The sequence below is a fragment of the Spiribacter sp. 1M189 genome (assembly GCF_040838345.1).
GTDB classification, from domain to species: domain Bacteria; phylum Pseudomonadota; class Gammaproteobacteria; order Nitrococcales; family Nitrococcaceae; genus Spiribacter; species Spiribacter insolitus.
In genome coordinates, this window is record NZ_JBAKFF010000001.1 from 1902501 (window position 1) to 1944748 (window position 42248).

Annotated in this window: 28 protein-coding genes, 1 tRNA gene and 2 rRNA genes (1 of these 31 only partly in view); 26 read left to right on the forward strand and 5 right to left on the reverse strand. The window is 62.5% G+C overall.

Features of this window, described 5'->3' with window-relative positions; all coding sequences use genetic code 11:
• Together V6X30_RS09610 and rrf are read left to right on the forward strand one after the other, a co-directional pair.
• Positions 1–2506 (forward strand): 23S ribosomal RNA (locus V6X30_RS09610); it begins 385 nt to the left of the window's first position.
• Positions 2507–2603: 97 nt separating this feature from the next.
• Positions 2604–2720, forward strand: a 5S ribosomal RNA gene (gene rrf / locus V6X30_RS09615).
• A gap of 80 nt (positions 2721–2800) precedes the next feature.
• On the opposite strand, the gene urtE is transcribed toward rrf, so the two are convergent.
• From urtE to urtA, 5 genes are all read right to left on the reverse strand, one after another.
• Positions 2801–3490, reverse strand: coding sequence for an urea ABC transporter ATP-binding subunit UrtE (gene urtE / locus V6X30_RS09620; RefSeq protein ID WP_367984459.1), 690 nt, complete (start codon positions 3488–3490; stop codon positions 2801–2803).
• 12 nt (positions 3491–3502) lie between these two features.
• Positions 3503–4252 carry an urea ABC transporter ATP-binding protein UrtD gene (gene urtD / locus V6X30_RS09625; protein WP_367984461.1) on the reverse strand — a complete coding sequence of 250 codons (750 nt, stop codon included), beginning with the start codon at positions 4250–4252 and terminating at the stop codon, positions 3503–3505.
• Entirely contained in the window at positions 4245–5390 is a 1146-nt protein-coding gene (gene urtC, locus V6X30_RS09630) for an urea ABC transporter permease subunit UrtC (protein ID WP_367984463.1), read from the reverse strand. The genes urtD and urtC overlap by 8 nt, the downstream gene beginning before the upstream one ends.
• A gap of 9 nt (positions 5391–5399) precedes the next feature.
• The gene (gene urtB / locus V6X30_RS09635; protein WP_367984465.1) at positions 5400–6323 is read right to left on the reverse strand and encodes an urea ABC transporter permease subunit UrtB; all 924 of its coding nucleotides are present in this window, start codon (positions 6321–6323) and stop codon (positions 5400–5402) included.
• Positions 6324–6398: 75 nt separating this feature from the next.
• A complete protein-coding gene (urtA, locus tag V6X30_RS09640) occupies positions 6399–7583 on the reverse strand; it encodes an urea ABC transporter substrate-binding protein (RefSeq protein ID WP_367984467.1) in 1185 nt (394 codons plus the stop codon).
• A gap of 364 nt (positions 7584–7947) precedes the next feature.
• Between urtA and fmdA the strand changes: the two genes are divergently transcribed.
• The 24 genes from fmdA to V6X30_RS09760 form a co-directional block, all read left to right on the forward strand.
• Complete coding sequence (gene fmdA / locus V6X30_RS09645) at positions 7948–9177, forward strand: formamidase (RefSeq protein WP_367984469.1); 1230 nt, start codon at positions 7948–7950, stop codon at positions 9175–9177.
• Positions 9178–9247: 70 nt separating this feature from the next.
• On the forward strand, positions 9248–9541 hold the full coding sequence (locus V6X30_RS09650; RefSeq protein ID WP_367984471.1) for an FmdB family zinc ribbon protein: 294 nt from the start codon (positions 9248–9250) through the stop codon (positions 9539–9541).
• 5 nt (positions 9542–9546) lie between these two features.
• On the forward strand, positions 9547–11199 hold the full coding sequence (locus V6X30_RS09655) for a sigma-54-dependent Fis family transcriptional regulator (protein WP_408022363.1): 1653 nt from the start codon (positions 9547–9549) through the stop codon (positions 11197–11199).
• A 26-nt stretch (positions 11200–11225) separates the two neighbouring features.
• A complete protein-coding gene (locus V6X30_RS09660) occupies positions 11226–12002 on the forward strand; it encodes a biotin--[acetyl-CoA-carboxylase] ligase (protein WP_367984473.1) in 777 nt (258 codons plus the stop codon).
• Positions 12003–12132: 130 nt separating this feature from the next.
• Entirely contained in the window at positions 12133–12867 is a 735-nt protein-coding gene (locus tag V6X30_RS09665) for a type III pantothenate kinase (RefSeq protein WP_367984475.1), read from the forward strand.
• Between the two features lie 122 nt (positions 12868–12989).
• The gene (locus tag V6X30_RS09670) at positions 12990–14612 is read left to right on the forward strand and encodes a DUF4214 domain-containing protein (RefSeq protein WP_367984476.1); all 1623 of its coding nucleotides are present in this window, start codon (positions 12990–12992) and stop codon (positions 14610–14612) included.
• Positions 14613–14683: 71 nt separating this feature from the next.
• A tRNA-Thr gene (locus tag V6X30_RS09675) sits at positions 14684–14759 on the forward strand.
• Positions 14760–14895: 136 nt separating this feature from the next.
• The gene (locus V6X30_RS09680; protein ID WP_367984477.1) at positions 14896–16479 is read left to right on the forward strand and encodes a cbb3-type cytochrome c oxidase subunit I; all 1584 of its coding nucleotides are present in this window, start codon (positions 14896–14898) and stop codon (positions 16477–16479) included.
• 11 nt (positions 16480–16490) lie between these two features.
• Positions 16491–17111: a cbb3-type cytochrome c oxidase subunit II gene (locus V6X30_RS09685; RefSeq protein ID WP_367984479.1), complete on the forward strand. Its 621-nt coding sequence runs from the start codon at positions 16491–16493 to the stop codon at positions 17109–17111.
• Positions 17111–17785 carry a c-type cytochrome gene (locus V6X30_RS09690; RefSeq protein ID WP_367984480.1) on the forward strand — a complete coding sequence of 225 codons (675 nt, stop codon included), beginning with the start codon at positions 17111–17113 and terminating at the stop codon, positions 17783–17785. The genes V6X30_RS09685 and V6X30_RS09690 overlap by 1 nt, the downstream gene beginning before the upstream one ends.
• The gene (locus V6X30_RS09695) at positions 17785–18510 is read left to right on the forward strand and encodes a c-type cytochrome (protein WP_367984481.1); all 726 of its coding nucleotides are present in this window, start codon (positions 17785–17787) and stop codon (positions 18508–18510) included. The genes V6X30_RS09690 and V6X30_RS09695 overlap by 1 nt, the downstream gene beginning before the upstream one ends.
• Complete coding sequence (locus tag V6X30_RS09700; protein ID WP_367984482.1) at positions 18507–19685, forward strand: c-type cytochrome; 1179 nt, start codon at positions 18507–18509, stop codon at positions 19683–19685. Before V6X30_RS09695 ends, V6X30_RS09700 begins: the two co-directional genes overlap by 4 nt.
• Before the next feature lie 9 nt (positions 19686–19694).
• Positions 19695–21914 (forward strand): heavy metal translocating P-type ATPase, encoded by a 2220-nt coding sequence (locus V6X30_RS09705; protein WP_367984483.1) that lies wholly within the window; start codon positions 19695–19697, stop codon positions 21912–21914.
• 138 nt (positions 21915–22052) lie between these two features.
• Entirely contained in the window at positions 22053–23792 is a 1740-nt protein-coding gene (locus V6X30_RS09710; RefSeq protein WP_367984485.1) for a type I secretion system permease/ATPase, read from the forward strand.
• Complete coding sequence (locus V6X30_RS09715) at positions 23789–25189, forward strand: HlyD family type I secretion periplasmic adaptor subunit (protein ID WP_367984486.1); 1401 nt, start codon at positions 23789–23791, stop codon at positions 25187–25189. Before V6X30_RS09710 ends, V6X30_RS09715 begins: the two co-directional genes overlap by 4 nt.
• Complete coding sequence (locus tag V6X30_RS09720) at positions 25179–26606, forward strand: TolC family outer membrane protein (RefSeq protein ID WP_367984487.1); 1428 nt, start codon at positions 25179–25181, stop codon at positions 26604–26606. The genes V6X30_RS09715 and V6X30_RS09720 overlap by 11 nt, the downstream gene beginning before the upstream one ends.
• A complete protein-coding gene (locus V6X30_RS09725) occupies positions 26599–26913 on the forward strand; it encodes a hypothetical protein (protein ID WP_367984489.1) in 315 nt (104 codons plus the stop codon). Before V6X30_RS09720 ends, V6X30_RS09725 begins: the two co-directional genes overlap by 8 nt.
• Complete coding sequence (locus V6X30_RS09730) at positions 26910–28034, forward strand: glycosyltransferase family 4 protein (protein WP_367984491.1); 1125 nt, start codon at positions 26910–26912, stop codon at positions 28032–28034. Before V6X30_RS09725 ends, V6X30_RS09730 begins: the two co-directional genes overlap by 4 nt.
• Before the next feature lie 57 nt (positions 28035–28091).
• Positions 28092–28913 (forward strand): ABC transporter permease, encoded by an 822-nt coding sequence (locus V6X30_RS09735; protein ID WP_367984493.1) that lies wholly within the window; start codon positions 28092–28094, stop codon positions 28911–28913.
• The gene (locus V6X30_RS09740; RefSeq protein ID WP_367984495.1) at positions 28910–30139 is read left to right on the forward strand and encodes an ABC transporter ATP-binding protein; all 1230 of its coding nucleotides are present in this window, start codon (positions 28910–28912) and stop codon (positions 30137–30139) included. Before V6X30_RS09735 ends, V6X30_RS09740 begins: the two co-directional genes overlap by 4 nt.
• Positions 30132–31466: a class I SAM-dependent methyltransferase gene (locus V6X30_RS09745; RefSeq protein ID WP_367984497.1), complete on the forward strand. Its 1335-nt coding sequence runs from the start codon at positions 30132–30134 to the stop codon at positions 31464–31466. The genes V6X30_RS09740 and V6X30_RS09745 overlap by 8 nt, the downstream gene beginning before the upstream one ends.
• Before the next feature lie 7 nt (positions 31467–31473).
• Positions 31474–35244 (forward strand): glycosyltransferase, encoded by a 3771-nt coding sequence (locus tag V6X30_RS09750; protein ID WP_367984499.1) that lies wholly within the window; start codon positions 31474–31476, stop codon positions 35242–35244.
• Between the two features lie 170 nt (positions 35245–35414).
• Positions 35415–36287 (forward strand): sulfotransferase family 2 domain-containing protein, encoded by an 873-nt coding sequence (locus V6X30_RS09755; RefSeq protein WP_367984500.1) that lies wholly within the window; start codon positions 35415–35417, stop codon positions 36285–36287.
• A 224-nt stretch (positions 36288–36511) separates the two neighbouring features.
• Positions 36512–42248: DUF4214 domain-containing protein (locus tag V6X30_RS09760; protein WP_367984502.1), on the forward strand; the 5737-nt coding region annotated here is incomplete at its 3' end.

The window sequence follows — 42248 nt, forward strand, 5'->3', positions numbered from 1 at the left end:
TGTCTGAATATGGGGGGACCATCCTCCAAGGCTAAATACTCCCTGCTGACCGATAGTGAACCAGTACCGTGAGGGAAAGGCGAAAAGAACCCCGGTGAGGGGAGTGAAATAGAACCTGAAACCGTATGCGTACAAGCAGTCGAAGCCCGAAAGGGTGACGGCGTACCTTTTGTATAATGGGTCAGCGACTTACTTTCAGTAGCAAGGTTAACCATCTAGGGTAGCCGTAGGGAAACCGAGTCTTAACCGGCGTCGAGTTTCTGGAAGTAGACCCGAAACCGGGCGATCTATCCATGGCCAGTGTGAAGGCGAGGTAATACTCGCTGGAGGCGCGAACCCACTAACGTTGAAAAGTTAGGGGATGAGCTGTGGATCGGAGTGAAAGGCTAAACAAGCCCGGAGATAGCTGGTTCTCCCCGAAAGCTATTTAGGTAGCGCCTCGTGTCTCACTCTCGGGGGTAGAGCACTGTTTCGGCTAGGGGGCTCCCAGGAGCTTACCAAACCGATGCAAACTCCGAATACCGAGAAGTGCAATCACGGGAGACAGACAGCGGGTGATAACGTTCGTTGTCAAGAGGGAAACAACCCAGACCGCCAGCTAAGGTCCCAAAATCATGGCTAAGTGGTAAACGATGTGGGAAGGCAGAGACAGCCAGGAGGTTGGCTTAGAAGCAGCCACCCTTTAAAGAAAGCGTAATAGCTCACTGGTCGAGTCGGCCTGCGCGGAAGATTCAACGGGGCTCAAGCCATGTACCGAAGCTGCGGACGCAAGCTTGCTTGCGTGGTAGGGGAGCGTTCCGTACGTCGACGAAGGCGGACCCGAGAGGGCCGCTGGAGATATCGGAAGTGCGAATGCTGACATGAGTAACGATAAAGGCGGTGAAAAACCGCCTCGCCGAAAGCCCAAGGTTTCCTGCGCAACGCTAATCGGCGCAGGGTTAGTCGGCCCCTAAGATGAGGGCGAAAGCCGTAATCGATGGGAAACAGGTTAATATTCCTGTACCGCACATGACTGCGATGGGGGGACGGAGTAGGCTAAGTGATCCGGGTGACGGAAGTCCCGGTTCAAGCATGTAGGGAGTGTGTCCAGGTAAATCCGGATGCACAATCCTGAGATGCAATGACGAGTGCCCAAGGGCGCGAAGTCACCGATGCCATGCTTCCTGGAAAAGCCTCTAAGCTTCAGGTTATGCGCGACCGTACCGTAAACCGACACAGGTAGGCAGGGTGAGAATCCCAAGGCGCTTGAGAGAACTCGGGTGAAGGAACTAGGCAAAATAGCACCGTAACTTCGGGAGAAGGTGCGCCTGTATTAGGTAAAGCTCTTCGCGAGCGGAGCCGAGGCAGGCCGCAGTGACCAGGGGGCTGCGACTGTTTACTAAAAACACAGCACTCTGCTAACTCGTAAGAGGATGTATAGGGTGTGACGCCTGCCCGGTGCCGGAAGGTTAAGTGATGGGGTTAGCTCTTCGGAGCGAAGCTCTTGATCGAAGCCCCGGTAAACGGCGGCCGTAACTATAACGGTCCTAAGGTAGCGAAATTCCTTGTCGGGTAAGTTCCGACCTGCACGAATGGCGTAACGATGGCCCCGCTGTCTCCACCCGAGACTCAGTGAAATTGAAATCGCTGTGAAGATGCAGCGTTCCCGCGGCAAGACGGAAAGACCCCGTGAACCTTTACTACAGCTTCACACTGGACTTTGAATATGCTTGTGCAGGATAGGTAGGAGGCGTTGAAACCGGAGCGCCAGCTCTGGTGGAGCCATCCTTGAGATACTACCCTTGCATGTTTGAGGTTCTAACCTAGGCCCGTTATCCGGGTCAGGGACAGTGTGTGGTGGGTAGTTTGACTGGGGCGGTCTCCTCCCAAAGAGTAACGGAGGAGTGCGAAGGTACCCTCGGCGCGGTCGGAAATCGCGCTATGAGTATAAAAGCACAAGGGTGCCTGACTGCGAGACTGACAAGTCGAGCAGGGGCGAAAGCCGGCTTTAGTGATCCGGTGGTTCTGTATGGAAGGGCCATCGCTCAACGGATAAAAGGTACTCCGGGGATAACAGGCTGATTCCTCCCAAGAGTCCACATCGACGGAGGAGTTTGGCACCTCGATGTCGGCTCATCACATCCTGGGGCTGTAGCAGGTCCCAAGGGTATGGCTGTTCGCCATTTAAAGTGGTACGCGAGCTGGGTTTAGAACGTCGTGAGACAGTTCGGTCCCTATCTGCCGTGGGCGTCGGAGATTTGAGAGGATCTGCTCCTAGTACGAGAGGACCGGAGTGGACGAACCTCTGGTGTTCCGGTTGTCACGCCAGTGGCACTGCCGGGTAGCTACGTTCGGAAGGGATAACCGCTGAAAGCATCTAAGCGGGAAGTCCACCTCAAGATGAGATCTCCCCGAGGACTTGATCCTCCTGAAGGGCCGTAGAAGACGACTACGTTGATAGGCTGGGTGTGGAAGTGCAGTAATGCATGAAGCTAACCAGTACTAATTGCCCGTGCGGCTTGGCCATATAACCCCAAGTGGACTATATGGCATCGGTCCTGCATGCCATCGACAACGTTCCTGAGCTGCCGGCGCTCGAAAAGCGACGACGGTAAACCGGTTTGCCTGGCGAAAATAGCGCGTGGGAACCACCCGATTCCATTCCGAACTCGGAAGTGAAACCGCGCAGCGCCGATGATAGTGCCGCCTCGCTGTGGTGCGAAAGTAGGTCATCGCCAGGTTTTTACACCAAACCCCCGCGGTCTTCGGACGGCGGGGGTTTTTTTTGGCTTGAATGATGAGCAACCAGCAAAGCGGTGTACTAGACAGAGAGGTACTGCGCCATCTTCTCTTCACTGAGCTCCGAACCTGAGAACTCCTCCACCAAGTAACCGCGATCGATAACGAGCACGCGGTCGGCAACAGCCATGGAGAAACTCAGTACCTGTTCGGAGAAAAGAATGCTTACACCCCGTATATCCCGGATTTCCTTCAGGCTGCTCGCCATTTCCTTGATGATGGAGGGCTGAATGCCCTCGGTCGGCTCGTCCAGGAGCAGGACCTTTGGGTCCGCAGCCAGCGCTCTGGCAATCGCGAGTTGCTGCTGTTGACCACCGGAGAGATTCCCCGCGCGACGTTTGCGCATCTCTAGAAGCACGGGGAACAGTGAGTAGATATCTTCCGGCACCTCACGCCGACCCGTTACTTCCAGCCCCGCGAGGATGTTTTCCTCTACGGTGAGTGTCGGGAACACATGGCGTCCCTGCGGGACATAGGCGATCCCGCTTGCGACTCGTTCATGCGGTTTGCGTTTGTCGAGGGATTGATCATTTATCGAGACCTCGCCGGACCAAGTAGGCAACATCCCCATGAGCGTTTTGAAGAGCGTTGTTTTTCCCATCCCATTACGGCCCATAACGCCGAGGATCTCCTGGGGCTTCACGCCGAAACTGCAATCGTGAATGATCGGGCTCAGGCCATACCCGCTGCTGAGGGAATCGACTGTCAGCATGTATTTTCTCCGTTAGTGTCCGAGATAGCGCTCGATCACGCGCTTGTCGTTCTTGATCCGGTCGATGCTGCCCTCTGCCAATACCTTACCCTGGTCGAGCACCGTGACCCGGTTGGCGATTTCTTCTACGAACCCCATGTCGTGTTCGATGATCACCACGGAGCGGCCCTCGCGTATCCGGTTAAGAAGCTGTGCCGTCGCGTCGCGCTCGGCCTGGCTCATTCCCGCTACCGGCTCATCAAGCATGAGGAGGGCAGGCTCCTGGATGAGCAGCATTGCGATTTCCAGCCACTGCTTCTGACCATGGCTGAGAAGACCGGCCATATCGTCCAAACGACCATCGAGGTCAACGAGCGCGGCGGTTTCCATGATTCGGTCATGCACCTCACTCGTCCGACGAAAGAACAGCGATCGCATGACCGTTCGTCCGCTTGGAAAGGTGAGTTCCAGGTTTTCGTAGACCGTCAGGTTTTCGTAAATCGAGGGTGCCTGGAACTTGCGGCATACACCTTCATGGACGATCCGGTTCTCCGGCATGCCGCTCAGCTCGCGGCCCTTGAACCGGATCGTGCCCTCCGTAGGCCGGGTCTTGCCGCAGATCAGATCAAGCAGTGCCGTTTTGCCCGCGCCGTTCGGACCGATGATGACCCGCAGCTCTCCCTCATTGACATAAAGGTTCACCCCGTCCACGGCACGGAATCCGCCGAAAGACACGGCAAGATCCTCGACGGCCAGGATGAGGCTCGGATTATCACTATGCATTGTCGGGGCCCTCGCTTGTTGCGTCCGGTCCGGCCATCACCGCTGTCGACCGGGTCGCGGACCGCTGTTTAATCTGCTCTTTCGCAACGCGGTAGAGCCCGGCGAGACCCTCCGGGAAGACCAGGACGACAGCGATCAATACCAGTCCCATCAGGATGGTCCAAAGCTCTGGGAATGCCTGTGAGAGGAACATTTCTACGGTCTTGATGGCGATAACGCCGAAGCCCGCTCCGAGCAATGAGAAGCGACCACCCACTGCGGCGAGTACCACGAGCTCAACGGACACCGTTACTCCGATCAATGAGGGAGAAATAAACCTTGCCTGCATCGCGAACATTGCACCGCCGATCGCCGAGAAAACAGCTGCAACGATGAATACGAAAACCTTGAAGTTGGCTACGCTGTAGCCCGAGAACCGAACGCGGTCCTCCTGGTCCCGTATCGCGATCAGCACTCTGCCGGTGCGGCTATTCAGTATTAGCTGACCGATCCATATACAGCCAAGGAGCAGGCCGGCTGCAATGTAGTAGAGGGCATAGCGTGAGGATTCTGTAGTGATATCCCAGCCCAGCAGCGTGGAGAAATCTGTGATCCCGTTGGCGCCTCCGGTATAGCCCTGCTGGCCGATGATCAGAATGCTGAGCACCGCAGCGAGTGACAGCGTGACGATCGCGAAGTACACGCCACTGACTCGCCGCTTGAATAGCGCGTAGCCGATGAAGCCGGCGCAGAGAGTAGGCGCTGCCAGCATGGCGAAAATCATGAAAGGGAAGCTGTAGAAGGGCTCCCACCACCAAGGTAGCGACGAGAGCTGATTCCAGTCCATGAAATCAGGGATGCCTGGCGTCGTCTGGTTAGCCGTCGCCTCCGGGGTCGATGCCTCGAGTTTGAGGAACATCGCCATGGCATAACCACCAAGACCGAAAAACACTCCCTGGCCGAGGCTCAGCATTCCCCCATATCCCCAGCACATGACCAGACCGACTGCTACGAAGGCCAGGGCGACATAGCGTCCAGTCAGGTTGAGCATGTAGGAGTCGTAACCAAGCGGTATAGCGACCAGCAGAAGGGCAGCGAACACGCCAAAGAGGATTCTCCACTCGGCGCTCCCGTTATAGAGAAAGCGTTTTAGCAGCATTACTGAGCCTCACTTCCTGACCTTAATGGTGAACAGACCCTGCGGGCGCAGCAGTAGTAGCCCGATGACCACGAGCAATGTCATAACTTTGGCCATGGATCCCGTCAGGAAGAATTCGAGAATCGACTGCGCCTGAGCAATTGAGAAAGCCGATGCGACCGTGCCCAGCAGGCTTGCGGCACCCCCCAGTACCACCACGAGGAAGGTATCCACGAGGTACTGGCTGCCCGCCGTGGGCGTGGTGGCCGCGATAGTGGTGAAGGCCGAGCCGGCGATGCCAGCCAGTCCACAACCCAGGGCAAAGGTCTTTCGATCGACCTTCTCCGTATTGATGCCCACCGCGTCCGCCATGGCTCGATCCTGAGTGGTCGAGCGCACGCGAATGCCCCAGCGGAAGCGGTAGAGGAGCAGCCCCACAAAAACCGTCATACCGATCGCAAGTGCGGTTACAAAAAGGTCGGAGCGCGACAGGAAGATGAGCGGTGTCAGCTCGATGCTGCCCTGCAGCCAGTCCGGTGTGCCCGCGCTCACTCCTCGACCGCCGAAGATTGAGCGAAAGACCTGTTGCATGATCAGGCCCACCGCCCAGGTCGCCAGCAAGGTATCCAGTGGACGTTTATATAGGTGTCGGACCAGCCCGAGTTCCAGCAGGTAGCCGACAGCGAATGCCGCGGCGAAGGAGAGGATGATAGCCAGCGGGAAGTAGTACGTGAAAGCGCCGGGTGCGTAGCTCTCAAAAGCCGTCGCGGTCACGAAAGTCACATACGAGCCAAGCGTCAGAAACTCGCCATGGGCCATGTTCACAACGCCCATCTGGCCAAAAATAATAGCCAGCCCCAGCGCCATCAGCAGGAAAACCCCGAAGAGGCTAAGCCCGGCGACGCCCTGCATCGCAAAAATCGATGCAATATCCGATGCAGTATATCCACCCATTACGCACCCCAATGTCCGGAATCTTATGTGCGGGCACCGGCCATGCCGGTACCCGCATTGCGGTCAATAGCTTGTTCAGAGCTCGTCGGGATTCAGATCAAGGTTCTCCGGGAAGGGGTCCGGCTCAATGAGATCGGACTCATAGACGATCTCCGCTGTGCCATCGGCCTGCCATTCACCAATCCGGAGCTTGCTCCAGATATGCTGATTGTCCTCATGTACCCGGATATAGCCCTCGGGCATATCTTCCAGCTCGAGGTTTTTCGCGGCCTCACGGACCTTGTCCACATCGAAGGACCCGGCTCTCTCCACTGACCGCTTCCAGATCCAGGGGCCGAGGTAGGCGGCCTGTGTTACATCACCGATCACGCTGTCCTCGCCATGCATCTCCTTGAATGCCTCGACGAATTCCTCGTTGTAAGGATTATCGATGCTCTGGAAATACTTCATCGCGGAGTAGTGGCCTTCCATGTTCGCCGCCCCAATCGCCTTGACCTCATCCTCCGTGACCGAGTTGGTCAGAATGGTCTGGTTCTCGGCGTTGATTCCCGCATTGTTGAGCTGTGACCAGAAAGAGACGTTGCTGTCGCCGGCGATGATGCTGTAGACCACATCCGGCTTGCGCAGCCGAATCTGGTTGATTGCCGAGCGGAAATTGGTATGGCCGAGCGGGAAATACTGCTCAGAGACCACCTCGGCACCCAACACATTCTCAATATGATGCCGGGCGATGGCATGTGAAGTCCGTGGCCAGATGTAATCCGAGCCGATCAGATAGTAGGTCTCCGGGCTTTCCTTCTCGTGTACCCAGTTCAGGCCGGCAATGATCTGCTGAGTGGCCTCCTGTCCCTGGTAGAAGACATTCGGGGATGCTTCGAAGCCTTCATAGAAAGTCGGGTAGTACAGTAGCCCGTTCTGCTGTTCAAATACCGGTAGGACCGCCTTGCGAGAGGCCGAAGTCCAGCACCCGAACACCGCCGCGACGTCTTCGCTCTCCAGCAAACTCGAAGCGCGCTCGGCGAAGGTTGGCCAGTCACTCGCTCCGTCCTCGACAACGGCTTCGATCTGACGCCCGAGAACACCGCCGGACTCGTTGATCTGCTCGATGGCGAGCTGCTCAGCCTCCACCGAGCCGGTCTCACTGATCGCCATCGTGCCGGTGAGTGAGTGCAGGATCCCGACTCTGACCGTGTCATCCGTCACGGCCAGTCCGGTCGTATTGACCTCCGATGTCGGATACTCCTCGTTGGCGGATGCCATGGAGTTCCCCAGAACGCCTGCCGACAGCAGAAGCGCCGCCAAGGCTCGGGACTTTCCAATCGTGTGCATAACATGCTCCTCGCAGGTTTGAAGTGGTGCACTGCGGAATAGAGCAAGAGCCGTGCCAGTGTCCGGAAAGTCGCATGAAGCAGCGACAGCTGCCGCCCAAGCCGACAACTGCAGATGACAAAGCAGACAATGTCAGGCGGCCGCACCCGACAATCTGACAATGTCAGGTCGATGATGCCCATGACTTCGGAGGCAAGCACATGGGATATGGGGTTCGGCGCGAGAGGATTGTCTGGCATGCATCCTGCAAACGGGTGAGGCGCAGTAACAATTCATCCGCAAGAGGAGCAGACAGATGGTTGCAAAGAGAATCCCGGTGGACCTCTCTAAAGCGCCCGAAGAACAGGACACGATTCATAACCGTTGGCATCCTGACATCCCGATGATCGAGATGGTGGAGCCCGGCGATGAGGTCATGCTCGAGTGTATGGACTGGACCGGTGGGCAGATCGAGAATAATGATTCGGCCGCTGACGTGCGCGATGTCGATCTCACCAAGGTCCATTACCTGACTGGCCCGATCGGCGTTAAAGGTGCCGAGCCCGGGGACTTGCTGGTGGTTGACATTCTCGATATCGGCGCCTTTGAGGAAGAGCAGTGGGGTTTCAACGGCATGTTCGCCTACGAGAATGGCGGCGGCTTCCTGACTGATCTTTACCCGGAAGCACGTAAGTCGATCTGGGACTTCCACGGCATTAATGCTTCATCCCGTCATGTCCCAGGTGTGAGCTTCGCCGGCATCATGCACCCTGGGTTGATCGGATGTCTGCCTTCGCGGGAACTGCTCTCGGAGTGGAACAAGCGCGAGCAGGCGCTTATCGATACGGATCCCGACCGGACTCCACCGCTTGCGGCGCCGCCATACGCCGATACCGCCCATATGGGACGAATGAAATCGGACGCGGCCCGCGAGGCTGCGACCGAAGCCGCGCGAACGGTCCCGCCACGGGAGCATGGCGGCAATTGCGACATCAAGGATCTCACCAAGGGTTCCCGGGTCTTCTTCCCGGTTTATGTTCCTGAAGCGGGTCTCTCCATGGGCGATCTGCATTTCTCCCAGGGCGATGGTGAGATCACCTTCTGTGGCGCTATCGAGATGGCCGGCTGGATCAAGATTCGCGTCAACCTGATCAAGGATGGCGTGAAGAAGTATGCGGTGCGGAATCCCATCTTCCAGCCGAGCGCTCTGCAGCCGGACTATAAGCAGCACCTCATCTTCGAAGGAATCTCGGTGACGGACTCCGGCGAGCAGCGTTATCTGGATGCGCATCTGGCCTACCGCCAGGCCTGTGTGAACGCCATTGAGTATCTCAAGCAGTTCGGATACACCGGCGCCCAGGCCTATGCGATTCTTGGCACGGCGCCTGTACAGGGGCATATCAGCGGCATTGTGGATATTCCCAATGCCTGTGCCACGCTGTTCCTGCCGACGGAAATCTTCGACTTCGATATCAACCCCAGCACAGAGGGGCCGAAGATGATGGTCTCGGCCGACGAGATTCCCACGGCGATCTGGGACAAGTGAGGGCCGCGGGGTCGGCTGCATTGCCGATCCCGCATCCCGGTCGTCATGATCAATACGGGAGAATTATGTGATGCCCCTCTACACCTACCGATGCAGCAACTGCGGTCCGTTCGACGCCCTCGTTGCCCTTGCCGATGCCGATAGGGCGCAGTTTTGCGAGGACTGTGGCGAGCTGGGTGAAAGGATCATTACGCCGGCGCGCCTGTCAGTGCTCTCGGAGGGCCGGCGACGCGCGCATGAGGTCAACGAGAAAAGTCGACATGCTCCCTCATGCCGCTGCTGCTCCGGGCCCAAAAAACAGCGTGAGGCAACCACTCAGCCGCGCAGCCAGGGTGGCAAACGTCCCTGGATGCTTGGCCACTGACTGTGATGAACGAGCCACTGAGTACACCGAGTATCCGCGAGGAGCTCGTCACCATCATCGAGATGTCGAAGTTGTTGGAAAAGCCCCTGGATCCGGGGCATACGATCCAGGGTATTCTCCGGCTCCTCTCCCAGCTCTGCGGTCTCAACTGCGGCCGTGTATCACTTCCCAACGAGGTCACCGGCGTCGTGGAGGTCAAATACCACTACGGCCTTTGGGGGGAGGATGTCACTCGTGGCCGCTACGATGTCGGTGCCAACGAGGGAGTGACTGGCCGTGTCATGCGCACGGGCGTGACCGGTCTGGTACCCGATGTCAGCGACGATCCCGTATTCGTGCAGCGGATTGCCGAGAAGGCTGGCGTAGCAAGCGATGCCAGGCTGGCGTTTATTGCGGTACCCATCATGGAATCGGGCACACCCATTGGCGTGCTGTCCGCGCAGCGCGAGGCCTCCCAGGACCGTTCATTCAATTTTGATATCAGTCTGTTGCGCGTAGCCAGCGCGATGATCGGACAGGTCCTTCGTATCGATTCCTTCGTCGCCGAGCAGACACACAATCTGCGGCAGGAAAACCAATCCCTCAAAAATACGCTCACCGCCGGCGAAATGGTGAATAACAGCGTCGCCCACGGCATTATCGGAACCAGTCCGGCGCTTTTCGAGGCGGTTAAGCAGGCTAACCAAGTAGCGGACACCGACGCGCCGGTCCTGCTGAAGGGGGAATCGGGTACCGGCAAGGAAAAGTTCGCCCGCATGATTCACCAGCAGAGCAGCCGTCGGGAGCAGCCATTCATTTCCATCAACTGTTCGGCGGTACCGATGGAGCTGCAGGAGGCTGAACTGTTCGGCTACCGCAAAGGCAGCTTCTCCGGGGCCACGGCCTCAAAAGCCGGCAAGGTTCAGCTCGCGGATGGCGGGACACTTTTTCTGGATGAGATCGGCGACATGCCGTTGACGCTCCAGGCCAAGCTGCTTCGTACCATTCAGGAGAAGAGGGTGGATCCAATCGGTGCCACCGAGAGTGAGAGCGTGGATTTCCGGCTGATTTGCGCCACCCACGCGCCTTTGGCCGAGATGGTCAACCAAGGGGCGTTCCGGCTGGATCTGTTCTACCGGATTAATGTGGTGCCCATTGAGCTTCCGGTGCTTCGTAACCGTGATGGCGATATTCGCCGGATCGCGTTACATCACCTCAATGAGCTCAACCATGCCTATGACCGTAATGCAGTGCTCTCGCACGATGCGCTTGCCCTGCTTGAGGAATATGCATGGCCCGGCAACGTCCGGCAGCTGGTCAATGTTCTGGAGCGGGCAACGGTTATGACCGCGTCGGGTACGATTGACGCTGGGCTTATACGCTACATCCTCGGCAACGAATCCGCCGTTCAGGTGCCCGGTGCGGTTGCCGCGGACGAGAAAGACGGATGGTCGGCATCCGATCTCTCTCAGATTGGGGAGCAGGTCGCTGCCACCAGGGCTGATTCAGGTATTCGGCGGTATGAATGGGTGCGTCAGGAGGAGGCCCGTGCCATCCGAGACGCCCTCGCACAGACCAGCGGGAATCGGACTAAGGCTGCCGAGATGCTCAACTTAACCGTAAGGCAACTCCGATACAGGATAAGCAAACTCGATCTTGACAAGCGAGCAGCTGGATAACGCGGGAGGGAGTGGGGGAGAGGGTCATGGATAGGGAGATCATCAGCCGGGCACTGCAGGGGCATGGCGGGGCGTTATCCCTGCATCTGCTGGACGTCGTTGACAGCACCAACCGCTGGCTATTGGACCGACCGGATCAGACTTATAGTCTGGTTATCGCGCGGCGGCAGACCGCGGGCGTAGGCCGATTGGGCCGAACCTGGGAATCGCCGCCTGGTGGGCTTTACATGAGTCTGGCCTGGACATACGCCGACACCATGACCGCCCCCGGCGCGCTCTCGCTGAGTGTGGCGGTAGGGCTCGCCGAATTGATCACCTCCATGGGAGCGGCCGACATTCAGGTAAAATGGCCCAATGACCTTGTGGATGGTTCGGGCAACAAACTTGGTGGGATTCTCGGTGCGTTTGAGCCACGATCGCGGGGGTGCAGGGTGGTGATGGGCGTCGGCATTAACGTAGAGGCGGCGTCGGTTGGCATGTTGGAGGCCGGCAGGACACCCGTTGGCCTTGAAGATATCGGCATCCCCAACGTTGACGAGCAGCTGGTCGGTCGCCTTGCCAATACAGTCATTCACGCATGCGCAACGTTCGACGGTCATCTTTGCGACGACTTCGACGCCCGTTGGGCCGCGCGCGATTGGCTCTATCGGCGAATGGTGCGCGTAGAGACGCCAGCAGGAATGCTGGAGGGCCGTGCGATGGGTCTGGATGCAACCGGGGCATTGCTTGTTTGCAGTCATGGGGATACCACCGCTATCCGGGGTGGCGAAGTCCGAGTCTATTCCGAACGGGTAGCAGAATGAACGACCGCAATCGCAGTAAGCTGAGTGTGAGCAGGTCATCGCCGGCGCTTGAGAAAATCACCGGGCTCCTTCCCAGCGACATTGACGGGAAACGCCTCTACCGTGAGCACCTGCTACGCAAGTATCGATCATGACCGATCTGCTCATTGACGTCGGCAACAGCCGAACCAAATGGATCCTGGCGGAGGATGGTCATGTCCGCGGTGCGGCCCGCGCCGTGGGGCATGACGATCTCGTACCGCTATATGACGAATGGGCCGCGCTCCGGGCGGCGCCGCAGCGCGTCCGCGGGGTGAGCGTCGGGGGCGGCGAGGCGGTGGCCGCCATCGACCAGTGGATCACCGATCATTGGGGGCTTGCGCCGCAGTGGTTGCAGACCCCGGCCCTTGGCGGCGGTATTCGGGTGGCTTACGCCGATCCGGGGCAGCTCGGTACGGATCGTTGGCTCGCGATGGTGGGTGCGCGGGCCGCTGATTACCTCCCCGCCTGTATCGTCGACTGCGGCAGCGCCATCACCCTGGATGTCGTGGACAGCCAGGGCCGGCATCAGGGCGGGTTGATCCTCCCCGGCCTGTCGGCGCAGCAGGCGGGTCTCGCCAGCGTCGCGCCCCGCCTCCCGACTGTGGATCTCGCTACAAAAACGCCGTTCCTCACGAACAACACCCACGACGCCCTTGCCAGCGGTTATCTCCACGGCACGGCAATGGCCCTCCAGGGCCTCATCCGGCGGGCCATGGCCGCGTCCACCGAGCGATTGACACCCCTTTTCACCGGCGGCGACGCCACCCTCATCGCCCGCTACCTCGACATGGATGTGCGCCTGCGCCCGGATCTGGTGCTCGAGGGGCTTGCGTCCATTCCCTGATTTTCAGGTCCATTTCAGTGGTGGGGCGCGTCAGCCCAGTATACTATTACGAAGGTTCGAGTATTGCAGAATGATGGCATACGCCGTTCTCTGGTTCGGTAGTCAGGACAGGAGCTGGAACGATGTCTGGTGAAGAACGTATGCGTTTCGATATCGCTGGCGGCGAAGTGACCGCCGCGTACGAATTCGACGACGGCCGCTGGGAGCGGGAATACCCTGACGTGGGTGAGCGTTGGGTGGTCGAAGGGAATTCCGTCGTGGAGATCGAGCAGGAGTACGGTCGCGAGGAACGGACTACCTACACCGATCCGGATGGCGATGGTATCTACCTGGGTGTCGATGACGACGGCTCCTACGACGATAGCGACGCCTCGGCTTATGACGACACCGATGCGTCGGGTGCCGATGATACTGACGCCTCGGGGATCGACGACACCGATGCGTCGGGTGCCGACGATACCGATGCCACGGGGCTCGATGATGATGACGACGGCGGTGTCGGCAACAGCGACAGCCGCGATGATGTGATGCGATTCGATATCGTCAACGGCGAGGTCGTCTCGGCTGAAGAATACGAAAATGGCGCCTGGGTGCCTGACGTTCAGGAGCCCGACGAACGCTGGGTCGTCGAGGGCAATGACGTCGTCGAAGTCGAGCAGGAAGGCAACGGCCTGGTGGAGCGCACCGTATTCAGCGATGCCGACGGCGATGGCGTCTATCGCGTCAGCTCGATAAGCACAACCAGTGGCGACGGCACCGCGTCGACCTCCACTGATGACGATTCCACGCTCGAACCGGCCTCCATGACCAGCACGGTCAGCTCCAGCGTGATGGATGACTCGCTGCGCTACGAAGCGGAGACCGCCCAGGCCTATCGCCTCTATGAGGCGGCCTTCAATCGGACGCCGGATGCCGAGGGGCTCCGCTACTGGGCTGATGAGCTCGAAACTGACATGTCGCTTGAAGATGTGGCGAACGCCTTCGTCGAAAGCCCCGAGTTCGAGACCCGTTACGGCGCCAACATCAGTGACGAGGAGTTCGTCACGCGGCTTTACGAGAATGTGCTTGACCGCGCACCGGACGCCGGTGGAAAGGCTTACTGGCTTGGCGAGCTCGAAGGCGAACTCGACCGAGACGACGTGCTGGTGTCGTTCTCCGAATCGCCGGAGAACCAGCAGAACCTGGCCGGTGTGGTCAATCCGGGCGATCTGCTCGACGACATCCTCGTCTATCGCGTCAGCTCGATAAGCACAACCAGTGGCGACGGCACCGCGTCGACCTCCACTGATGACGATTCCACGCTCGAACCGGCCTCCATGACCAGCACGGTCAGCTCCAGCGTGATGGATGACTCGCTGCGCTACGAAGCGGAGACCGCCCAGGCCTATCGCCTCTATGAGGCGGCCTTCAATCGGACGCCGGATGCCGAGGGGCTCCGCTACTGGGCTGATGAGCTCGAAACTGACATGTCGCTTGAAGATGTGGCGAACGCCTTCGTCGAAAGCCCCGAGTTCGAGACCCGTTACGGCGCCAACATCAGTGACGAGGAGTTCGTCACGCGGCTTTACGAGAATGTGCTTGACCGCGCACCGGACGCCGGTGGAAAGGCTTACTGGCTTGGCGAGCTCGAAGGCGAACTCGACCGAGACGACGTGCTGGTGTCGTTCTCCGAATCGCCGGAGAACCAGCAGAACCTGGCCGGTGTGGTCAATCCGGGCGATCTGCTCGACGACATCCTCGTCTAACGCCGAGGGTTCAGTGCCATACGTTGCCCGCCGCGCCCGCGGCGGGTAACCTTCCCTCCGTATCGAGAAAAGCTGGCGTAGCTCAGTTGGTAGAGCAGCTGATTTGTAATCAGCCGGTCGGGGGTTCGAATCCTCTCGCCAGCTCCAATTCCTTCTTCCCTGAATTGACCATCGTCAATTTTCACCTCCCTGTAACCCCTCCAATGTGGAAAACCACAATTAATCTGCATACTTCGCGCGCCTACACTCTGCGCCGCAGAGGCCGAGCACCGACGGAGTAGAGATGTCCCTCACCATTGGATCCATGATGGCGCTGTCCTTCGTGGTATCGCTCATCGCACTGGCTTTCCTCATCTGGGCAGTCGCCTCCCGACAGTTCCGCATGAACCAGGAGGATGCCGAGCTCATCTTCCCCGGCGGCGAGGGCGGCGATCACCAGCCCGACGACCCCACCAGCTTCGGCTTCCAGGAGAAGGCCGAGCCCGGAGAGGGCACTGACACCCGCCATCGGAAGCTCATCTTCGCGTTGATCGGTTTCGGGACCTTCTGGTTGGTGTTCGGCTCGATGTTCGGCGTCATCGCCTCGCTCAAGTTCAACATCCCCGACTGGCTGTCCGGCTCCGCGCCGTTGACCTTCGGCCGCGTGCGCACGGTTCATCTGAACACCGTGATCTATGGCTGGCTGTCGCTCACCGGTATCGGTGTGGCCATGTTCCTGATCCCGCGGATCTTCAAGACTCACCTTCGCGGCGTGAACTTCGCCTGGGTGGGTCTGGTGCTCTGGAATATCGGCGTCGCCGCCGGTGCCTGGGCCATCGCCACCGGTTGGACCGATGGCATGGAATGGCTCGAGATCCCGCGCCCGATCGACATCATCCTGGCCGCCGGTGGCGCCTGCTTCGCGATTCCGCTGGTGATGACGGCGCTCAAGCGCAACGTCCACCATATCTATGTCACCGGCTGGTACTACCTGGCGGCGCTGGTCTGGTTCCCGGTGCTGTTCGTGCTGGGCAACCTGCCGATGCACTCGGGTGTGCAGCAGGCCACGGTCAACTGGTGGTTCGCGCACAACGTGCTGGGGCTCTGGCTGACGCCCATCGGTGTCGGCGCGGCCTATTACATCCTGCCCAAGATCATCGGCAAGCCCATCTACTCCTATCGCCTGTCGCTGCTCGGGTTCTGGGCGCTGGCGCTTTTCTACAGCCAGGTGGGCATGCATCACCTCATCGGCGGGCCGGTCCCTACCTGGGTGGTGACGCTCTCGGTGGTGCAGTCGGTGATGATGTTCGTCCCGGTGATCGCCGTGGCGGTCAACCAGCACGTGCTCTGGGCGACCAATTTGTGGGCGTTCAAACAGTCACTGCCGCTGCGTTTCGTCGCCTTCGGTGCGGTGATGTACACGCTCGCCTCCTTCCAGGGCTCGCTGGAGGCGGTGCGCGCGGTCAACACCGTCACGCACTTCACGCACTACACCGTCGGCCACGCCCATCTGGGCGCCTATGCCTTCGTCTCGCTGGTGCTCTTCGGCACGGTCTACTACCTCATGCCCATCCTCACCGGCCGGCTCTGGCCCGCGCCACGGCTCATCAGCCTGCACTTCTGGCTGGTGGCCATCGGCTTTGGCATCTACTTCGTCTCGCTGACCATCGGCGGCTGGCTGCAGGGCCTGGCCATGCTGGACGCGAGCCGCGACTGGCTCGAGTCCATGCAGCTCACCCAGCCCTATCTACAGGGCCGCACGCTGGGCGGGACGCTGATGACCATTGGCCACATCATTTTCGCGATCAACCTGGTCTCACTGCTGTTCGCCTCGCGTCGCGAGGAAACCCCCGCAGCGACCGGTGCGCCGGCGACCACCGCCGGCTGAAGGACTGAACGATGAACAAGATCTTCCCGCTTGCCGTCATCGCCTTCGCGATCCTCGCCTTCGCCACGCTCATGCTGGTGATCCTGCCGGCGGCGCAGATCCGCACCGTGGCGCCGGCCGAGGGGCTCGAGCCCTACACGCCGGCCGAGGCGCGGGGCCGCCAGCATTACGTGGATTTGGGCTGCTACTACTGCCACTCGCAGCAGCCGCGCAGCCCGGAACAGGCCCCCGACCTGCAGCGTGGCTGGGGCCGGCCGACGACGCCCTCGGACTACGTCTACGACAACCCGCATCTGCTCGGCACCATGCGCACCGGCCCCGACCTGATGAACGTCGGGGTCCGCATGCCCAGCCAGGGCTGGCACCTCACGCATCTCTATCAGCCGCGGGCCATCGAGCCGACCAGCATCATGCCGGCCTATCCCTTCCTCTTCGAGGTCAAGCAGAACCCCGATGAAGATGACGTGATCGTGCCGGTGCCGGCGGAGTACGCGCCCGAAAACGGCGCCAGGGTCGTGGCCAAGCAGAGCGCGCTGGATCTGACCGATTACCTGCTCTCCCTCGACCGCAACTACTCGGCGAAGGACTGGGAGCTGCGCGATCTGGGCTATGACCGCGAGGAGGCACGCTGATGAGCCAGCACAATGATCAGCAGCCCGAGCCGCAACGCACCCCGCTCGAGGAGAGCGGCTTCGAGCCCTATGAGGTCAATCGCCCCATCCCGATTCTGGTGCTGGCCGTGACCGTGGCGTTGATCGCCTGGGGCGTCTACACCCTGTGGGCCGACTCCGGCCCGTCCACCGAGGCGGCCGCCGAGGCCGAGGCACCGATCGCCGGCATCGACACGGCGCCGACGATCGCCGACAACGCGAGCTCGCTTGTCTCGGCCGGCGCCACGATCTTCGCCGCCAACTGCGCCACCTGCCACCAGGCGAATGGCTCGGGCATCAGCGAGGCGGTGCCGCCGCTGGTCGACTCCCGCTACGTGACCGGATCCGCCGACACCCCCGTGCAGATCCTGCTCCACGGCATCAAGGGACGCATCGAGGTGGCCGGCAATCAGTACGACGGCCGCATGCCGCGGTTTGGCGAGACATTGACCGATTCGGAGATCGCCGCTGTCGTCAGCTACATCCGCCAGCAGTGGGGCAACAGTGCCGCCTTTGTCGAGCCCGCGTTCGTCGCCGAGCAGCGGGCGCGCTTCGTCGCCGACCGCGGGCCCTGGAACGGCGGCGCCGAGCTCGAGCAGGTGACCGGCGTGCCGGCCCGCCTCGCCCGCGCCACCGATACGGAGGCATCCCAGTGATGACCAAACGCCACGCCATCCGTCTGACTCCGCTCATGCTGCTCTCGCTGGCCTGGCCGGTGGCCGCACAGAAGGTCGACGAGGACCTGCCCGACGAGAGCTACGCCGCCGAGATCTACTCGGTGGAGGCCGAGAACGTCGACCCGGCCGCCTACGCCACGCTGGCCCGGGAGGGCGAGGGCGATGTCTGGTCCTGCGCCAGCTGCCACGGCGCCAAGGGCCAGGGCAACGGCAATATCCCGCGCCTTGCCGGCCTGTCCACCGGGTATATCGCCAAGCAGCTGCACGCCTACGCCGAGGGCGTTCGCATCAACCACAACATGCAGTACGTCGCCGGCAAGCTGACCGACGATGAAATGCTGGGTCTTGCCCGCTACTACGCCGAGATGGAGGCGCCGAGCACCGCGGGCCCGGAACTGGGTGGTGATCTCGACCGCGGCCAGGAGCTGATGATCCACGGCGACTGGGATATCAACGTCCCGGCCTGCTACAGCTGCCACGGCTCGTCGGCCTGGGGTGTCGAGCAGGCCTTCCCGAGCCTCGCCGCACAGCAGCCGGCCTATACCTATGGCCAGCTCGCCGCCTGGACCGATGGCCGGCGCAATAATTCTCCCCTCCAGCTGATGCAGGGCATCGCCCATGCCCTGTCGGATGCGGACCGGCGCGCGGTGGCGGACTACCTCGCCACGCTGCCAGCGCCCCCCGCCGAGGAGCCAACGCAATGAGTCATTCCGATCAGGATCCGAACACGAGCCGCGACCCGGGACGGACCACGCCCCGGCGCATCATCATCGCCTCGGTGGTCGCCGCGGTGCTGGTGGCCGTCGGCGCGGGCATCTACTCCGCGGGCATCTTCAATCCCATCGCCCAGTCGCCGGACCGCGAGGCCGACCGCGGCGAGCGGATCGCCGAGCAGGACACCGAGCGCCGCCAGGCCTGGCTGGCCGAGCGCAAGGAATATACCGCCGATCCCAAGGCCACGCCGCCGAGCCTGCCGGTGGCCGAGACCGGCTACTTCATCCCCAACGATGTGGCGGACGCGCCGGATAACCCGTTCGGTGACAGCGTGCGGCGCGGTTACGAGATCTTCACCAATACCCAGACCAACGCTTCGCAGCATGTCGGCAACGGCATGAACTGCGCCAACTGCCATCTGGGCGCGGGCACGGTGCCCGGCTCGGCGCCGATGTGGGCCGCCGCGGTGGAATACCCCGCCTATCGGGGCAAGAACAAGATCATCAACACCATGGAAGACCGCATCCATGGCTGCTTCACCTACTCGATGAACGCCCAGAACTCACCCTCCGGCAACCCGCCGCCGCGGGATGGCGACATCTACAAGGATCTGCAGAGCTTCTTTTTCTACATGGCCGAGGGCGCGCCGCTGGAGGGCAATCTGCCGGGTCGCGGCTACACCGTGCCGCCGGAGCCCGAGGATGGCTACAGCATCACCCGGGGCGAGACCGTGTTCGAGAACAACTGCGCGGTCTGCCACGGCACCGATGGCGAGGGGCGGCGCGATCCCAACGGCCGCTGGATCTTCCCCGCCCTGTGGGGGGATGACTCCTACAACTGGGGCGCGGGCATGCACCGCGTCAACACCGCCGCCGGCTTCATCAAGCACAACATGCCGCTCGGCCAGGGCGGTTCGCTCACCGACCAGCAGGCCTGGGACGTGGCCGCCTACATCAACAGCTGGGAGCGCCCGGCCGATCCGCGCCAGACCCGCGACGGGCTGACCGTGGCGGAGACCGATAAGCGGTTCCACGAGCACACGCCCAATTTCTACGGCGATGAGGTCCGCGGCGATCTGCTTGGTGATGGCATCCCGGGCGAGCCCACGGCGCAGCAGCCGCCGTCCATCGGCGCGCCGCGGCACAGCGAGCAGGCGAGCCGCTAGCGCCCGGCGATGAGCGCCACAGCGGCAAGCACACTGTCCCGCGGAGAACTGGCCGCGCTGGCACCCGCCGGCCGCGGCCTTTTCTCCATTGAGGGAATGTGGTGCCCGAGCTGTGCCGCCGCCACGGAGCGCATCATCGCCCGGGCCCCCGGCGTGACCCGGGCGCGGGTGAGTTTCGCCACCGGCTCGGCGCTGGTGGACTGGGACCCCGACCGGGTCGACCTGCCGGCGCTGCTGCGCGCGGTGGAGCGCCTGGGCTACGCCATCGGCCCGCCCCGGGCCCCGGAGGACACCGTCGCCGGCATCGATGCCGAGATCAATCGCCTCGGCCTGCGCCTGGCGGTGGCGGTGTTCTTTGGCATGTGGGTGATGGTGCTCGCCATCATGCGCTACCTCGAGCCGGTCGCCCTCGGCGATACGACCGTGGGCCATACGCTCTCCATCCTAGCCATGTGCCTGGTGACGCCGGTGATGGGCTTCTCCGCGGCGCCCTTCTTCGTCGCCGGCTGGCGGACCCTGCGCGCCGGCATCCCGGGCATGGACGCGCTGGTGAGTATCGGGGTGGTGGGCGCGGCGCTGCTCTCGGTCGCCGAACTCGCCCGGGGCGGCGCGCATATCTACGCCGATACCATGGTCATGCTCATCGTCCTGCTCTCCATCGGCCGGCTGGTGGAGATGCGCACCGTCCGCCGGGCGGCCAGCGCCATCGGGGCGCTGGAGCGGGAGGTGCCCGAACGGGCCTTCCCGGTGGATGCCGACGGCGCCGTGGATGCCGCCGAGGTGGCGGTGGGCACCGACATCCGCGTGGCCGCCGGCGCCCGCGTACCGCTGGATGGCGTGGTGGTGGACGGCGCCACCCGTGTGGACGCGAGCCTGCTCACCGGCGAGTCGACCCCGGTGGGCGTCGCCCGCGACGAGGCCATGCACGCCGGGACCATCAATCTCGACGCGCCGGTGACGGTGCGGGTCACCGCCGCGGTGGGGGATCGACGCATCGACCGCATCCTCGGGCGCATGGTGGAGATGCAGGGCAATCGCAGCGAGATCACCCGCCTCGCCGATCGGCTGGCACGGCTGCTGGTGCCCGGCGCGCTGATCCTCGCGGCGCTGGTGGCCGTCGGCGGCACCGCGCTGGGGCTGGGCGCCGACGAGGCCCTGCTGCGCGCCCTCTCGGTGGTGGTCATCGCCTGTCCCTGTGCGCTCAGCATCGCCGTGCCGGTGACGTTCCTGAGTTTCGCCGAACGCGCCATGGGCCGGGGGGTGCTCTTTCGCAGTCCCGCCACCATGGAGCGGGCCGGCCAGCTCAAGCACCTGCTCATCGACAAGACCGGCACGCTCACCCGCGGCGAGCCCACGGTGATCGGCCTGCGTCTGGCCGACGGCGTGGACGAGGCCGAACTGCGGCGTCTCGCCGCCCTGGCCGAGGCCGGCGTGGACCATCCCGTGGCCCGCGCCCTGCAGGATCCCGCCCTGATGCCGGACAGCGGCATCCATCGGCGCCGCGAGGGCCGTGGCGTGATCATGACCCTGCCGGGGGGTGAGGCCATTCGGGTGGGCGCCCGGCGCTGGCTGGTTGAGGCGGATATCGTCGTGCCGGCGGAAGCCCCGGCTGGACCGGCTGATCCGGCCGAGCTACAGGCCGACGCCGCCACGCGCATTCATCTTGCCCGCGACGGGCAGTGGCTGGGGAGTTTCGCGCTGGGCGACCCGCTGCGTCCGGCCGCGCCCGAGACGGTGCGGCGCCTCGTCCGCGAGGGGTTCGCGCTGCAGATGGTCACCGGCGATGGCCCGGCACCCGCCCAGCGGGTGGCCGCCGAGGTGGGGCTGGCGGCGGAGGCCGTTCACGCCGGATGCAGCCCCGAGGACAAGGCCGACCGCGTGCTGGCCGCCCAGGCGCACCAGCCGACGGCGTTTATTGGCGATGGCATCAACGACAGTGTGGCCATGGCCGCGGCGGATGTGGGCGTCGCCATCGATGGCGCGAGCCATGCCGCCACCAGCAGCGCCGGGCTGGTGGTGGCCCGGGGCGGTCTGCCGGCGCTCGCCAACGCGCTTGGCCTCGCCCGCGCCGCCCGGCGTCGGATGCTCCAGAACCTGGGGCTGGCCGTGGTCTACAACGGCTCCGCCATTCCGCTCGCCGTGGCCGGCGTCATTCCGCCCTCGGCGGCGGCGCTCGCCATGCTCGCCAGCTCACTGAGTGTCATGGCCAACGCGGCAAGGCCGGCTTAGACAAGGCCTAAGCCCTCACGGCCCCGCGTCGGGTACAATCCAGTTCCAAAGCATGAACGAACCCCCTGCACCGACAGCATCATTCATAGTATGTTGTCGGGTTACGAAAAGGGCGCCGGCGCACAGAGAGGCCAATTCATGAAGGACGCATCCCGGCAGGATCAGCCGGAGATCAAACGCATCCTGCAGTCCGCGAAATCCGGTTTCGTGGCGGTGGGCGTGTTCAGCCTGTTCATCAACCTGCTGATGCTGGTCCAGCCGTTCTACATGCTGCAGGTCTTCGACCGCGTCCTGCGCTCGCGCAGCACCGAGACGCTGCTCTTCCTGAGCCTGGTGGTGCTGGGGCTTTTCATCCTCATGGGCATCCTCCAGTTCATCCGCTCGCGCATCCTGGTGCGGGTGGGCGTGGCCCTGGACGAGCGCCTCGGCGGCCGGCTCTTCGATGCCATGTTCCGCAACTCGCTGCGCCAGCGCGGCGGCGGCAGCCCCCAGGCCATCGACGATCTCTCCAACGTCCGCCAGTTCCTGACCGGGCCGGGCATCCTCGCGCTCTTCGATGCCCCCTGGATGCCGGTCTATCTGGGCGTGATGTTCCTGTTCAACACCTGGCTCGGCATCTACGGCGTCGCCTGTACCCTGATCATCGGCGCGCTCACCTGGGCCAACGAGGTCTTCACCCGCGCGCCGCTCGCCAAGGCCAACGAGGCCAACCGCAACGCCCGGCGCTTCGCCGGCGACAACCTGCGCAACGCCGAGGTGATCCACGCCATGGGCATGGAGACCGCGGTCCGCGACCGCTGGCTGGCCCGCCAGGCCCGCACCATCAACGGCCAGGCCTTCGCCAGTGACCGTGCCGGCGTGTTCAGCAACGCCAGCCGTGTGTTCCGCTTCATGGCCCAGGCCTTCGCCTACGGCATCGGCGCGCTGCTGGTGCTGCAGGGGCAGATGAGCGGCGGCATGATCATCGCCTGTGCCATTCTCATCGGCCGTGCGCTGGCGCCGCTGGATCAGATCACCGGCGCCTGGCGCCAGATCCAGCAGGCCCGCGAGAGCTATGACCGCCTCACCAAGCTCTTCGACGGCTTCCCGGAGCAGCCCCGGCACACCTCGCTGCCGGCGCCCCAGGGCAGGCTCCAGCTCACCAACGTGCTGGCCGCCCCGCCGGGGACGCGGAACCCGGTGCTGCGCGGCGTCGCCTTCAACGTCGAGCCCGGCGAGGGCCTTGGCGTGATCGGCCCCAGCGCCGCGGGCAAGTCCTCGCTGGTGCGGGTCATCCTGGGTATCTGGCCGCTGCTGAACGGCTCGGTGCGCCTGGATGGCGCCGATGTCGATCAGTACAACCGCGACGAGATCGGTCCCTATATCGGCTATCTGCCCCAGGACATCGAGCTCTTCGAGGGCACGGTTTCTCAGAACATCGCCCGATTCGGCGAGGCGGATGATGAGTCTATCGTGGCGGCTGCCAAGTTGGCCGGGGCCCACGAGATGATCCTGCAGCTGCCGGATGGCTACGACACGGCGGTCGGCGTGGGGGGCAATACGCTCTCCGCCGGCCAGCGTCAGCGCGTGGGGCTGGCCCGGGCGCTCTTTGGCACGCCGCGTCTGGTGATTCTCGACGAGCCCAACTCCAACCTGGATGACGCCGGCGAACAGGCCCTGACCGGCGCGGTCCAGCGACTGAAGGCCCAGGGCGTGACGGTGCTGGTGGTCACCCACCGCCGCAGCATCCTCGCCCAGATGGACAAGCTCCTGGTCCTCCAGCAGGGCCAGGTCGCCGCCTTCGGCGCACGCGACGAGGTGCTCTCGCGCCTGCAGTCCAACACCGCCCAGCCGCTGCGCGTGGCCGGCGGCCAGCAGAACAAGGGAGCGCCGCAATGAAGTCGCTCAAGGAACGCTCTGGCGGACAGAGCGCGGATGGCGAGCTCATCCCAGCACAGACCGACCCGCGCCAGCAGGCCGCCCAGGCCGATGGCGTGCCGGTGGCCTCGGGCAATTACCGCCGCTACACCCTGATCGGCACGCTGGTGCTGGTGCTTGGCTTAGGCGGTTTTCTGGTCTGGGCGGCCACCGCGCCGCTCGCCAGTGCGGTGATCTCCAACGGCCAGGTGGTCATCGAGGGTTATCGCAAGACGCTGCAGCACCTCGAGGGCGGCATCATCGAGCAGATCAACGTCGAAGAGGGCCAGACGGTTGAAAAGGGTGAGGTGCTGGTCACGTTTGACGGCACCCAGGCCCGCTCGGACCTGGCCGTGGTGGAGAGCCGCCTGCTCACCGCACTCGGCCAGCGCGCGCGGCTGCGGGCTGAGCGGGATGGCGAGTCGCGCTGCGACTTCCCCGAGGCCCTGACCGAGGCGGAGGACAGCGCCAAGGCCGCCGAGATCATGGCCAACCAGCGCGCCATCTTCACCGCCCGGCAGCGGGCCCTGGAGACGGATCTCAGCCTCCGCGCCCAGCGCATCGACGAGTTCGAGGAACAGATCCGCGGGCTGCAGTCGCGGCTCACCGCGGTGGAGTCGCAGATCGCCTCGTTCACCGAGGAGGTGGACGAGTGGTCGGGGCTGGTGGAAGACCAGCTCGCCGACAAGCAGTCGCTGCGCGATGCCCGCCGGCGGCTGGATGAATACCGCGGCGAGCGCGGCCGGCTGATATCGGATATCGCCGGCATCCGCGCCCAGATCGCCACCACGCGCATGGAGCGCAGCCTCCGCCAGGAGGAATACGACCAGGAAGTGGCCACCCGCCTGGGCGAGGTCCAGGAGCGCATCCTCGATGCCCGAGCCCGCATCAGCGCCCTGCGTGACAAGCTCTCGCGCACCGTGGTGACGGCTCCCATCAACGGCTCGGTGGTGGGCCTCAAGGTGCACACCGTGGGCGGCGTGGTGAGCCCCGGCGAGGCGCTCATGGACATCGTCCCGCAGCAGCGCCGGCTGCTGGTGGATGCCCGCGTGCCGCCGGACAAGATCGACGACGTGCGCGTCGGCCAGGCTACGGACCTCAGCTTCCCGGCGCTGAACACGCTTTTCATCAACAATATCCAGGGCGATGTGGTCTCGGTGTCGGCGGATGCGCTCAACGACCAGCAGAACAACGAGAGCTACTACCTGGCCCGAATCCGCGTGAACCAGGCCGGTGTCGAGGCGCTGCAGCAGGAGAACTTCCAGCTCGAGCCCGGCATGCCGGTACAGGCCTTCATCAAGACCGGCTCGCGCAGCTTCCTCGCCTATCTCGTCAAGCCCTTCAGCGAAATGGCGTCGAGGGCCTTCCGTGAGAATTGATCGCCGGGCACCGTCCGCCTCGCGCGCCGTGCTGGCCTGCCTGCTGGCACTGGGCCTCTCGGGTGCGGCGATGGGGCAGTCCGCCGATGGGGCCGAACCCGCCGAGCCGCTGGGCCTTTTCCAGGCCTACCAGTCGGCGCTGGATTACGCCCCGGTCATCGACGAGCGCCGCGCGCTGGTGGATGCCGGCGAGCAGGTGGTGGACCAGGCCAAGGCCCTGCGGCTGCCCAACATCTCGGCCGACGCCCGCTACACCGATGCCCGCTACGAGACCGGTGATGTGCGCATCAACCCGCAGACCGGTGCCCGCGAGGACGTCCTCACGACCAACCGCAAGACCAGCTACAACTACGGCATCAATCTGACCCAGCCGCTCTACGACCGGGGCGTGTCCACCGGCCTCGCGGAGGCCCGCGCCCGGCGCGAGGTGGCGGGAGCCGAGCTCAGCGCGACCCGCCAGGCGCTGGCCGCACAGGTGGCCCAGGCCTACCTGCGCGTCCTGCGGGCCCGGGCGACCCGCTCGCTGGCCCAGGCCGAGGCCCAGGCCTACCGCGCCCGTTGGGACCAGATGGAACGCCGACTCGAGCGCAGCCTGGCAAGCCGGGTGGATGTGCTGGATGCCAGGGTGCGTTTCGAGACCGCGCTCAGTGACATCGCCCGGGCCAGCAACGAGCTGGACGCCGCCCGCCTGGGCCTTGAGCGCCTCACCGGCCGCAATCCGCAGACCCTGCTCTCGGCGAAGCCCGAGTCCATGCCACTCACCGACACGCCCACCGATGATCGGGTCGCGCAGTGGCTGGAAGAGGCCGGTCGGGCCAACCCCACCGTCGCGGTGGAGCGCGAGCGCCTGATGCGCGCCAGCGAGACCATCGCCGTGCGTCAGGCCGAGCGTTTTCCGCGCCTATCGCTGGAGGCCCGGTACAGCGACACCAATGCCACCGATCAGCTGATCCAGGGCGAGGATGCCCGGGTGCTGGTGCGGCTGCAGATGCCGCTATTCAGCGGCGGCGGGCTGACCGCCGGGGTGGACGAGGCCCGGGCCCGGCGCATGGCCCAGTCCGCGGCCCTGGAGGATGCCCAGCGCCAGGCGGTGATCGACACCCGCGCGGCGGTCAATGAACTGCGTAATGCCCAGCGCCGCATCCGCGTCTCGCGCCAGGCCCTGACCACCGCCGAGGCGCAGGTCGAGGCCAGCGAAGAGGGCCTGGAGGTCGGCGTGCGCGATCTGGTCGAGGTGCTCGACGCCCGCGCCCAGCTCTTCAGCATCCGGCGGGATCTGGCCGAGGCCGCCTACGACTACCTCATCGCGCAGGTCCGCCTGCGGACCACCACCGGCGAGTTCCAGCCCGGCGACCTGCGTGAGCTGGACCGGCGTTATCTGGACGAGGTGGTGGCGCTCCAGATGGGCGATGAATAAGGGCGATTTCGATACGCCTCAGTCCAGATCGGTGCTGAGCGGCGTCAGGCTCATCAGAACCCATCCCGAATTGGATTATGACGCGCTGGAGCGCGAAATCGACCGCCGCTTGAACCGATCGGTCGGCGTCGGGCAACCGCATGCCGGCCCACCCAGCATCACGCAGTCAGCAGCAAGATCCTCACTCCTGCGCGGGATCGTTTCCCGCCTGGTGGCGACCCGCTTCATGCGCGAGGAGCTTGCGGCGTATCCGCGACTCTACCGAGCGGTTCGACGGCTCTATCACGGGGTGCGAAAGGCCCAGTGAAAAGCATCACCGCCATCCACCAGTTCTCGGTGTCCTGTTCGCCGGGGGACGGCATCAGCAACAGCATGTTATTCATCCAGCGACTGCTGCGCGGGCGGGGTCTGGCATCCGAGATCTATGTCATGGACCGCCCTGAGTCGATGCGTGATGCGGTCAAGCTCTATGAAACCCTCGAGCCGACCCCGACCGATCTGCTGCTCATTCACCACGGTGGCGGAAACCCCGCGGCCCGCTGGCTGCAGCGGCTCCCCTGCGCCAGAGTGATGGTCTACCACAACATCACGCCGGAGCGGTTTTTCCCGGCCGACGATCCCCTGCGGCAGACCCTTGCTTACGGCCGTGAGCAGCTGATCGATTGGAAGCACTCGGTCAACGGGACGATTGCCGTGTCTCCCCGGAACCACGTCGAACTCATGGCGGCGGGCTATCCAGCGGAGAAAACCGCCACCATTCCGCTTCTGGTCGATCTCGAGCGGTTTAGTAGGACAACCTCGAGGGAGAGGGTACGGCAGCAGAACAACGCCCGGCAGTTACTGTTTGTAGGCCGTTTGGTGCCGCATAAAAACCCACAAGGCCTTATTGCCATGCTGGCGGAGCTGACGCATATGACCGACCAGTCGGTCCGCCTCACCCTCGTGGGAGAGGGAAGTCCTACCACGATCGCGGCGCTGTATGATCTGGCAGCACGGCTTCGGGTATCGGATCAGGTCGAGATCACCGGCAAGGTGAGTGATGAACGTCTGGTAACGCTCTACTCCGAGGCCGATCTCTATGTAAGCATGAGCGAGCATGAGGGGTTCGGCATGCCGCTTGTCGAAGCGATGATGCACGAGGTTCCGATCGTCGCCTATGCCGCCCCTGAGAGCGGCATTGCCGATACCGTCGAAGGCGGGGGCTTGCTCCTCAATCGCGCCGACCCTGCCATCGTTGCGGCCACGGCGGCGGCAGTGCTGGACGACGTCGAGCTGCAAGGGCAGGTGATCGCGGCACAGAAAACCCGGCTCAAGGCACTCCAACCCGACCGCCTTGAGCAACAACTGGTAGATTTCCTACGGTCGGTTGGACTTGATCCGGGCGCTGGCAAAGAGCCCGGCCCTGCGTACAATTCGGGGGATGGATAACGCAGTGACCGCAATCTACGGAGCTGGGGCAGCGCGCGCCAAACACCAGGTGGCCGGATGACCGCGCTCCGTTCCCTGGAACCATTCTCGGCCCGCGTTCGCAACCTTTGGGCCTACCGATATTTCGTTGCCAGCTCGGTGCGCAACGAGTTGGTTGCCTCTCTGACGCGCAGCCGGCTGGGAATCTTCTGGCTCTTTGCCCAGCCACTCAGCCTGGTGATTATTTATGCCCTGATCCTATCGAATGTCCTTTCGGCGAAGCTGCCGGGTGTCGAGGGGCAATATGCCTATGCGATCTACCTCACCTCCGGGATTCTCGCTTGGACGCTGTTCAGCGACGGGGTCAGTCGTGGGACGACGCTGTTCATCGACAGCGCCGATCTCATGAAGAAGCTGAGTTTCCCGAGGGTGGCACTGCCTGCCGTGATGCTGGGGACGATGATCGTACAGAACTTCCTGTTCCTGCTTGTGGCCCTTGGGGTGTTCCTGCTCCTTGGGCACACATTCTCCCTTGCCATGCTCTGGGTGCCGGTGCTGATGATATTGTTCGGGGGGTTCGGGGCCGGAATCGGGCTGGTCTGCGGAGCGATCAATGTCTTTGTCCGCGATGTGGGCCAACTCATCCCGATCCTGCTTCAGTTCGCCTTCTGGTTCACGCCCATCGTCTATCCCATCACGATCATCCCGGCGTCCTATCAGGGACTGTATGACCTGAACATCATGTACTGGTTCGTCTCGGCGTATCACGACACCATCGTCTACGGCAGGGTCCCGGATGCGAACCAGTTCCTGGTGATGGCCGTGGCCTGTCTGGTGGCCGTGCTGGCGGCGGGCTTCCTTTTCCGTCGCGCCTCTCCCGAGATGGTGGATGTGCTGTGAGCGAGATCCGGGTCAGAAACCTCAGCAAGGGCTTTCGGCAGTACAAGTCCGAGTGGCACCGGATCGCCAACTGGCTTTATCTCAACCGTGCACCGGCAAAGACATTCTGGGCCGTGCAGGATATCTCCATCGATGTGTCGCCCGGCGAGGCGGTCGGCATTATCGGCCGCAATGGCGCGGGTAAGAGTACGCTTCTGAAACTCCTCACCGGTACCATGACCCCCAGCACGGGCGAGATCCAGATCGGTGGCCGCGTCAGCGCACTGCTGGAGCTCGGCATGGGGTTCAACCCGGAGCTCACCGGCCGGGAGAATGTCTACCACGCCTCCAGCCTGCAGGGCTTTGATCGCGGCCAGATCGACGGGCGTATTGATGCGATCGAGGCGTTCGCTGAGATCGGCACCTACTTTGATGCGCCGGTGCGCACCTACTCGAGCGGCATGCAGGTTCGCGTCGCATTCGCCGTGGCGACGGCGTGGCGGCCGGATGTGCTGATCGTTGATGAGGCCCTGTCGGTTGGCGATACCTATTTCCAGGCCAAGAGCTTTGACCGCATCCGCGCCTTCCTCGCCGAGGGAACGACCCTTCTGCTGGTCTCCCATGACCGGGCGGCCGTGCAGGCGCTATGCAGCGTCGCCTACCTGCTGGAGGACGGACGGATTCGCACCCACGGCGATCCCAAAACCGTTTTCGAGTACTACAACGCCACACTGAGCGAGCGCGACGGGGTGGCTACCGCCATTGAGCAGCAGGCCGATGAATCCGGCGAGGTGGTGACCCGGTCCGGAGATGCAGCGGCGCGGATTCACTCGGTGTGCCTGATGAACGATAACGACATGGAAGTGGATCTGCTTCAGGTCGAGCAGCGCGCCAGGCTATGCATCACCGCTGGGGTAGTGCAGGACATTCCGGAGATGGTGGTGGGGTTCGTGATCCGCGACCGGCTCGGGCAGCCGGTTTTCGGGACGAACAGCGCCTATAATGAACAGGTGACCGAGGGGCTGAGCGCGGGAGCGAGGGTCACGGCGGCTTTTGAATTTCCAGCGAATCTGGGCGAGGGCGGGTATGTGGTGAGCATTGCGCTGCATGCCGGTTTCGATCATACCCAGCGCTGCTACGACTGGTGGGACGGCGCGATTACCTTTGAGGTGGTGAACTCGGCCCTGCCGAAATTCTCTGGCTCGGCCTGGCTCCCGACGAACATTACGGTGATGGTCGATGACTGATGCATCGCTTTTCTATCGTTGGTTTGAGGATCGATACCGCGGGTCGCGGGAACTGATCCTCGAGCGGCTTCGCGGATATACGCCTTACCTGAAGGTCCTGAAACGCCGACATGGGAAGGCGGCTCAGGCGCTGGATCTGGGGTGTGGCCGTGGCGAGTGGCTGGAAGTCCTTGGTGAGGTCGGGCTACAGGGGCGGGGTGTCGATCTGGATGCCGGTATGCTCGCGGCCTGCGAGGAGCGGGGACTCGCTGCCGAGTATGGCGATGCGATAGCCGCGCTGCGATCCTGTGAAGAGGGCTCGCTCGCGCTGGTCTCGGGGTTCCACATTGCCGAGCACCTCGAGTTCGAGGTTCTCCGGGAGTTGATCTCCGAGGCCCACCGGGCGCTCGCGAAGGGCGGCATGCTGATCCTGGAGACTCCGAACCCTGAGAACCTACGGGTAACAGCGGTCGATTTCTACATGGACCCCACCCACCAAAATCCACTGCCTCCGCGGCTACTTGCGTTCGCTGTAGAATTCTACGGATTTGATCCATGCCATGTACTACGACTGCAGGAGCCCGCTGTCGCTCACGATGCGCCGTTTCCGTCCACTTCGGAAATCTACAACTGCGCTAGCCCCGATTTTGCCGTGATAGCTGGTAAAGGTTGGTCTGCGACGATGCGCAAGCGGATCGGGGCGGCTGCTGACAAGCATGCGGGTGTAACCGCCGAAGCGCTAATGGACCGGCGTGATGCAGCTCAGCATCACCAGCGTGAGCGTATTGATTGGCGTATTGATGGTTTGTTGGAAGAGGCCCGTTCGGATCGGGAGCGAGTAGATCAGCAGCTTGCGACCTTTAGAGACGCAGTGCGCCAAGAGGCCGAAAATGATCGTCATCAACTCCTAGCGCTTGTTGAGGACACAGCCGAGCTGTCAGAGCGGTTTGCCGTGCTTGATGAGCGATTGAATGCACTCTACGACAGCCGTTCATGGAAGATCACAGCGCCGTTTCGCGCGGTCTTCGGTTTTGCGCGGGAAGTCAGGGCCGGGCGAGCGGCCCTCCCTCGCCGCACTGCCAGGCGTCTTCTGTATTCGCACCGACTTCGCAGCTTTTTGGTTAAGCATCCACGAACTTATCGGGTGCTGAGTCGACTGGTTCGAGCATTGGGCATTCACCGGTGTATGTGGGCACTCGCTGCTGAGCCGTCGGACAAGGGGGCGGAGCATTCGAGTGAGGCTTCGGAGTCCTTCGGTCAGGCTCCCGATTCACCTGCACATGACACTCTGGGGTTGCCGCGACACGCGCAGCACGTACACCGGCGCTTGAAAAGGAAGTTCGAGTAGAAGACCAATGCGCATTCTGATTGATATGCAAGGAGATCAGACGGATAGCCACTATCGTGGCATTGGGCGGTTTGTCAGAGAGCTCGTGAAGGCGCTGCCCCCCCAATATCCCGAGTATCGCTTCATCCTCCATTTCGACAGTTCGATGCCGGCCGCGGTGTGTCGGTGGCAGGAGAGTGCGATCGCCCTCTCGCCGAATGTCGAGATCTCCCGCTGGTCCATGCCACGGGGAGTTGACCGCCACCTATTCCACCATGAGCGATGGCGGGGTATCGGGGATCGCCTTTATGCCGCCGCGATCGAGCGGGCGGCGCCGGATATCATTCTGATCCCCTCGTTCTTCGAGTCGGAGGCGGTGGTCAATCTCTCGCACCTGGACCCTGCCATCCCGCGCGTTGTGCTGATGCATGATCTCATTCCGCTGGTCAATCAGCGCGAATATCTCAACGCCTGCCCCGAGACGAGGGCCGACTATCTCCGTCGTGTTGAAGAGGTGAAAAAGGCGGATCATCTCGTCTGCAACTCGGCGTTCACCGCGCGGGAGGCTGTGGAATGGCTGGATATCGAGACATCCCGGACCACGCCGATTTGGGCGGATGCAGACGCGCGGTTTCGGCCCGATGGAGATGGCGAGACGCAATCCGAAGCGCTTTTGCACGAGTACGGCGTTGAAGGGCCTTTCGTGCTCCATACCGGTGCGGTGGACCCGCGCAAGAACGTGGATCTGCTCATTCAGGCCTTCGGGCGTCTGCCCGCTGCGGTCCAGGCGACCCAGCGGCTCGTGCTCGCCGGTCCCATCTCGGGCGCTGAGCGTGATGCCCTTGCCGCCTCCGCAAGACGACACGGAGTGCCCGCCGATGCGCTCGTCGTGTTGGGCCATGTCAGCGATGAATTACTGGTCGCGCTGTATAACGGTTGTTCGGCGTTTGTTTTCCCCTCCCGCCATGAAGGCTTCGGACTGCCGGCGTTGGAGGCCATGCGCTGCGGTGCGCCTGTCCTCGCGGCCAACGCCACGAGCCTTGTCGAAGTGGTCGCTGATGAAGCGGCGCTGTTCGACCCGGATGATCCCCAGGCACTCGCCGAGAAGCTTGAGCGGGTCCTGACGGATCCGGAGTGGCGGGCAGAACGCTTGGCCGCGGCGCAGGCGCAAGCCGAGCGCTTTTCCTGGGATCGTACGGCCACCCTGACCATGGGTGTGCTGGAGCATCTCGTATCGGCCGAGGACAACCCGCGGCGGCGCGCAGACCCTACTAAGGTATCCGACAGGGACGGTAAGCCACGCCTTGCATTTGTCTCGCCCCTGCCGCCCGCCCATACCGGGATCGCGAACTACAGCGAGGAGCTCCTGCCGGCGCTCGCCGAGCACTATGATGTAACCCTGGTCACGGATGAGCCGGTGGTCAGTGACACGCTGATCGAGGCATTCGGTCAACCGCTGGATCCGGATGGCCTGCGCGAGGCGGCATCAACATTCGACCGTGTTCTCTACCAGGTTGGGAATTCTCCGTTCCATAGCTTCATGGCCGATCTGATGGATGCGGTGCCCGGTGTGGTCGTGATGCATGATGCCTGCATTGGTGGGCTCTGGTTTGGTGAGCCGGCGCAGTTCCAAACCCCGATTGATGGCGCGGGGGAGGGAGCGCCCTGGGCCCAGGCGGTGCGCGTGTCGCACGGCGTGAGTGCGGTGGCGGATGCGCTCGGCATGACCCGATCCGAGTTCATCGATCAATACCCTGCCAGCTGGCCGATCATCGAGCGGGCTCGTGGCGTGATCGTTCATTCCCGCCACGCCCGAGAACTCTTCGAGCGTCATTATGCGCCAGACGCAGCAGGACATTGGGCGGTGATCCCGCATTTGCGGGCCCTGCCACAGGAGGCCGACCGCGATGCAGCCAGAGAGCGGCTCGGACTAGCGCCAGATGCGTTCATCATTGCAAGCTTCGGGATGGTCGCGCCGACCAAACGCTGCAAGACCCTCCTCGAGGCCTGGATGGACAGCAGGCTCGCCGGTGATCATCGCTGCCAGCTGGTCTTCGCCGGGCCCCTGGATCTGGGCGAATACGGCGCCGCACTGATGGAGATGGCGTCCTCGCCTGGGGCCGGAAACGTGCGTTTCACCGACCGCCTCACCGACGAGGCCTTCGCGGACTGGCTGGCGGCGGCGGATGTCGCGGTGCAGCTGCGCGGCGAGTCTCGGGGCGAGACCTCGGGTGCCGTTAGCCATGCCATGGCCCATGGGCTCCCCGTACTAGTGAACATGCACGGGTCGATGGCGGAACTGCCTGACGACGCGGTCTATAAGATTGATGATCCGATTGAATCGGATGTGCTGATACGGGCGCTGGAGACCCTATACGACGACGCGGAGCTTCGCGAGCGCCTGGGTAGAGCGGCGAGAGCGCTGATCGCGACAGACCATGCCCCGGCCGCCTGCGCGGCTGAGTATTCTGAGACACTCGAGCGCGCCTATGCCCGGAACCGATGCTCGGCGGATGGTCTGGTCGATGCGCTGGATGCGGAGGTCATCCAGCGCCTTGGCGAGGCAGATCAAGAGCGCCTCGCTACCGCTATTGCGACGACGCTGCCGATCGGACATCCACGTAAGCGGCTCTTCGTGGATGTCACTGCCACCGCGGCAACCGATCGAATGACCGGCATTGAGCGGGTGGCTCTGCGCCTGGTCGAATCCTGGCTCGCCGACCCGCCGGAGGGCTTTCGCATTGAGCCGGTGCGGTTGGTGGAAAGCGAGGGTGAGTGGCGATACGTCACCGCGATGGATTGGATGCGCCGCATTACCGGTGATGATCTCGTCGGGCTGGGAGACGAGGTAGTGGATCCCGGCCCGGGGGACGTCCTCGGCATTGTCGACATCAGTGGCCAGCAGCTGGTGGAGGCGGTGGACAGCGGGCTTCATCAGCAGCTTCGTGCCGATGGCTGTCCAGTCTTTGCCATCGTGTACGACATCCTGCCGGTCACGCATCCCCGTTGTTTCCCGCCGGGTGCGGATGCAACCCATCAGCGTTGGCTGGAAGCGATCTCCGCATTCGACGGGATTTTCGGTATCTCGCAAACGGTGCGCAATAACGCCCGCGGATGGTTGTCGGAAAACCGGCCGGAGCGCGTTGGGGTCATCAAGACTGGCCACTTTGCGCTGGGCACGGATCACATCGCGACGAGTGAGGTGGGGGATGAGCCGCCACCCAACCTCGAGCTGCCCACCGACCGACGCCTTTTCATCACCGTTGGCACCATCGAGCCGCGCAAACGCCATCATCAGGTTCTGGACGCTTTCGAATGTCGCTGGGCGGCCGGTTCAACGGATTGCCTCGTGATCGTGGGCAAAGAGGGCTGGCAGGAACTACCGGACAGCCATCGACGGGACATCCCGGAGACGGTCAAGCGGCTGACCGGCCACCGTGAGCTCGGCCAACGCCTGTTCTGGCTGGACGGATTGAGCGATTCGGAGCTTGACACGCTATACCACCAGGCCACTGGTCTGATCGCCGCCTCGGAGGACGAGGGGTACGGGCTGCCGGTGGTCGAGGCGGCGGCGCGCGGGATGCCGATTCTGGCGCGGGATATACCGGTTTTTCGCGAGGTGGCGCCGGCCGGAACGCAGTTTTTCAGCGCGATGGATGGCGAAACGCTGGCGTATGCGCTCCAAATGTGGATGACAGAACAAGTCGTCGATTCCGCAGGAGCGGAGCCGGTAGCGGTGTTGTGGCGGGACAGTGCCCGGGAGCTCTGGTCGCAGGTCGCGGGCATTGCCACGAACTGAGAGCATGTCTGCGTCGGGCGTTATAGGGTAGGGGGATTTTCAAATGTTTGGCTGGCATGCGGCCCGCAGACCGTCGTCCGAGCGTCGCCGCGTATTTGATCGCATCGACAATGAGAGCGACTGGGTAATTGGCGCGGAGCATATAACTGCAGCGCTGGATAGCGGCCTGGATGCGCTGCCGCGAACTGTTGCTCATGGTTTCTGATCCCGCCACTCAACAGCTGCTGGACATCCTGGATGGCCTCTGGACGCAGCTCCCGGCCGAGGTGAAGGCCTACGGCGACGCCCGGTGGCCAAGGGGAAGCCATGTAGCTTTGGGCTGGCCATACTCTCAGATCATGGTCATCCCCTCGCTGCGGCTGATGTATGTGCCCATTGCCAAGAACGCCTGCTCCACCCTGAAGCGTATGATGCTGGATCTGGCGGGGTTTCCGGCGGACTCGGCCGCGCAGGCGCATGTGCATGAATGCCTTGACTTCTATCAAACGGGCTTGCAGCTAAAGGACTGGCCTAGAGAGGATGTCGAGCGGTTTCTGACGGAGCCAAGGTGGTTCCGCTTTGTCGTGATGCGGGATCCGCTCGAGCGGCTTGTCAGCGCTTATCTGGAGAAGTTCGTTCGCAATCGGCTGCTACCGGGCAACCGGGTGCACACGGCGCCTGTGGTCGCGGCTATGCAATGTACTGATGCTCCAGACCTCGCCAGGGGTATCACCTTTCGACAGTTCGCCGAATATGTCGCTGCGACGCCCGCTGGTCTCCTCGACCCGCACTGGCGGCCGCAATGCTTATGTGTGCCCGAGCAGGATGTTCAGATTGTCGGCTTCCAGATCGATCAGATTGATCAGCTAAAGAGTGATTTAAGGGCCTGGTGTGGCTGTATGCCGGTGGTGGGTCACCACAACAGGACGACAATAGAAAAGCGGGCCCCTCAGCGCGGCGGGCTCGCAGACCATCTACCAAAGCACCTTGATCCGATCGAGTCTATCTGTGCTCAGGCGTTGCTCGATAGCGGCATTGAGCATGTGTTGTGCGGGCACGCGTGACTCGGTCAAACAACGACTTGGGCCTGTGGGTCACAGACCCAAGCCGTTGTTTGGCGCCGGTCACACCTTTTTCGGCTGATCCTGGATATGTGTTGAATCGTCATAAAACCTTAGGCATAGTCTCAAGCAGTCTGCGAAAAGCGCGGGATACTTTGTTGTAGAGCTTCACAGCTGTAAGCTCTGCGGCACTAACCGGTAACAATGTTGGTCGGAGGAAAGCCAAGATGGCGATCACCCAAGAGATCCGAACAGATATCATCGAACTTTATGTGGGGCTGCTGGGTCGTGCCCCTGATCGGGACGGCCTGAGTTTTTGGGCTAATGGCTATGTAACCCGCGTGGATTCGGGCGATTCGCCTGAAGAGGCGATCAAGTCGATCGCCCAGGATATGTTCCAGAGCCAGGGTGCGAGCACCTACTATCCTGCTTTCCTCTCCAACGAGGAGATAGTGCGGCAGTTCTATGAGAATGTTCTGGGTCGCGGTCCGGATCAGCAGGATCAGGAAGGAATCGATTTTTGGACGGCGGCGCTGGACAGCCGACCAGCCGGTGACGTCATCGTTGATATGATCAACGCGGCGCTTAACCCTGTCCGCGAGGATCCGCTGCGGCTAGAGACCAAGCAGCTGCTTGAGAACAAAGTCGCTGTTGCCGATTACTACGGTACGGAAGTCAGCGAGGCAGGGACTCCGAGTCAGGAAGATATCAAAGTCTCCACCGACCTCATTGATGCGGTGACGGTTGACACTGACACCTCAACGCCTGCCGCGGTGAAGCAGTTCGTCGACGCAGAAGTTGCGAAGGACACCGACCCGACTTTTACTCTCACTACAAGTGCGCAGTCCGTCGATGAGGGCGGATCGGTCATCTTCAACCTCCAGACTACCAACGTCGCCGCTGGCACCGAGTACTCCTATGAAATTTCGGGCGTCGACGCTGCCGACCTGACTAGCCCGCTCACCGGTACCGTCACGATTGATGCCGACGGCAAGGCGAGCATCGCCGTCGATGTGGCCGAAGACGCGGTTATCGCCGAGACCGAGACACTGTCGCTCGAGGTTGCGGGTCAGACGGCCGACGTGACCGTCAGCGAGCTCACGCCGACGTTCGAGCTCTCTGCAAGCGCTGATTCGGTCGACGAGGGCAACTCGGTTGTCTTCACGCTCAATACCACGAATGTTGGCGAAGGGGTTTCCTACAACTACGAGATCACCGGTGTTCAGGGTGCGGATCTGAATACGCCGCTCACCGGCACGGTGACTACGGACGCCAATGGCCAGGCCACCCTCGCCGTCGAGGTCGCAGAGGATGCGGAGCTTGATGAGAGCGAGACGATGGAGCTCACGGTGGCGGGTGAGTCCACCTCTGTGACGGTTAATGAAACGACACAGCCGGACCTCAGCCTCACGGCAAGCACCGAGTCGCTCTTCGAGGGTGAGTCGGTGACTTTCACGCTTACCGACGCCAACCAGGTGGTCAATGGGGACTCCTACACCTACACCATCTCCGGTGTGCAGGCGGCGGATATCGACGGTGCACTGAGTGGCACCATGACGGTCGGCGATGACGGCAAGGCGGCTGTCACGGTCACGGTCGCAACGGATGCCCAGATTGAAGATCCCGAGACTCTGACCTTCGAGGTCGACAGCCTTCAGGCACAGGTCACGGTCAACGATGTTGATCCGGTCGGTGAGACGTTCCAGCTCACCACCGGGATCGATGTGCTCGCCCCCAATGCGAGCGATGCGAATGACCGCACCACCCAAGGCGATGACACGATCGTCGCGGTGAACGACGAGTACAACACCGGCGATAACATCAATGCCGGCGAAGGAACTGATCGGCTCAACTACACGGTGAACGCGGACAACCCGGATCAGGACGTCGTGTTGACCAGTGTTGAGCAGGTCTACGCCCGGGTGATTGACACCGATGGCGAGACGATCAATGCCGCAGATTGGGATTCTGATCTCAGCCAGGTCTGGTATGACCGCGGCACGGAGGACCTGAGCGTCGAGAACGTCGGTTCGATCGTGACCGCCGGCGTGGTCGGTGGTGATGGAGATGGCGATTACACCCTGACCTACGACGCCGATGTCGTCTCTGGCAGCGAGGACGAGCAGTCGATCGTGGTTCAGGGCGCTGATGTCGGTGCGATCAATGTCGGCGGTGTCGAGACTGTCTCTGTCGCCGCCGCCGAAGCAGTCACTGCGGCGAGCAGCTACAGCCTCAGCATGGATTCCGCCGAGACGATCAATGTCTCCGGTGAGGTGGACCAGACCGTCAACGTGGACGGTCTTACTATCAATGCCACCGACATCAATGTGAGCGGAACCGGGGCGGTCAACCTCACCCTCGCCAATCAGGATGCGGCGACAGACACGGTCTCGGTCACGGGCGGTGACGGTGCTGACACCCTGGATGTGTCCGCGCACCAGGCAAGTGCCCTGTCTGTCGACGGCGGTGCCGGCAACGACACGGTCGAGGTTGGGGTTAACCTTGAGACGGACGACGTGATCTCGGGTGGCACAGGCTCGAACACGTTCTCCGTGACGGGGAACTTCACCAATAACGAGGCCGGACTTGGGAACATCACGGCGTTCGAGACGCTGGATGTGACAATGAATGCCGCGACGAATCAGCCGAACGTCGCTAATGTTTCGCTGATCAGCGGGCTCTCCACAGCGATCGCGACAACTCAACAGGGTGAGGTAGAGAGCATCACCTTTAATGGTGTCGATGGAGAGACGCTCATTGCCCGTAATATCGATGGGGCCAATGCACCGGCGGATTTCAACAGTGTCGTGATCAATCTATCCGACAGCGCCTCAGACGCGGTTGCCAACCTCACGCTGACCAACCGTGACGCGGGTAATGATCTCGATGTAGAGGCGGTTGCCACCGTCGATGTTGAGCAGCTAAACCTCGTCATCGACGATGTGGTTGGTGACGGTGTAGTTGTGGATGATCTGCAGTCCGACGGTGATCCACTTAGTACGGTGGATGTGTCTGGTAACAACGATCTGGTTATCGGCGGAGAAGATCCGATCACCGTTTCCACCTTTGATGCGTCCGATCTGAATGGGTCGCTCGATCTGACCGCAGGCGATGCAAGCCAAGCTCTTACGGGCGGCTCGCAGGCAGCGACATTCCGGTTTGATGGCAACCTCGATAGCGAAGACTCCGTGACCGGCAACAGCGGTAACGACCAGGTAGTCGCGACGATTGATAATGGAAATTCGGTTGCGCCGACCCTGAATGACATCGAGACCGTTGACCTTCAGATCAACGGCGGGACCTTCGACGGCGCCAACACGACCGGCCTTGAGACGGTCGAGCTGGATGCCCAGGGTAATCTCACCCTGCAGAATCTCGAAAATGGCGTGACGGTTAGCCAGGACGGAATCAACGGCAACCCCGGTGTCGTCTTGGGTGGCCGCGAGAATGTCGATACCGCGATTACCTTTAACAACGACGGCGCAACCGCCGATCTGGATAATGGGACGCTCAACACTAGAAACGTCACGAGCCTGACGATCACTGCCGACAGCGGCGACGACGGCAGTGGCGAGAACCTCGACTTCGACAGCCTGACCAGTGACGCCGCACTCACGAGTGCGACCTTCACGACGGCCGAAGATAATCTGACCGTGGGCGATGTGAGTGCGCCCTCGCTTGAGAGCCTGACGCTCACCGGGCGTGGCGGTGATATCGGCCTAGGCGATGTCACCGCCATTGACCCGAACGATGCCGAGGATATTTCCGACCTCAACAGCTTCACGGTGGATGCCCAAAACGGCTCCGTTGTAACGACCGGCGCAGTCGATGCATCCGGTGCCCAGGATGTCGTTGTGGACCTCGATTTCCAAGACGACTTCGGCGCATCGGAGCTGGGCGATGTTACGGCCGGTTCGATTCAGTCGATCAATGCTGACGTGCTTGACGGTGGCACTAGCCTGACCCTTGGCAATGTGACTGCCGAGGCCGGCGACATTGGCAACGTCACCGTCAACGCGGCTGACCAGTTTGACGGTGGCGACCTGGTAGCCAGCGCTGCCGTTGGCGGGAGTATCGGGAATATCGATGTGACGCTGACGGGGTCGGGTCACAATGGTGCATCCGACCTCGGTACCGTCACCGCGAATACGACCGGTTCGGTTGGCAACATCACGGTGACGAACCGTTCAGATCAGGGCTTCACCCTCGGTGCGGTCACTGCTGCAACGCTCGGCACCATCGATGTGACCGCTGAGTCCGACGTGACATTCAACACTGGCCCGGTCGCTCAGACGATCGGGGCGATCACGATCGACGTGACCGAGGGCAACACAGTCAACCTCGGTACGATCGGCGCGACCGATGGATCGCTCAACGGTGCGACGGTCGACGGCGCCGGCGACTTCGACATGACCGTTTCTGATGTTGAAACGGTTGGCAATATCGACGCAAGTGACGCAACTGGCACCGTAACCATCGACCTCGACAACGCTACTGAAAATGGCATTACCTATACCGGTGGTGCAGCGGTTGATGACTTCCTGGGTACCGGAGGCGCTGATACCGTCACCGGCGGTGTTGGGGACGATATCCTTGATGGCAACAATGGCTCGGACAGCCTCGTCGGTGGCGCCGGCAATGACAACGTCTCCGGCGGCGGCGACGATGACACCATCGAAGGGAACGCCGGCGACGATACGCTCGACGGTGGAGACGGAGACGACGACGTATCCGGGGGTACCGGCAACGACTCCATCGTGGGTGGCGCAGGTGCCGACAGTCTCGACGGTGGAACGGGTATCGACACCATTGATGGCGACGCAGGTAATGATGTCATCACCGGCGGCCTCAACGCCGACTCCCTGGTCGGTGGTGACGACGATGACGTGTTCGTCTACAACAATCTCAACGAATTCGTTGATGGCGAGACGGTTGACGGTGGCACCGGGAACGATGCCATTCGCCTTAACACCACTGGCACCTTCGACTTCTCGAACATCAACGTTTCGAGCGTTGAGGAGGTTGAGCTCAACGCGGGTGACAGCGATGTCACGCTGAGTCTGGTGGATAACGGCGACGACTTCAGCGGTGATGCCGCGGTTGAGGTCTCGAACACCACCGGGACAGCGTTCACCAGCAACCTCACCCTTACCGCAGGAAGCGAAGGGGTCAACGTTACCTCGGCCGACTTCGACGGCGATGACGTGATGACCGGCAGCACTGCTGCAGACTTCCTGCAGGGCGGAGCGGGGAACGACAGCCTGACGGGTAATGATGGCAACGATTCGTTCATCGGCGGAGCGGGTGTTGACACGATCACCGGTGGTATCGGCAACGATGAAGTCTTTGGTGATGCCGGTGCTGATGTGATCGATACAGGGGGCGGCGACGACACCATCGGCTACAACAGCGATGCCGAGCTCTTCAACGCGGACGGTACGCTGGTCGATGCTCAGGTCGACGGTGGCCTTAACACCGACAGCCTCCAGCTCGACAGCACAAGCGGTGTCTTCACGATTGAGACCACTGACAACGTGCAGAGCATCCTGAACGTGGAGCAGATCACCGCGGTTGCATCGGAGAATGCTTACAGCATCACGCTGAGCGACCTGGTCGCGAATAACTCGGCATTCGGCACGGTCGACCTTTCGGGTGACAGCAATGCAACCGGCGATAACGTCATCGACGTATCGGCTGAGGATACGGTGGCATACACCCTCACCGGTTCCGCCGGCGCTGATCAGATCACCGGCGGTGGAGGCAACGACACCATCACTGGTGGTGCGGGCGCTGACGAGTTGACGGGTGGTGATGGAGATGACCGTTTCGTATTCACTACCGGCGATGTCGCCGCGGGCGAGACGGTGACGAACACCAATGGTACGGCCACGCTCACCAACGCCGGTAACGGTAGCGTTGACTTCACTGAGCTCAGTGACGGGGACGGCGGTTCGCTAGACCAGG

Bases quoted from the DNA above. Each gene is read 5' to 3' on its own strand.
- urtE (WP_367984459.1), bottom strand. From the start codon at position 3,490: ATGCTGACAGTCGATTCCCTCAGCAGCGGGTATGGCCTGAGCCCGATC.
- urtD (WP_367984461.1), bottom strand. From the start codon at position 4,252: ATGCATAGTGATAATCCGAGCCTCATCCTGGCCGTCGAGGATCTTGCC.
- urtC (WP_367984463.1), bottom strand. From the start codon at position 5,390: ATGCTGCTAAAACGCTTTCTCTATAACGGGAGCGCCGAGTGGAGAATC.
- urtB (WP_367984465.1), bottom strand. From the start codon at position 6,323: ATGGGTGGATATACTGCATCGGATATTGCATCGATTTTTGCGATGCAG.
- urtA (WP_367984467.1), bottom strand. From the start codon at position 7,583: ATGGCATCCGCCAACGAGGAGTATCCGACATCGGAGGTCAATACGACC.
- fmdA (WP_367984469.1), top strand. From the start codon at position 7,948: ATGGTTGCAAAGAGAATCCCGGTGGACCTCTCTAAAGCGCCCGAAGAA.
- V6X30_RS09650 (WP_367984471.1), top strand. From the start codon at position 9,248: ATGCCCCTCTACACCTACCGATGCAGCAACTGCGGTCCGTTCGACGCC.
- V6X30_RS09655 (WP_408022363.1), top strand. From the start codon at position 9,547: ATGAACGAGCCACTGAGTACACCGAGTATCCGCGAGGAGCTCGTCACC.
- V6X30_RS09660 (WP_367984473.1), top strand. From the start codon at position 11,226: ATGGATAGGGAGATCATCAGCCGGGCACTGCAGGGGCATGGCGGGGCG.
- V6X30_RS09665 (WP_367984475.1), top strand. From the start codon at position 12,133: ATGACCGATCTGCTCATTGACGTCGGCAACAGCCGAACCAAATGGATC.
- V6X30_RS09670 (WP_367984476.1), top strand. From the start codon at position 12,990: ATGTCTGGTGAAGAACGTATGCGTTTCGATATCGCTGGCGGCGAAGTG.
- V6X30_RS09680 (WP_367984477.1), top strand. From the start codon at position 14,896: ATGTCCCTCACCATTGGATCCATGATGGCGCTGTCCTTCGTGGTATCG.
- V6X30_RS09685 (WP_367984479.1), top strand. From the start codon at position 16,491: ATGAACAAGATCTTCCCGCTTGCCGTCATCGCCTTCGCGATCCTCGCC.
- V6X30_RS09690 (WP_367984480.1), top strand. From the start codon at position 17,111: ATGAGCCAGCACAATGATCAGCAGCCCGAGCCGCAACGCACCCCGCTC.
- V6X30_RS09695 (WP_367984481.1), top strand. From the start codon at position 17,785: ATGACCAAACGCCACGCCATCCGTCTGACTCCGCTCATGCTGCTCTCG.
- V6X30_RS09700 (WP_367984482.1), top strand. From the start codon at position 18,507: ATGAGTCATTCCGATCAGGATCCGAACACGAGCCGCGACCCGGGACGG.
- V6X30_RS09705 (WP_367984483.1), top strand. From the start codon at position 19,695: ATGAGCGCCACAGCGGCAAGCACACTGTCCCGCGGAGAACTGGCCGCG.
- V6X30_RS09710 (WP_367984485.1), top strand. From the start codon at position 22,053: ATGAAGGACGCATCCCGGCAGGATCAGCCGGAGATCAAACGCATCCTG.
- V6X30_RS09715 (WP_367984486.1), top strand. From the start codon at position 23,789: ATGAAGTCGCTCAAGGAACGCTCTGGCGGACAGAGCGCGGATGGCGAG.
- V6X30_RS09725 (WP_367984489.1), top strand. From the start codon at position 26,599: ATGAATAAGGGCGATTTCGATACGCCTCAGTCCAGATCGGTGCTGAGC.
- V6X30_RS09735 (WP_367984493.1), top strand. From the start codon at position 28,092: ATGACCGCGCTCCGTTCCCTGGAACCATTCTCGGCCCGCGTTCGCAAC.
- V6X30_RS09745 (WP_367984497.1), top strand. From the start codon at position 30,132: ATGACTGATGCATCGCTTTTCTATCGTTGGTTTGAGGATCGATACCGC.
- V6X30_RS09750 (WP_367984499.1), top strand. From the start codon at position 31,474: ATGCGCATTCTGATTGATATGCAAGGAGATCAGACGGATAGCCACTAT.
- V6X30_RS09755 (WP_367984500.1), top strand. From the start codon at position 35,415: ATGCGCTGCCGCGAACTGTTGCTCATGGTTTCTGATCCCGCCACTCAA.